This is a genomic window from Ruminococcus bromii (genome assembly GCF_002834225.1).
Classification (GTDB): domain Bacteria; phylum Bacillota; class Clostridia; order Oscillospirales; family Acutalibacteraceae; genus Ruminococcoides; species Ruminococcoides bromii.
This window is the reverse complement of the sequence record NZ_NNSR01000074.1, coordinates 1-57,671: the sequence shown is the minus strand read 5'-3', so window position 1 is coordinate 57,671 and position 57,671 is coordinate 1. Positions and strand designations below refer to the sequence as shown.

The following is a 57,671-nucleotide window of genomic DNA, read 5'->3' as shown; positions in this document are numbered from 1 at the left end:
GCGGCGATGTTTGCACGGTTTACAAAGCCGTCAACCGTGCTGTTTTTGATTTCGTCATAGTCGAGAATATAGCCGTCTTTCGCAAGATTTTTAACGAGCAGTTTGTTGCTTTCCTCCTTTAATTTTTGCGACTCAGCCATAATTTCGGTTATGTCGGAATAGTTTTCTTTCTTGATAAACAGACCGACAATGTGCAGCTGTTTTGAATTGTATTCGGTTGAAAATTCAATCCCCGCAACGGTGGTTACGCCGTACTTTTTACCTGCCGAAACAAATTCGTCAAGTCCGGCGACCGTGTTGTGGTCGCAGAGTGCAACAGCGTCAAGCCCGATTTCTTTGGCTTTTAAAACGATTTCCGTAGGTGAAAATGTGCCGTCAGAAAATGTTGAATGTGTATGCAAATCGCAGAACATAAAATTCCTCCGATACAAAATGGAGTGGGATAATTTTACCCACTCCATTTTAGCATATACGGTTTGCAAATTCAACGCAGATGGATATTTCACACAAGCTTTTTCAGTTTCAGTGCAAGGTCGGCAATGTGATTTACTCCGTTTCTGAAAACATAGTCAAACTCGCCGGCATAGGTTTTGACTTTGCCGTTAAATCCCTGTTTAAAGCGGTAGACACCGTAGTTTTTATGCGTTTCGTCATACCAATAGGGAATACCGCAAAAATCGTATGTACGGCAGCCGCTCTCAATTGCGTACTTAATCATCGTCCATTGCATAAGATAATTCGGCATATATTTTCTGTATTCGTTTGATGAACAGCCGTAAACATAGCTTGCAACATTTGCATAATTTACAAGCAATGCACCCGACAAAACTTTTTCGTCAAGTTTTGCGATACATAGCTTTGCGTTGCCGTGAAATGCCTGTAAAAAATTTCTGAAATATTCTTCCGAACGAATTTCAAAGCCGTCACGCCTGCCTGTTTCTTTCATAAGCTCCATAAAATCGTCAAGCTCATCTTCACCGCAGAATTTACACTCAACACCTTTCCTCATTGCAAGGCGGATGTTGTACCGCCATTTTGATTTAAAATTTGCAAAAACTTCATCACACGATTTATCTTTTATGTCAAGCACATAATTTTCTCTGCATTGGGTGTTGTCATATCCTTGCTTTTCACCGTGATAAACAAAGCCGAGGTCAATAAGATTTTTAATCGAGATAAAGTCGGTTTCGTCAATCAGCGGATCGGTTTTGAGTGTGTATGCGTGATATTTTTCTGCAATCAGCTTTATCTGCTCAAATATTTTTCTGACGGTTTTACTGTCGTGAGTGTCGCATACAAAGCCCCTCGGTGCATAAAGCATTGCCGTGTTGAGAATCGGTATTTTCTTTACAAGCACAAGTGTACAGCCGTTGATTTTCCCGTTTTCGTCACGAACTGCAACATACTCGGGAATCCAACCCTTTTTAACCTTTGCCCAGTCTGCCGACTGCATAAAGTTTCCGTATTTACTGTTTTTACAAAATTCCTCATACTCTTTAATATCCATAAAAAAACAAGCCTTTCGTAAGTGTATCTATACTATACAAAAGGCTTGTTTCTGAATTTGTTCAAAAATGTATCATAGTTGTTTCATAACACATAATAATCAAATTGTTCGTTGTTTATTTTGCTGTATTCCAAAAATGGCTGCGGGCAGATGTTGATGCTGAAAGATTCGGGACTTACATTAACCGTTATTGAATCGGAACTGACACCCCAGTATTTTATGAGTGCATCGGACAACTCCTGTTCATAACTGTCGCTGTACGGAATAACCGAATACAGCGGATTTTCACTCTCGGTACCGCTGTCCGACAGGTAGGTTGTATCAATGTTAAGCTCATAAATTGTAAAGGTTTCCGTGTCAAACAGCATTGTTATGTTTAGTCCGTATCGTGCGCCCTCTTTGGCATAGTTGCATGCGACAAACATAAAATCGGACGAAACGATTACATTGCCGTCAAGTGTTCCGCGCATTGTAAGTTTGTAACCGCTGCAGCTGTCAAATGTAAAAAACTGCGGAATGTAGCCTGCAATATTGGAAAATAAATTTGTGTCTTTAAGCGAATTTGCAAGATTGCTTATCGCTTTTTTGGCATAGCTGATTACAGTTTCTGCTTTCGGAGCATTGTTTTGAAGAACCCAAACGGTATCTTCGCTTGAAACGAGTTTCAAAAATTCTCCGCCGCTCAAAGTAGTTATATCGGCGGTAAGTTTAAATGTTTCCGCCGTGTTTCCAACCGAATCCCGATTGTCCGTTACCGAATAATAAAAGCGGGGGAGAAACACAACGGTTGCGACTACGGTCAAGGTGAGCAGAGTGCAGATGATATATTTTGCGGATTTTTTAAGGTTAAATTTCATCTTCAAAATCCTCACTTTCCTCAGAATTATCGGCAAGGCTTACCGTAAAGCTGATGTCCGTACCCTTGCCGACTTCACTGACAATTTCAAGAGTTGAGCCGTGAAGCTTTGCAATTTCATTGCAGATTGAAAGTCCGAGTCCGGCTCCGCCCATACTTCTTGAACGGGATTTGTCAACCATATAAAACGGTTCGGTGATTTTGGCAAGGTCATCTTCCGCAATTCCGCAACCGCTGTCGGTAACGCAAAAACGGTATCTGTCGCTGTCAACATATCCCGTTAGTGTAACAGGCTTTCCGCTCTCACTCGCTTTGCAGGCATTGTCTATCAGATTGTACAAAAGCGTTTTCAAGAGTGACGGCTCAGCTTTGACAGTTGCTTTTTCAACATTTAATTTGAGCTTTACGCCGTATTTTTTCAAAATAAAGAGAACAGACTTTTTTGTGTCATCGGCAATTATGTCCGTTCTTATGTCTACGGTTTTGATTTCATCATTTTTCAAAACTATAAGGTTTAGCAGATTGAGCGAAAGCGCCTCAAGCCGACTGCCCTCTTTGTAGATAAGGTCGGCACATTCTCTGCGTTGTTCAGGCTCCATTTCGTAGGAACGGAGCATATCCGCATAGCCGATAACAGAGGTCAGCGGAGTTTTTAACTCATGGGTAAAATCCGCAATAAAGTTGTCACGATTTTGTGCGGCAAGTTTGAGCTGTTCAATGTAGTCTTCAACATAATCTGCCATGGTGTTAAAGCTCTGTGAAAGCTCGGTTATTTCGGTTGAAGATGTAATGCCGCGGCTTTCCTTTACTCTCATATTAAAGTTGCCTTTGGCAATTTCTTTTGACGCATCCTTTAACTTAACAAGCGGTCTTGTCAAAAGTTTTGAGAAGATTACGAGCAAAATTGACGCAAACAGTGCGACCCCTATGAGAATGAACTGATAAATTGTGCAGTACATATCACGGTCGCTGTACACGCTTGTTATATCGTCAACCGTTTCAATATAACAGCTTGCGGTTACAAGCTGAATTTTGCTTATTGTCTGAATATAGTATTTTTTGTTTTCCGTAACAATTCTGCTTTTTCTGGAGTTTACCGACATACCGTGAGCAAATTCATCCTCTGCCGAAAAGCTTAGCTCGTTTATTGAACCGATTTTGCTTTTGGAATCCGAATTGCCGGCAATCTGTTTTGCAAATCCTATTGCCGAAGTACGAAGATATTCCCAGTTTCCGTAGGTGGGTTTGTTGTTATCTGCATATACCGAAAGTGCTGTTGTGATGTAATTGTTGTTCTTTTTGGCTGAGTCAATGCGGTTGTTCAGCGTGTTTGTAAAAACGGTGTTGATGAGGAGAAAACCTCCCACACCGAAGGAAGTAATTATAATAAGAAAGGTAATAAAAAATATTTTCCACGAAAATTTCATTAAGGCTTTCCCTCCGCTTATTCAACAAGACGGTAACCGACTTTATACACAGATTGAATGTTGTCTTTTAAATCAAGCTTTTTTCTTAACCGCTGAATATGCAGATCCACGGTTCTTGTATCACCCATATACGGTTCATTCCATACCCTTTCGTAAATCATTTCACGGTAAAGGGCAATGTTTTTGTTGCGTACAAAAAGCAGAAGTATTTCGTATTCCTTTAATGTAAGGTCAATTTGTACTCCGTTTTTGGTGACTATTCTTGAATTTGTGTCAATTACTATGTCTTTAAAGCTGAGTTTTGTTTTTGCCTTGTTGTATCTTCGCAGTACCGCATCGACTCTTGCCTGAAGTTCCGAAATGTTAAACGGTTTTGTTATGTAATCGTCAGCCCCCAGGTTAAGCCCGTAAACCCTGTCCGATATATCTGATTTTGCAGTAATGAAAATTACGGGTGTGTCAAAGCCTTTGATGTAGTCCATAAGCTCAAAACCGCTGATTTTCGGCAACATAACATCAAGCAGAATAAGGTCAAAGTGCTTTTTCTCCAGAACATCGGCACAGCTTTCGCCGTCAAACACACAATCGGTTTTGTGCCCGTGCCGAGAAAGAGCCATTTCAATAAGATTTGAAATATTCTTTTCGTCCTCAACAATCAATATGTCAGCCAACAACCCCACCTCCAAGACACAGTTTATATTGCCATTGTATCATAGATGTATCATTTTTTTCAAATTATTCTTTTTTTTGCATAGCTGTATCCAAAAATCGGTTAATGCAGAATATTGTCAAATTATGTGTAGTTGTTAATTATTTCACGAACCGTACTTGAAAACAAGGTCGAATAATGGTATTATTTTATTCAAGTTATTCAAGCAAAACATTTTGAAAGGAAGATTACAATGGGTAATTCTAAATCGGTAAAAAAAGGTGTTGCAGTTGTAACGGCAGTTATTGTTGCTGCTGTTATGGTTTGCGTTTCGGTAGTTTGCAATTTGCTTTCAACAAAAACAGAAAGCTCAAATCAGACATATCTTGATGACGCAAAGGCTCAGCTTACAGAATACAGTGATAACTATAACTACACTAAATTTGAGTTTATGAACTCACTTTTTGAAAAGGCAAATGTAATTGCGAGTGTTGTTACGGAAAATACTTCGGCTGACACAAATGCCTCACTTGTAAAGAACCTCGGCATCAATTCATTTGTTATGACAGATGCTGACGGCAAGATTATCGCATCGTCAGACGATAAAAAGGTCGGCACAAATTTCCTTGATGACGAAACAACAAAGCAGTTCAAGGCTAACCTCAAGGGTATGAAGGTCAAGAGCATTTCAGAGCCGACAGCCGTTGAGGGCGAGGACGCTGTGTATAACCTCATGGCTTGCGTTGCAAGAACAGAGGGCGGCATCGTTATTATTGATACAAATACAAGCGACTATTCGGCTGTTATCGGTGCTGATATTGCAAAAAGCTGCAAGGGTGATACAATCATCGTTAAGAACGGCGAAGTTGTAAGTACAAATATGAACCTTGGCGATAACGGTCTTAAAAGCGCAGGTATTACAGACGAAATGATTCGTTCGGAAAATTTCAATGTTACAATCGACGGCACAACATATTCACTCAGCAGTATGCCGTCAGGTGAATATACAATCATCAGCGGACAGGCTGCGACAGAAAGCGGTTTCAATATGATTTACGGTGACGTAATTCCGTGTGCCGCAGGTTTTGTAATGATTATCATTTCCGGAATTATACTCAGCCTTGGCACAACAAAGAAAAAGGAAAACGAGTAATTGTTAATTACAGCATACAAACAAGAAGTGGACATTTCACGAAATTTGTATGTAAAATGACGAAAAGGTCATAAATTCAAGAAATATCTCCGAAAACATTGTGCTTTAGCACAAAGAATATTGTGCCGAAAAATATTGCATAACCGTATTTTGATGATATAATAATGGCATAAACAAAAAAGACGCAAAGCAAAGGAGCTTCTGAAAAGGAGGCTCCTTTTCTGTTTATCTTTTTTGGTATCTTAAAAAGGGGAAATTATTATGACACCTGAGAAAATTGTTGAAAACCATAAGAAATATGTTCTCCAGTCATGGAGCAAGCAGGGTAATCTTAATCCGATTCCCGTTGCAAAGGCAGACGGAATTTACTTTTACGATTTTGACGGTAACAGATATACAGATATGTCATCACAGCTTGTAAACCTCAATCTCGGTTACGGAAATAAAGCAATCGGTGACGCAATCAAGGAACAGGTTGACAAGTTTTGTTTTGTCGGTCCTTCATATGCCACAGAGGCAAAGTCAACGCTTGCAGAGATGATTATAAATCTTCTTCCCGACAGCTTCGGAAAGGTATTCTTTACAAATGCAGGTGCAGACGCAAACGAAAATGCAGTAAAGATTGCAAGAATGTTCACAGGCAGAAACAAAGTATTCAGCCGTTACAGAAGTTATCACGGTTCATCATTCGGTGCAGGCAACCTTACAGGTGAACCGAGAAGATATCCTCTCGAACCGGGTATTCCCGGATTTGTAAAGTTCTTTGATCCTTATGTTTACCGTGAGGCAATCAACTTTGAATCGGAGGAAGAAGCTACTAAGTTTTACCTTACAAAGCTCCGTGAACAGATTATTTACGAAGGTCCCGACAGTGTAGCCGCAATCGTAATGGAAACAATCACAGGTTCAAACGGTGTAATCATTCCGCCGAAGGGTTATCTGCCGGGCGTAAGAAAGATTTGTGATGAGTTCGGAATTCTGATGATTTGCGATGAAGTTATGGCCGGCTGGTGCAGAACAGGTAAGATGTTTGCATTCCAGAATTTTGATGTAGTTCCCGATATCGTAACATTTGCAAAGGGTGTTACCTGTGGCTATGTTCCTCTCGGCGGTGTTGCAGTATCAAAGAAGGTTGCAGAATATTTTGACGATCATCTTCTTTCATGCGGACTTACATACAGCGGTCATCCTCTTGCCTGTGCGGCAGGTGTCGCCTGTGTAAACTACTACGGTGAGGCACACATTCTTGACAATGTTGCAAAGTCGGGCAAGGTTCTCGGCGAAATCCTTGAAGAAATGAAAGCTAAGCATCCTTGCGTAGGTGATGTAAGATATATCGGTCTTTTCTCGGCAATTGAGCTTGTAAAGGATAAAAAGACAAAGGAACCTCTTGTTCCTTACGGCAAGGACGAAAAGGGTATTATGGGAACTCTCGTCGGTATGCTCAAAAAGAAAAAGTTCATGACATACTCACACGAAAATATGCTCTTCGTCAATCCGCCTCTCATTATTACGGAGGAGCAGATTAAGGAAGAAATGGAGAAGATGGACGAAGTTCTTACATATGTTGACAGCGAATTGATTTGATAATATGGGTTAATTAAAATTTCAAAAACAGGAGATAATAAAATGTCACATTTTGTAATACCAAATCATACGGTTGTCGGTACAAATGTTCTCAGTGAGGCCGCTCCTCTTCTTAAAAAAATGGGAAACAAGGCTTTTATAGTAACAGGCAGGCATGTTGCCGTTTCCGATATGATGAAACAGCTTACCGCCTTGCTTGATGAAAACGGTATAGACTGTGTTATCTTTGACGGCATAACAGGCGAACCGACCGACACTATGATTGAAAACGGTGTTGAAATGTTAAAATCTTCCGGTTGTGACTTTATCATCGGCATAGGCGGAGGCAGTCCTCTTGATTCGGCAAAGGCAATTGCAGCAATGGCAGTAAACGAGGGCAGTATAGCAGATTATAACGGAAAAGAAATTACGGGCGAAATTCTTCCCCTTGCCGCAATTCCGACAACAGCGGGAACAGGCAGTGAGGCAACAAAGTTTACAGTAATTACCGATTCCGAAAAGGGAATAAAAATGCTTTTGAAGGGCGATGTGCTTGTCCCGAAGCTTGCAATTGTTGACAGCAGTTTTACGGTTGGCACTCCAAAGTCGGTTACTTCGGCAACAGGTCTTGACGCTCTCACTCACGCAGTTGAGGCATACACTTCAAGAAAAGCATTTTCAATGACAGACACGCTTGCTGTTTCGGCAGTTAAGAGAATTATGAAATACTTACCGATTGCCTACAAAGAACCCGACAACTCACTTGCAAGGGAGCAGATGAGTATTGCGGCTCTTGAGGCAGGTATCTGTATCAATAATTCAAGTGTAACAATTGTTCACGGAATGAGCAGACCGATTGGCGCATTGTTCCATATTCCGCACGGAATGTCAAATGCAATGCTCCTTAAAGAGTGCTTAAGCTTTGCCGTATCGGGTGCATACGAAAAGTTTGCAAACCTCGGCAGAGAAACGGGTGTGGCAAATGACTCTGACAGCGACGAAACAGCCGCAGAAAAGTTTATCGATTCACTTCAAAACATTTGTGATGTGTGCGAAATTCCTACTCTTGAACAGTACGGAATTGACAGAGATGAGTATTACTCAAAAATTTCAAAAATGGCAACCGATGCGGTTGCAAGCGGAAGCCCCGCTAACACGGTAAAAGAAGTTACCGTTGATGATTGCATTGAAATCTACAAAAAATTGTATGTTTAGTATCTGAAAAATTTAAAATTTTTAACACGGCAAAGGCGCAGTTGTAATTGTACCTTTGCCGTGTTTTTTATTATCGGGAGGAATGATTATGAATTTGAACAGCGAAGCAATCAAGAAAAATGATGTTGAGATTGCGATAAATAATGTGTCGGTGGTATTCAAAGACAATCAGGGCAATGATGTAAAGGCACTCGATAACATTGATTTTGATATTCACAAGGGAGAATTCATTTCACTTCTCGGTCCGTCGGGATGCGGTAAAACAACTCTCCTTCGTACAATCGCCGATTTGCTTGAACCCACTTCGGGCAATGTCAGAGTAAGCAATATGACTCCGAAGGAAATCAGACTTATGCAGAAATTCGGTATTGTCTTTCAGAATCCCGTGCTTTTTGAGTGGAGAACAGTAAAGAAAAATATTGAGCTTCCGCTTGAAATTATGGGCTATTCAAAGAAAGACCGTTCGGACAGAGCCGATGAAATGCTTGAAATGGTCGGACTCACAAAGTTTGCGGACCATTATCCGCAGCAGCTTTCCGGCGGTATGCAGCAGAGAGTCGGCATTGCAAGAGCCTTTGGTATCAGACCTGAAATTCTTCTCATGGACGAGCCATTCTCGGCACTCGATGAGTTCACAAAGGAAAAGCTTCACCTTGACCTTTTGAAAATCTGGGAAAAGACAAATAAGACAATCGTTTTTGTAACGCATAACATTCAGGAGGCAGTTTTCCTTTCGACAAGAATTTGTGTTCTCTCACCTCACCCCGGCAGACTTTCTGCGGTAGTTGACGCAGACCTGCCGTATCCGAGAACAATTGATATGAGAGATACACCTCATTTCGGAGAACTTGTTTCAAAGGTAAGAAACAGCTTTGAAGGTGGCAGCTTATGATGAAAACAATAACAAAGATAAAAAATTCCAAAGCACTTGTAACCTTGGTATGGGTGCTCGGATTATTGGTGATATGGGAAATCTTCGCTTTTATAATTCAGGCAACAAAGCGAACTCCCGAAAACATTATGCCTCATGTATGGCAGATTTTCTATTCGTTAATTGATCCCAAACCCGTTTCAAACGGTATGAGTTGTCTGCAGGTTGTTCTTTTTAACGCAGGTCAAACGCTTTCAAGAGCGGGACAGGGCTTTATGATAGGTACGCTGATAGGTTTTGCACTTGCAATACTTATGAAGCTTTCACACATTGTTGAAAAGATTGCCGCCCCGTACCTTATGCTTATTCAGCTTATTCCTATTCTCGGCATGGCTCCGATCATTCTTGCAATGACACACGATATAGGTTCAAGCCGAATCATCATTGCGGCAATTCTCACATTCTATCCTGTTGCAACCAACACACTTGCAGGTCTTAACTCGGTAGAAAAACAAAAGTATGAGCTTATGTATTCATATGCCGCAAAGAAATCAACGGTGTATTTCAAAATGCTCATTCCCTCGTGTATCCCGTATTTCTTCACAGGTCTGAAAATTGCCGCACCGATGGCAATTACAGCGTCAATTCTTGTTGATACACTTCAGGGTGACGGCGGACTTGGCTGTATGCTTTCACAGTCGCTCAAACACGCAATGTCAATATATGTTTTCTGGGACATCGTAGTGTTCAGTGCGGTTATAGGTGTTTTAAGCTGTTCGCTCATGGGTTGGATTGAAAATGCAGTTTCACCGCTCAAGAGAATTGAACGCAAAACAAAAAAGAAAAAGGAGGCGGCTTAATTGATTAAAAAAAGAAAAAGCCTTTGGCGAAGGCTTAGAGAAAATAAAGTCGCTCAGGGTGTAAGCTCGGTGCTTCTTCCCGTGCTTTTCGGTGTTCTAATCCTCGCCTTGTGGCAGGGACAGATTCTTCACAAGATTTTCAACACGGACACAAACACTCTGCCGCTTCCGTCAAGAATTTGCCACATCATCATTGACAATATTCCCGCATTTGCACAGAATGCACTCTACACACTTCTGGTTGCGGTTATAGGACTTGTAATCGGTTCAATCATAGGATATCTGATTGCTGTCTTTGCGGCAACCTTTCAGAAATGGGGCAAAGGCGGTCTTACAATCGTAGGTGCATTCAACGCAATTCCGATTGTTGCTCTTGCTCCTGTAATGACAAACTGGACAAAGGATATAAGCAACGATCCGAACATAAGAAGTATGTTTGCAAAAACACTTGTTGTTATGATTGTCTGTATTGCAAGTATGAGTATCAACGCTTTCAGAGGACTTACGGAGCTTAAGCCGTTTGCCCTTGACCTTATGAAATCATATGCGGCAAAGAAAAGCACGGTATTCTTTAAGCTTAGACTTCCGAATTCCGTACCTTATGTATTTACCGCTCTCAGGGTAAGCGTTCCGATAAGTATTATCAGTGCAGTTGTTTCGGAATATTTTGCAGAATACATTGTCGGTGTCGGCAGAGAAATCAGAGAAAACATAGTTCTCGGTCAGTATCCGACAGCGTGGGCATATATTGTTGTTGCCTGTCTTATCGGACTTGTAATGTACGGTGTGCTGATGCTGGTTGAATCAATTGTTCTCAAGAACAGAAAAGTTAAATAAGTTGTTTACCGCTTTCGGTTTACATACAAATTTTGAAATTGGAGGAATCAAAATGAAAAAGACAAAGGAACTCAAAAAACTGCTCGCAGTTGTATTTGCAGGTGCAATTGCAGTAACAGCTTTTGCAGGTTGCGGTGAATCAGGCTCATCTTCGGATTCATCATCAAAAGACAGTTCAACTTCGGGTGAATTGATGTCAAATGAAGAGATTATCAAGAAAGCCGCCGCTGACGGCAAGGTTGGTAACTGGGGACTCGGTAACGAGTACGAAATTCTTGCACTTCTTCAGAAGTATGACCTCCCCACAAAGTACCTTTCGGAAGATTTCACAATGGACGGTTTCGATCAGGACGATATTACACTTGCTTCGGCAATGACATTTAACGAACTCGGACTTGTAAAGAATGACTATGACGGCGGTTACAAGTACGGCGATACAGTAGGCACAATCGATATGAACGATGAGGGTGTTGCAATGCTCGAGGACAATATTTTCTGTACCAAAGAGTTTGCAAAGAAAAACCCGAACACAGTAAAGGCTTTCCTTTACGCATCTATGAAGGGTTGGGCATATGCCGTTGAAAACCCGGAAGAAGCTGCTCAGATTGTATTTGACGCAGGCTCATCGGTATCATCGGACCACCAGCTCTATATGGCAAAAGAGGTTGCAAAGCTTGTTACAACAGACACAAATGGCAAGACAGTAAGCAACTACGGCAATATGGACGAGGATGCAATGCAGCAGACACTCGACCTCTGCAAGAAGTATGTACAGCTTGATGACTCATCAGCCGTAAAGAAGCTTGAAGGCTTCACACTTGACGATATCCGTGACACACAGTACATTGATGCCGCTAACAAGTCAAAGGACGGCAAGTTCGGTACACTCGAAAAGACAGATGTTACAATCCAGCTCAAGTGGTTGCCTCAGGCACAGTTTATGGGCTACTATGTTGCACAGGCAAAGGGTTACTATGACGAAGTCGGTCTTAAAGTAACAATCACACCCGGCGGCGGTGACATTTCGGAAACAACAGCAGTAAACAATGGCACAGTTGATTTCGGTGTTACATGGGTAGCAAACCTCACATCCGCAAATGCAGGCGGTATGGATCTCCTTGAAATCGCTCAGGTTTATCAGAGATCGGGTCTTGAGCTTGTTTACAAGAAAGACCTTTTCACAAAGTAATTGATTCAGGCTTTCGTCACGGTGGTAAACCGACTGCCGTGACGAAAAGGTCACAAATATGAAAGGAAGGAAACATTATGGATTTATTGATTAAAAACGGAACAATTGTTACGGCAAAGGAAAGCTACAAGGCTGATGTTGCAGTAAATGACGGCAAGATTGTCGCAATCGGCAGTAACCTTGATTTTGATGCAGACAAGGTTGTTGACGCAGGGGGAAAGCTCGTTCTCCCCGGTGCAATTGATGTGCACACTCATCTTGCAATGCCGTTCGGCGGCACGGTTTCTGCCGACAGCTACCTTGCAGGCACAAGAGCGGCGGCTTGCGGCGGTGTAACAACTGTTTTTGATTATCCCGTACAGCACAGCGGTGAAACAATTATGGGACTTATAAATTCAAAGAAAGAGGTTCTTGAAAAAGAGGCTTGTGTTGACTATGCCTTTCATTGTTGTATCACCGACCTTAACGGCGGTGAAATCCTTGATGAAATGGAAACAGCCGTAAAAGAAGGTATTACAAGCTTCAAGTGCTTCTTTGTATATAAGAAGGAACATATGATGGTTGATGACGCAACATTTGTAAGGCTTTTGCTCAGAGCAAAGGAGCTTGGTGCGAAAATCAATCTTCACGCAGAAAATCCCGACCTCATTGATATGAGAACGGAACAGTTTCTTAAAGAGGGCAAAACAAGCGCATGGTATCACTACCTCAGCCGCCCCGAATTTGTTGAGGCAGAGGCCGACAAGAGAGCCGTGCATTGGGCAACACATCTTGACGCTCCTCTTTACATTGTTCATATGGCTGACAAAGAAGGACTCGAGGAATGTATTAAAGCAAAAACAGAGGGACACGAACTCTACATTGAAACCTGTCCGCAGTACCTTGAATTTACCTGTGATGTCTATAAGCGTGAGGACGGCAGAAACTTTGTATGCTCACCGCCTATGAAAGGTAAGGAAAGCCAGGACGCTTTGTGGACAGCAATCAAGTCGGGTATGATTGATACGGTTGCAACAGACCATTGTCCTTTCCAAAGCTACGAAAAAGACTGGGGCAAGGATGATTTTACAAAGATTCCAAACGGCTGTGCGGGTATCGAAAATCTCTATCCTTATATGCTCGATGCGGCAAACAGCGGCAAGATTTCTTTTGAAAGAGCGGTTGAGCTTTGCTCAACAAACCCAGCAAAAATCTTCGGTTGCGACAACAAGGGCTCAATTGAAATCGGTAAGGATGCCGACATCGTGATTTACGATAAGGAAAAGGATTTTACAATCAGTGTAAACAACATGCATTCGGACTGTGACCATACTATCTGGGAGGGCAAAAAGCTCCACGGCTATCCCGTTCAGACCTACCTCAGAGGCAGTCTTGTTTATGACAACGGCGACTTTGTGGGAACTCCCGGTAACGGTAAGTATGTAAAACGCAGTACCTCAAAATAATTTATCTAAGTTTTGAAAGTAGTTGATGTTTATGGGATACAGAGAAGTTGTTTTAAAAAGTGAAAGCAGCAGATGCCTGCTCTGCAAGGATGCACCTTGTGCAAATGCCTGCAAGAACGGCGTCAGGATTGACCGCATTATCCGCTCCGTTAATTTTGACAACACAGAGGGAGCAAGATATATGCTTGGCGACAATCCGTGTGCGGGCTGCATTGACGGCGCCTGTATGCAGGCTTGCAACAGAGCAAAGTTTGATTCGCCCGTTAATATCAACAAGATTACGGATATTGTTTCAAGAGAAGAATTTGTTCCCGAATATAATGCGGATCTCACCACTGATTTGTGCGGAGTAAAGTGTGAAAACCCGTTCTTTTTGTCATCATCGGTTGTCGGCAGTAACTACGATATGGTTGCCAAGGCTTTTGATGAGGGCTGGGCAGGAGTTGCATTCAAGACAATCGGAATGTTTACCCCGAACGAGGTTTCGCCACGATTTGCAGAACTTGACAAGGAAGATACCGCATTTGTAGGTTTTAAGAATATTGAACAGATTTCGACATATTCTCTTGAAGAAAACCTTTCCTTTTTCAGGAAATTAAAGAAAAATTATCCGACAAAGGTTATCATCGCATCTATCATGGGCAGTAATGAAGAAGAATGGACAAAGCTTGCATCTCTTTGTGAAGACGCAGGGGCTGATGTTATAGAATGTAACTTCAGCTGTCCTCAGATGGTTGGCGAGGGACTCGGCAGTGATGTCGGAATAAATCCCGAACTTGTATATGCCTACACAAAGGCTGTAAGAAAGGGAACAAAGCTTCCGATTCTTGCCAAGATGACGCCGAACATCACCTCAATGATTCCTCCGGCAGTTAAGGCAATGGAGGCAGGCGCAGACGGACTTGCGGCAATCAATACGATTAAAAGTATTATGAATGTCAACCTCGACAATTTTTCAACATCTCCCGATGTTTGCGGAAAATCGTCAGTCGGCGGATATTCGGGCAAGGCTGTAAAGCCGATTGCACTACGATTCATTAACGAGATGAAGAGCGATGAAAGACTGAAGGATGTTCCGATAAGCGGTATGGGCGGTATCGAAACATGGTATGATGCGGCGGAGTTTATTTCACTCGGCTGCTCAACGGTTCAGATTACAACCTCGGTAATGCAGTATGGTTACCGCATTATTGACGATTTGAAGGACGGCTTGAAACGATATATGAAAGCTCACAATTTCAAGTCTGTTTCGGATTTTACGGGTATTGCAGAAAGCAATATCATCCCTGCCGATGACCTTGACAGAAGTTACATATGTTTTCCGAAGTTTGACCGTGAAAGATGCGTTGGCTGCGGAAGATGCTTCGTATCATGTTATGACGGCGGTCATCAGGCAATAAAGATGAATGACAATCAGAAACCCGTTCTCTACGGCAAAAAATGCGTTGGCTGTCACCTTTGCAAGGTTGTTTGCCCCGTGGGCGCAATAGGTTCGGGCAAAAAAGTCAGCAAAACTGCTTTAAATAAGCATTGATGTAAAAATATTAAACAGAATTTAATTTATTAAGGATGGTGCAAAGTATATGTTTACATGCAGCAAAGAAAGAATGCAGGATAAGATTTCAACTTTCAGTACATTCGGTGATGCCGGTCACGGCGGAATTACAAGATATTCACTTTCTCCCGAGGCATTACAGGCAAGAGCAGAGTTTGTAAAGAGAATGACAGCAATCGGTGCCGAAATCAAGACAGACGATGTTGCCAATGTTTATGCAACTCTCAAAGGTTCGGATCCGACTCTTCCGGCAATCGTTATGGCGTCACACTGTGACTCCGTTAAGAACGGCGGTAACTATGACGGTATCCTCGGTGTTATGGGTGCAATGGAAGTTCTTGAAACGGTTGCAAACGATAAGATTCCCCACAAGCACAACCTTGTTGCCATGATTTGGACAAACGAAGAGGGCTCTCTTTATCCGCCGGCTATGATGTGTTCGGGCATTGTCTGCAACGATTATCTTCCGGCTGACATTGCAAAGAACTTCAAAAAAGAAAATATGCTTGCATCAAAGTCAATTCTTGATCCGACAAAGACATTCGGTATGGCTCTTGAGGCATCCGGCTACAAGGGTGATGAGGCAAACAGACTTAATCCAAAGGATTATAAGGCAATGTTTGAACTCCACATTGAACAGGGACCAATCCTTGAGGCGGCAGGCAATGATATCGGTGTTGTAACCTGCGTACTCGGTATGGTAAACTACCGTATCAAGGTTTACGGACAGGCTGACCATGCAGGCACAACTCCAATGAAGTATCGTCACGATGCACTCTTCGGTGCCGCAAAGGTTCTTGAATATCTCCACACAGAGCTTGATAAGCTTGATCCCGAACTTGTTTACACAACCGGTGAAATTCTTTGTCATCCTGATGTACATACAGTAATTCCGGATTATGTTGAGTTTTCACTTGACGCCCGTCATGAAGATCCACGAGTAATTGAACAGGTTGTTTCCGTAATCGAGAATATCCCGAAAGATGTTGAAAAGTGCAAGACAGGATATGAAATTGCATGGACAAGAGATACTGTTTACTATGACAAGCAGCTTGTTGATTTTGTTCAGGAGGCAGTTGACGAACTCGGTTATTCAAATCAGAAAATCAACTCGGGTGCAGGTCACGATGCACAGTTTGCATCATATATGCTCCCGACAACAATGGTATTCGTTCCCTCAAAGGACGGCCATTCACACTGCGAACCCGAATTCACTTCAACAGAGCTTTGTACAGAGGGTGCGTCAGTACTTCTCAACGCAGTCCTCAAGTGTGATGCGGCTGATTGATAATCGGTTTTGCGGAGGATAAAATATGGACAATTATATAATTACAATTGCTCGCAGTTTTGGCAGCGGAGGCAAGGAAATTGCCTCCCTGCTTTCCGAAAAGCTGGGTATTCCGTGGTATGAAAGACAGATTCTGACAATGGCGTCACAGGCAAGCGGAATTGATGAAAGCGAATTCGTTGAGGTTGACGAAAAACTTCACGGAAGCTATCTTATAAAGTCACTCACAAGGCTGCCGACGGCAAATGTTCTTCGTCCCGAATCAAGAGCGTTTGTGTCGGATTTGAATTTGTACAATATTCAGGCGGCAATCATAGAAGAGCTTTCCCGCACACAGTCCTGTATCATTGTCGGAAAATGTGCCGATCATATTCTGAGGGATAGGTCAAATGTCCTGAGCGTGTTTGTTGATGCGTATTACGACGACTGTATTTCAAAAATCCGCTCGAGAATTTATGTTTCGGAAGAGCGTGCAAAAGATATGAAAAAGCGTACCGACAAGTACCGCACGGCTTATTACAAATACTATACAAGAGGCGAAAACTGGAAAGATACGCTTAACTACGATATGTTTTTAAACACATCAAGAAATTCAACGAATGACTGCGCCGAAATTATTGCAAAGGCTGTTGAACTGAAATTCGGCAAATAATTTGACGCAGATTAAGAGGTGAGATTTATGGCAGTAACACTCGGTTCACTGTGCGAAAAGGCGGGCTATCTCTACGGTATGCGTGTGATAGCAGGCAAAGAAGGAATGACCAATATCGTGCAATGGGTTCATTCCGTTGAGGATATTGAGGTAAGTGACTTTCTTCACGGAGGAGAGCTTATCTTTTCAACGGGCATTGCAAACAAAGGTCAGGAATGGTTGCTGCCGTTTGTCAAAAATCTCATTGCCAAAAATGTCAGCGGACTTGTTCTGAACATAGGTCCGTACATAAAGGGAATCCCGTCAGAGGTTATCAGCTATTGCAACGAGAAAAAGTTTCCTCTTATGGATATTCCGTGGAAAACCCGAATTGTTGATATTTCACGGGATTTTTGCAATCAGATTATCTCAAATGAACGCAAGGAGGAAACAATAGGCGATACGCTGAAAAATTTCATTTTCTTTCCCGGTGAGTATGAAAAATACTTTCCCGTTCTTGAAAGCAACGGTTTTGACCTTGCAACCGATTATGCAATCATCGGTGTGAAAGCCGATATGGCTGACCATATTTCTTCAAGAAAGCTTGAATCGGCATTTGAACGAACAATTTATTCCTACAAAAAGCACTGGGGCGGTTTTAAGGTGGACAACATGATGTTCTATGTCCTCAATGACTTTTCCAATGATGAAATTGAAAGCATAGCCGAAAAAATTCAGTCGGAAAAGGAGAGATATATAAGCGTCAACAAGCTGTATGTGGCAGTGAGCAAAACAAATAACAAGCTGAAATCACTCCCGAAAACATACCAGATTGTTTTAAGAATGTTAAGGCTTGCCGTCCGTACAGATATGACGCCTATGTTCTATGACCGACTTGAAGTTAAAAAGCTGATTCTTGCGGTTGACGATATTTCGTTGCTTGAAAGTATCTATAACGAAAATCTCAAAAAGCTTGAAGTGTATGACCGTGACAACGGCACGGATTATATGAATTTTTTAAGACTTTACCTAAAGTATGACGGAAGTGTTCAGAGGGTTGCTCAGGAAACCTTTGTTCACCGCAACACCATAAATTATCAGCTTGCAAAAATCAAAAAGATTCTCGGCAATAACCTCAAAACCTTTGAAGAACGATTCAAAATTATATTAGCCTTTGAAGTTCGTGATGTGCTTTGACCGCCTCCGTCCCCGTCACGATGTTAATACTGAAAATCCCCCGACAGCTTAACGAAAACCGCTGTCGGGGAATTTTTTATGTGTTTATTGTAGTTGTATTTATTTGAGTAACTGATACTAATTGATATCAATTAGTATCAGTTACTATCAGTCAGAGTTAGCATAAGTAAAAAAGAACCGATACAAAAGTATCGATTCTTCTTTGGTGCACCTGACAGGAATTGAACCTGCACTCCTCTCGAAACTAGAACCTAAATCTAGCGCGTCTGCCAGTTCCGCCACAGGTGCAAATATTAAACTGAAATATAAATAGTGGTTTTGCGAAGTGATACGCGCGTCTTCCGGTCTGAAATATAGTCGCAATGCGTCGCACATAAATGTACTTCCTTTTGCTCGTTATTTCAGACAGCGCATTGCTCTCTTTATCTGCCACAGGCAGCGGTCGCAAGGCTACCAATTCCGCCACACCCGCATTTTCAATTTCTGCAAGACCTACCGTTAGATAATACTATAAATATCAGCAAAAGTCAAGTATAAGCAAGCAGTATATTACTACTGCTTGCAGAACACGATTCCGTCTTTTTTGCTGATTGACTTGATTTTTGCCAAAGATTCAACTCTTATGCCCATATCACGAACGAGGTTGCCGCCGCCCTGATAAGCTTTTTCAATAACAATTCCCGCACCTGCTGTTTTTGCGCCTGCTTTTTCAATCAGCATAAGAAGTGCCGTCAAGGCACTGCCCTTTGCAAGAAAATCGTCAATGATAAGCACATTATCGTCTTTGTTCAAAAAATCCTTTGAAACAACTATGTCGTAATCCCTTTTATGAGTATAGGAGTGGACGGTTGCGTTGTATGTATCTGAGTAAATGTTTATCGTCTTTGTCTTTTTTGCAAAAACAACGGGAACATTAAAATACTGAGCCGTAAGACAGGCAATGCCGATTCCCGACGCTTCAATTGTCAGAATTTTTGTTATGTTTTCATCCTTGAAAAGTCTGTAAAATTCCTTGCCAAGCTCACATACAAAACTGACATCAATCTGATGGTTAAGAAAGCTGTCAACCTTTAACACATTTTCCTCACCGATGTGTCCGTCTTTAAGAATTTTGTCCTCTAAAAGCTTCATATCAATCTCTTTTCTGAAAAATAAAATAGTAACAAACAATACGATAGATTATACTACAAAAATTTTCACATTTCAATTGATTTTTGTGATATTCCATGTTTTATTTTTCTTATTTTCGCAAAATATTAAATTCAGACACAAAAAAGGCAGTCGTGATAAAGCGACTGCCCCTGTGTTTTATACTTCAATATTTTTAATTGAATCAAATTCGTCCGTGATTTCTTTTGACGGCTTTTTTGAAAGAAGAGAAACAACAACATTCACAATAAGCGCAAGTCCGAAGCCTACAACAAGTGAATAAAGATTTGTTGCCGCATAAAGCGTCTGACCGTTTACAAGCGGAATATAGTCCCATACGATAACTGTCAGAGCGCCTGTTGCCATACCGCTGATTGCACCCGAAAGTGTTGAGCGTTTCCAGAAAAGTGCCAACAGAACAACAGGTCCGAATGCCGAACCGAATCCTGCCCATGCATCCGAAACAAGTCCCATAATGCTTGATTTAGGATTAAGTGCAATGAAGAATGCGATTACAGCAACAACTGCAACTGCAATTTTGCCGACCAAAAGCGAACTCTTTTCGCTTGCATTCTTTTTAACAGCACCTTTGTAAAGATCCTCCGAAACAGCCGATGCAGTGACAAGAAGCTGACTGTCTGCTGTTGACATAATTGCGGCAAGGATTCCGCAAAGGAAAATACCGCCGATAAAGATAAGCACACCGTTGCCTGAGAAAAGCTGCTGGATTGTTCTGATGAATACAGATTCGCTTGTTGCATCGTCAAGCTGTGCTGTAAGGTAGCCTCTTGCGATAAGACCGATAAGGCATGACGCAGTGAGTGAAATAATTACCCAAACAACAGCAATTTTTCTTGACTTCTTGATTTCTTCATTGCTCTTTACAGCCATGAATCTGACGAGAATATGCGGCATACCGAAGTAACCGAGTCCCCACGCAAGGTTTGAAATAATCGAAACAGTCGAAACAGGCGTTCCGTCACCGTTTACAAAGAAGTTAAGGAACTGAGCAGGCTGTTCAACACCTTTTGCGGCAAGTGCGGAACTGAAGCTTGTGTCAAATGTGAGAATTGCATATGCAAGCACCGGAACGGTAAGGATTGCAACAATCATCATAAGTCCCTGAATGAGGTCGGTTGTACAAACTGCCTTGAAACCGCCCATAAATGTATATACAAGAATTACTACTGCGGCAACGATAAGACCGATAACATAAACCCGATTGTAGTTTTCGTCACCGCTCGCGCTGTCCGAGAAGAGCGTTGCAAAAAGCTTTGCGCCCGAACTGAATGCCGACGCTGTGTAAACCGTGAAGAAAACTGCGATGATTGACGCCGAAACAATCTTGATTATGTTTTTATGGTCACGGTAGCGATTTTTGAAAAAGCTCGGAATAGTGAGCGAGTTGCCTGCCACAATTGTGTATTTACGAAGTCTTGCCGAAACAATGTACCAGTTGAGAATTGTTCCGATAAGAAGTCCTACGGCAATCCATGCCTCGCCTGTGCCGGCAAGGTATACGGCGCCCGGAAGTCCCATCAAAAGCCAACCGCTCATATCAGATGCCTGTGCCGACATTGCGGCTGTCCAACTGCCGAGGTTTCTGCCACCGAGAAAGTAGTCCTCATTGTTCTTGTTGCCCTTTGAACAAACAAAGCCTATTACGATCATAATAATCATATAAGCTATAAATGCACAAAGAACTATTATGTTGTTTGTTGTCATTATGCCCCTCCTGAAATTATTTATAAATCAAATACCTTTTAATTCTACCAAAAATGAATAAATAAATCAAGTGAATTGCAGTATTTAGGGCTTTTATGCAGATGATTTGTGCATTTGCAAAAATTTAGGAGTAACATTTTGCACATAATTACGAATAAAATAACTTTTATATGCATTTAAAGGGGGATTTTGTGTTGATTTGAAGAATCAAAAGTATTATAATTACATTGATTGCAAATTGACTGTAAAAGGTATGTGGAGAGATAGAAATGAATATGGTAAAAAGAACTTGGGCTGAAATTTCACTTAATGCAATTGAGCATAACTATAATGTAATAAGAAATAAGGTTGCAGACGATACAAAGGTCTGTTGTGTTATAAAGGCTGACGGCTACGGCCACGGTGCAGTTGAGCTTTCACAGATTTATGAAAAACTCGGAGCGGATTTTTTTGCTGTTTCAAATATTGACGAGGGTATAGAAATCAGAAAGAGCGGTTCAAAACTCCCTATTGTGATTCTTGGCTACACTCCCGTTTCAGAGGCTGAAAATCTTGCTGAATATGATATTTCTCAGGCTGTTTTTTCACTTGAGTATGCAAAGGAGCTTTCCGAAAAATGTGTTGAAGAGGACTGTATCTGCAAAATGCACATCAAGGTTGACTCGGGAATGTCAAGAATCGGCTTTATGTGTCAGGAATTTCCACGGGATGAATATTCTATTGAAGAAATTTGCGAGGCTTGTTGCCTGCCGAATCTTGAGGTTGAGGGGCTTTTTACTCATTTTTGTGTGTCTGATGAAGATGCCGAGGGCAGAGAGTTCACAAACAAGCAGTATGAAAACTTTATTCATGTGCGTGACAGTCTTAAAAAGCGAGGCGTTGATATCAGCGTTGTTCATTGCTCAAACAGCGGTGCAATTGAAGATTACCCCGAAACCTGTTGCGATATGGTAAGAGCAGGTATTATCCTCTACGGACTTGCTCCGTCATCAAAGCTTGCCGACAGACTTGACCTTGTTCCTGCAATGACTCTTAAAACAGTTGTCGCTTTTGTAAAAGAGGTTCAAAAGGGTGCAACAATTTCCTACGGCAGAACTTTTACAGCCGACAGAAAGATGAAAATTGCAACCGTTCCTATCGGATACGCTGACGGATTTATCAGACAGAATGCAAAAGACGGCTATATGACGGTAAACGGAAAGAAAGCCAAAATTGTGGGCAGAATATGTATGGATCAGACAATGCTTGATGTTACCGATATTGAAGATGTCAAGACAGGTGACGAGGTTGTCGTATTCGGTACAGGCGAAAACGGTGAGCCTACTGCAGATTCACTTGCCGAAAATACAGGAACTATAAACTACGAAACCGTCTGTCTTGTCGGAAAGCGTGTTCCGAGAATTTACATTAAAGACGGAAAAATTGAGAATGTGATGTATAAATTATGAGATTACTTGCTGTTGACGGAAACAGTATTGTAAACCGTGCGTTTTACGGAATAAGACCGCTTACTACAAAGGACGGTCAGTTTACAAACGCAATTTACGGATTTCTTACAATGCTGTATAAAATTAAAAACGAAGAAAATCCCGATGCCGTGGCGATTGCCTTTGACCTGAAAACACCTACCTTCAGGCACAAGGCTTATGCAGGCTACAAGGCAACGCGAAAAGGTATGCCGGAAGAGCTTGCGTCACAAATGGAACCGCTGAAAAAGCTTCTTACCCTTTTAGGCTATAAGCTTGTTACCTGCGAGGGCTTTGAGGCTGACGATATTCTCGGTACGCTCGCCAAGGCTTGTGAAGAAAACGGAAACGAGTGTGTTATTGCAACAGGTGACCGTGACAGCCTTCAGCTTGTGTCGGACAAAACAAGCGTTCATCTTTGCTCAAACAAACAGGATATACTTTATACCCCCGAAAAGATTCTTGAAACTTACGGTGTAACTCCAAAGGAGCTTATAGAAATCAAGGCGATTCAGGGCGATACTTCGGATAATATTCCGGGTGTTGCGGGAATAGGACCAAAGGGTGCGGGTGATCTCATTCAGAGATATCACACGGTTGAGTATATCTATGACCATCTTGATGAACTTGAAATCAAGGACGGTGTGCGTAAAAAGCTGACTGCGTCAAAGGAAAATGCAATTCTCAGCCGTATGCTCGGTGAAATAAACTGCAACGCTCCTGTTGACACAAATGTCGAAAATTATGTTGTAGATATGAAAGATGCCGATGAATGTGCCGGATTTATGGCAAAACTTGAACTGTTTTCTTTAATAGAAAAATACGGTATCAAGGCTGACAAAAACACAAAGACAAAAGAAACTGAGAAAAAAACACTTGAGGTTGTATCTGATTTTGATGAAAATGAACTTTTAAAAAATGTTAAGCCAAAGATAAAACTCTATATTAGCTTTGAAATTGAGAATAAAGAATTAAAATCCTTTGCCGTGCTTTTTGACGGCAAGGTGTATATAAGCACGGACGAAGAACTTTTTGTTAAGTTTATTGCCGACAGTGAACTTCAAAAGTACACAAGAAATATCAAAACGCTCTACGCTTATGCCGATGAGAAAAATATTGATGTTGAAAACATTGTGTTTGATATTGAGCTTGCGGCATATCTGATTGAACCGTCGTCAAAGGATTATTCGGACAAAAATCTTTGTGCCGCTTACGAAATCACTCTGCCCGTCTGCACTGATGAGCAGAATGAAAAATACGAGGCATTTGCCTGTTACGCCGAGTTGTGCGAAAAACTCGGAGATAAAATCAAGGCTCACGGTCAGGAAAAGCTGTTGAGCGAAATTGAAATTCCGCTTGCAAAGGTGCTTGCAAGAATGGAAAATATCGGTGTCTGTGTTGACCGACAGGGCATTGAAAGCTACGGCAAAATGCTTTCTGCACAGATTAAGGAGCTTGAAACCGCAATTTACGAAAGTGCGGGCTGTGAGTTTAACATCAATTCTCCGAAACAGCTTGGCGTAGTTTTATTTGAAAACCTCGGACTCCCCTGCAAAAAGAAAACGAAGAGCGGCTACAGCACAAATGCAGAGGTGCTTGAAAGCCTGAGGTATGACCACCCTGTTGTTGAAATGGTGCTGAGATACAGAACGCTCTCAAAGCTAAATTCAACCTACTGCGAGGGACTTTTAAAGGTCATTGCAGATGACGGCAGAATCCATTCAAACTTTAACCAGACCGAAACAAGAACAGGCAGAATCAGCTCAACAGAGCCGAATCTCCAGAACATTCCCGTAAGGACCGAACTCGGCAGAGAGATGAGAAAGTTTTTCTGCGCAGGAGAGGGTCAGGTGCTAGTTGATGCCGACTATTCGCAGATTGAACTCCGTGTGCTTGCCCATATTTCGGGTGACAAAAATATGATAAAAGCGTTCAGGGACAACGAAGATATCCACGCAATCACAGCGTCACAGGTGTTCAATATGCCGCTTGATATGGTAACTCCGATTATGAGAAGCCGTGCAAAGGCTGTTAACTTCGGTATTGTTTACGGTATCGGCGCATTTTCACTTGCAAAGGATATCGGTGTTTCAAATAAAGAGGCAAAGCACTACATTGAAAGCTATCTTGCCCATTACAGCGGTGTTGACAGCTATATGAAAAATGTTGTTGAAAGAGCAAAGGCTGACGGCTATGTTGAAACGATGTTCGGCAGAAGAAGAAATCTTCCCGAACTCACCTCGAGCAAGCATATGATCCGTGCATTCGGTGAGAGAGTTGCAAGAAATATGCCTATTCAAGGCACAGCCGCAGACATTATCAAAATTGCAATGATTAAGGTTGACGAGCGAATGAAAGCCGAAAATCTCCGTGCAAGACTTGTGTTGCAGGTTCACGACGAACTTATTGTCGAAGCTCCGCAGGATGAGAGCATGAGGGTTGCGCTCATCGTTCAGGAAGAAATGGAAAACGCAGTAAAAATGAGCGTTCCGCTCACAGCCGATGCGGCAGTCGGAAGGACTTGGTATGATGCAAAAGGATAACAGAACAATTGCCTTTGTCTGCACGGGCAACACCTGTCGCAGTCCTATGGCAGAGGCAATTTTTAATGATATGGCAGAGAAAAACGGCGTTTGCGTCAGGGCGGAAAGCTTTGGCATTGCGACCTCAACGGGACTTCCCGTGTCGGAAAATTCCGTGATTGCCTGTAAGGAAATCGGAATTGACCTTTCGGGCAAAGTTTCAACAGCCGTAGCTGATGCCGGCATTGAAAAATACGAAAAATTTTACTGTATGTCGCAAAGTCACGCAAAAATGTTGATGCAGTTTTTTCTTGTACAGCCCGAAAAAATCGCCGTGCTCGGTATAAGCGATCCCTACGGCGGCGACATTGAGGTGTACAGACATTGCCGTGATGAAATTGTTAATTCTGTAAAGGAAATATTAAAAGCGTATGAAAATTGACAGAATGGCCGAAAATCAGCTTGAGGCGGTTGCACAGCTTGAACAGCGGTGCTTTTCACATCCGTGGTCGGTTAACAGCCTTGAGGAAGAACTGAACAACGAAACCTCGCTGTTTTTTACCGCAACGGAAGATAATGCCGTTGTCGGATATATAGGAATGAGCGTTGTTGTTGACGAGGGTTACATTTTCAATGTTGCCGTTGACGGCACACACAGAAATCGGGGAATAGGTTCGGCGCTTGTTGAAACGCTTGTGACCTATGCCAAGAAAAATAACCTCTGCTTTCTCACTCTTGAGGTTCGTGAAAGCAACAAAAATGCCCGTTCTCTCTATGAAAAATTCGGATTCATCAAGGTGGGAGAGAGGAAAAACTACTACTCTTCTCCTGCTGAAAACGCTGTTTTAATGACACGCTTTTTTTGACATATATATGTAATAAAACATTATATTAATGATATTACGGAACTTCATCATAAATGTTTCGTAGTGAAAGGAAAATTATGAAGATACTCGCAATAGAATCGTCCTGTGACGAAACTGCGGCAGCGGTTGTTGAGGACGGCAGAAACATAATCTCCTCGGTGGTTGCATCTCAGGTTGAGGAACACAAGCTTTACGGCGGTGTTGTTCCCGAAATCGCATCCCGCCGTCACGCAGAGGCAATTGTTCCTGTTGTAAGACAGGCTCTTGAAGATGCAGACTGCACGCTTTCGGATATTGACGCAATCGGTGTTACATATGCCCCCGGACTTATCGGAGCGTTACTTGTGGGGGTGAATTTTGCAAAGGGACTTTCACTCGCAACAGGAATTCCCCTTGTGCCTGTTCACCATCTGCGTTCGCATATTGCGTCAAATTATATTTCAAATAAAGAATTAAAACCGCCGTTCCTCTGCCTTGTTGTGTCGGGCGGTCACAGTCACATTGTTATGGTTGAGGACTACACAAAGATGAAAATTATCGGCAAAACCCGTGATGATGCCGCAGGCGAGGCTTTTGACAAAGCTGCAAGAACAATGGGAATGCCGTATCCCGGCGGAATTGAAATGGACAGAGTTGCGGAAAACGGCAATCCGTTTGCGTTCAAGCTTCCCCGTCCCGCAGTTCACGATGCGCCCTATGATTTCAGCTTTTCGGGGCTTAAAACTGCGGTAATCAACCTCATTCACAATTCAGCGCAAAAGGGTGTTGAGCTTAACAAAGCCGATGTCTGTGCATCATTCCGCTATGCCGTTGTCGATTGCCTTGTTACAAACTTTATCAAGGCGGCTGAAGACCTGGGACAGAAAAAGCTTGTAATCGCAGGCGGTGTTTCTGCAAATTCACTTCTCAGAAGAACCCTTGCAGAAGAGTGTAAAAAGCGTGATTGGGAAATGTATATGCCCGAAAAATCTCTTTGCGGAGACAATGCAGCCATGGTCGGTTCACAGGGATATTACGAGTTTCTCAGCGGAAATATTGCAGGAACAGACCTCAATGCTTTTGCCACAATGAGTATTGAAAAAGGCTGATTTATTCGCAAATAATCACTAAAACACTTGCTATTTTATCAAGAATATACTAAAATAGTGTTAATAAACCGAAAGGACGATTTAAAATGAGCAATCCTATTGTTACTTTTGAAATGGAAAACGGAAAAATAATCAAAGCGGAGCTTTATCCCGAAATTGCTCCGAATACTGTAAATAATTTTCTCAGCCTTGTAAACAAGGGTTACTATAACGGTCTCACATTCCACCGTGTAATCTACGGATTTATGATTCAGGGCGGTTGTCCCGAAGGCACGGGCATGGGAGGTCCCGGATATTCAATCAAGGGCGAATTTGCCGCAAACGGTTTTGAAAACGACCTCAAACACACAGAGGGCGTTCTCTCAATGGCTCGCTCAATGATGCCCGACTCCGCAGGCTCGCAGTTCTTCATTATGCACAAAAACGCTCCTCACCTTGACGGTCAGTATGCCGCTTTCGGCAAGGTAATCGAGGGTATGGATGTTGTAAATGAAATTGCAGAATGTGACACGGACTATTCTGACAAACCGCTTGACCCACAGGTTATGGCAAAGGTTACCGCCGAAACATTCGGCATTGACTACCCTGACCCGAAAAAGTGCTGATATAATTGCGAAAGGAAAATAGATATGAATGTTTTGCTTGCAGGCGGTGCCGGATATATCGGCTCGCACACTTGTGTTGAGCTTATCAATGCAGGTCATGATGTTGTAATTGCGGATAATTTTTCAAACAGCTGTCCCGTGGCGGTTGAAAGAGTGGAAGAGCTTACAGGAAAGAAAATTCCCCTCTATGAAGCCGATGTTTGTGACAGGGATGCCGTTGAAAAGATTTTTTCGGAAAATAAGATTGATGCGGTAATTCACTTTGCAGGTCTTAAAGCAGTAGGCGAAAGCTGCGAAAAGCCTGTTGAATACTACCGCAACAATATTGATTCAACGCTCACATTGCTTGAAGCAATGAAGAAACACGGTGTAAATAACTTTATTTTCAGCTCAAGCGCAACGGTATACGGCACACCCGAAACAGTTCCGCTTGTTGAAACAATGCCAAAGGGTTCTCCGACAAACCCATACGGCTGGACAAAGTTTATGATGGAACAGATTCTTACGGATGCCGCAAACGCAAATCCCGATATGTCTGTTGTTCTTCTCCGTTACTTCAACCCGATTGGTGCTCACGAAAGCGGCAGAATCGGTGAAGACCCTAACGGAATCCCGAACAACCTTATGCCGTACATAACTCAGGTTGCCGCAGGCAGACTCAAATGTCTTGGTGTGTTTGGTGACGATTACCCGACTCATGACGGCACAGGTGTGCGTGACTATATCCATGTTGTTGACCTTGCAAAGGGTCATGTTAAGGCCATTGAATATTCCGCAGTTCATAAGGGAACAGAGGTGTTTAACCTCGGCACGGGAGTCGGATACAGCGTTCTTGATATTGTAAAGGCTTTTGAAAAGGCAAATTCAATCAAAATTCCTTATGTAATCAAGCCCCGCCGTGCAGGCGACATTGCAGAATGCTTTGCCGACGCAACAAAAGCCAAAAATGTGCTTGGTTGGGTTGCCGAAAAGAACCTTGAGGATATGTGCAGAGACAGTTGGAACTGGCAATCTAACAATGTTAATGGTTACAAATAACAAATTATCATCATTTAATTTGTGCAATCCTACAAAAAACAATATTTTGTAAAATAATCTACGGTTAAAGGTCATTTACAGTTGACTTTTAATGGTCGATTGTTGTATAATGATAATGCTTATAGAAGCATTATCACATAAGGAGGAAAAAGAAAATGTTCAAAAAAGCACTTAGCCTTTTACTGTCTATGATGCTTGTTGTGACATCACTCGTTGTAACTGTAGTGAGCGTTTCTGCTGCCGGCGATACATATTTCGTATCCGGTTGTGAAGAACTCACAGGTTACAAGTGGGCTACGACTGAAGCAACTTGCGGAGATAATGTAATGACAGCAAACGGCGACGGTAACTACGAAAAAGTATTTACCAACGTAGCAGTCGGCAACGGCTATCAGTTCAAAGTCGTTAAAAACGACGGTGAAGAATGGATTGGTATCGGTGACGGCTACGAACAGAACTTCACATTCAATGTAAAAACTGCTTGTGATGTAACAGTAACTTTCAACCCAACAACAAAGGAAATCAATGTAACAGGTGACGGCGTTGATATTCCGAAAGACCTTGTTATTGACCATGTTACAGCTGTAGGTAACGGCTTTGGTGAATGGCTCCATGCTAAGGACTGGAAGTTAGATGCTGATGTTAACAACTTAACAGAAACATCTGAGGGTTCAAAGGTTTATCAGATTACCTACGAGAACCTTGACGTTTACGAGAACTATCAGTTCAAGTTTGCTGCAAACAGTTCTTGGGCAGACAACTGGGGCCTTCCTGAGTCAGGCGGTGCTCCGCTCAACGAGTGGTTCGACCTTACGTACAACGGTCAGGATATGATTATTGACACTGATGAAGCAGGTTACGATGACGGTTATGATATCGTTCTTACACTTGACCTTTCAAACTTCAGCTATGCAACAAAGCAGGGTGCTAGATGCAAGATTGACATTGTAACAGGTGACAAGCCTACAGAGCCTGCAACAGAAGAGCCTACAACAGTAGCAGCTCCTACAACAGTAGCTCCTACAACAGCAGCTCCTGAAACAGAGCCTGCAACTGAGCCTGCAACAGAGGCAGCTACAACAGCTGCTGCTGAAAATGGTCTTACAGTAAAGGCTACTTCAAACCTCTTCCCTGAGAAGAAGATCGTTCTTAGCCCTGACCAGAAGACATTCAAGGTTACTTATGTATTCCAGTCTAAGGACAAGGATGTGCTTGACTTCCAGTGGTTTATGTACTATGATTCAAACGTACTCAAGCCAACAGATAATACAAATAAGTCAACTTCTTTTGAATATCCCAGCCAGGGCAGCTACATGTTCAACAAGAAGATTCCGGGCGAGATCGGTGCTACCGGTACAAACCTCAGTCTTTATAACTCAACTTCAAAGGAAATCGTATTTGCTTCAGCTGAGTTTGAAGTAATTGATCCTTCAGCTACTGAAACAACAGTTAATCTCGATGCACAGGTACTTCGTCTTTCAAAGGTTGATCCTGACACAGACTACACAATTACAGAAGAAGAAGTAGAGATTACAAACTTTGGTCTCAATCAGGAGAACTATGATAAGTTCGTAACTGTTTGTAAGACAGATTCAGCTCCTGTTACTTCAGAAGAAACAACAGTAGCTCCTACAACTGAAGAGGTTACAACAGTTGCTCCGACAACTGAAGAGGCTACAACAGTAGCTCCTACAACTGAAGAGGCTACAACAGTAGCTCCTACAACTGAAGAGGCTACAACAGTAGCTCCTACAACTGAAGAGCCGACTGAAGCTCCTACAACAGAAGAAGCTACAACAGCTCCTGCAACAGAGCCTACAACAGTAGCTCCTACAACAGAGCCTACAACAGAGCCTACAACAGAGCCTGCTCCTGCAGCAGATCCTATTTATGTAGTAGCCGGTTCAGAAGAATTTGCCGGTCTTAAGTGGATTGGTGATCCTGTAGGCGGTGCTCAGAATGTTATGACAAAAGACGGCGACTTGTACACAAAGACATTCACTGCAACTCCTGCAGGCAAAGACTATCAGATTAAGGTAGTTAAGAATGTAGAAGGTACAGATCCTGAAACAGGCAACAAAGTTTGGAATCAGACTTGGTTTGGTATCGGCGAAGAATACAAAGATAACCTCACATTCAATGTAACAGATACTTGTGATGTAACAGTAACATTCAATCCTGCTACAAACGAAATTAATGTAACAGGTGACAACGTTAAGGTTGTTACAGATCTCGAAGTTGAGTATATTACAGCAGTAGGTAACGGCTACGAAGGCTGGCTCAACGGTGTAGCATGGGGTGTTGATGCTGCTTCAAACAAGATGGATAAGATTGCTGATAAAGTTTATAAGATTTCTTATACAAATGTAGTATCATCAGACAGCTATGAATTTAAGTTTGCTGCAAACGGTTCATGGGCTGCTAGCTGGGGTCTTCCGGCAGAAGAGAACGGTGCTCCTGTTGGCGAAAACTATGCTCTTACATACAACGGTGAGAATATGGTTCTCGATACAGTAGCTCTTGGTTATGAAGAGGGTACACCCTTAGATGTAACACTTACACTTGACCTTACAAACTTTGACTATCCTTCAAAGCAGGGTGCAAAGGCATTTATTCAGGTTACACCTCAGGCTCCTTCTGACGAAGCTACAATCACAGCTTCTTCAAACATCTGCCAGGCTAACGGCACAGGCACATACAAGGTTGGCGACAAGGTATCTGTTTACTATGTTCTTGATACTAAGGACGCTCAGGTAGAGGATGTTGAGTGGAATCTCTCATTCGACAAGGATGCACTTGAACTCAACTCACTTACAATGCCTGCAATCAATGATGGCCTTGTCAACACTGACAACTATTCAGGTAACGCTTCAAGTCTTTCACTCTACGACTTTGCCGGCGGTAAGAAGCTCGTTGAGGCTGCATTTACTGTAAAGGCAGCAGGTGAAACAAAAGTAAACCTTAATGTTGTTGATCTTACACTTGCTAAGCTCAACGCTGATACAGGTCATGCAGATGAAGACTCAGAGTACGAGGCAGTTGTTAACAGCGACATTGCTAATGATATCTTTGATAACATTAACTCAGAGGCTAAGGTAGAAGCTTATGTTGAGCCTGCAACAACAGAGCCTGTAACAACAGAGCCTACAACAACAGAGCCTGCAACAACAGAGCCTGCAACAACAGAGCCTACAACAACAGAGCCTACAACAGTAGCTCCTGAAACAACAGAGCCTACAACAGTAGCTCCTGAAACAACAGAGCCTACAACAGTAGCTCCTGAAACAACAGAGCCTACAACAGTAGCTCCTGAAACAACAGAGCCTACAACAGTAGCTCCTGAAACAACAGAGCCTACAACAGTAGCTCCTGAAACAACAGAGCCTACAACAGTAGAGCCTGCAACAGTAGCTCCTGAAACAACAGAGCCTACAGATGCTCCTGCAACAGAGCCTACAGATGCACCGGCTACAGATGCTCCGGCTACAGATGCTCCGGCTACAGATGCTCCGGCTACAGTAGCTCCTACTACACCTGATGCTACATCTGGTTCACAGGCTGCAGCAAATGGTCAGTCAACAGCTGACACAGCTACTCCTGACACACCGGCTAACGGCACAAGCAGCAATGCAGTACAGACAGGCAATGCTTCTATGGCAATAGTTATCCTCTTAGCTCTTATTTCTGCTACAGGTGTTGTTTATTTCACAAGAAAGAGATTCACAAAGTAATTTGAATTTCTGATTGTAAAAAATTGTTGACGATGTTGACGGTTTTAAAAAAATAATTTTTCACCCCTCGGTGCTCCGAGGGGTGTTTTTGTTTAACCTCCTTTTAATTGGATGTTTTTGCAGTCGAAAATTTTGGTCGTAAATTTTCACACAAAATTCATTGAAAATTGTGAATATATTCATTGAAATTTTTTTTGTAATGATATATAATAGAAACATCAAACTAAAGGAATGAAAAAAATGTCTAAAAAAATAAAAAGTATTCTTTCAATTCTATTTGTCGCAATTATGACAGCGTCATGCTTTTGTATTCCTGTTAATGCTGCCGATGATGATTTGAAAATCAAAATCTCGTCTGATGACAAAGATTCCGTAACTGCCAAGGTTGGTGATACTGTAAAGTATGCGGTCTATATGTCGCAGACCAATGAAAAGGTAATCGGCATTCAGATGAGCTTCTTCTATGATGACGCTTATTTAAAAATGGATGCTGATTCGGTTAAATGTGAAAGCTTTCCTAACTCAGTGGGCAACACGGCTTTGAAGAATTATTACATCTTTACATGGACAGATGTACAGAACCCTGTGACGCTTAATTCAAACAAATCTCTTGTTTCCGCAGAATTTAAGGTTCTCAAGGGCGGTGAAACCGATCTTTCATACTTTATTTCTGACATCTACGGTGATGATATGACTTACCTAAAGTCTTATAAGATTACCTGTAAGCTTTGGGTAAACGGTGAAGAGGTTAAGCAGGATGCAGTTCCGATCGTTGATGAAAAGAAAGCAAGCGAAAACAAACTTCAAGGTGACTTCATAAACTATGTTGACGGTATGGGTGAGGAGAATACTCCTAACAAAGATGACCATAAATCTGTAATTGTTGAGAAAAGATACATTACAACCCAGAAAAGCACTTCAGTTGTTGATGTTACAAAGACTGTTGAAACATCAACAAACGGTTCGGGTTCGGGTTCAAGCACAACAATTATTATCATCGTTGCGATAGCGGTCGTATTGCTTGCAGCAGGTGCGATAATTCTTGTAAAGAAGAAAGACGATAAGAAAAAATCGGATTCGTTAGGTAATGTAAATTCGGACGAAAATAACGAAAATTGATATCTTCTTTGAGTTTAATAGATAAAAATTCATATATTGTCGCTAAATACACAAAATTGTAACTTCAATTTTGTGTATTTTTTTGCTTCCATATAAATTAAAAAGATTGCATTTTTCAATTTTTTGTTATATAATTAGTGCATACCGATAGATATCGGAAATTTTTTTTGGAGGAGATTCAAATGTCAAAAAAACTTATTAGTATCATTTTGTCATGTGTTCTCGTTGCTTCACTTGCAGTTGTAGGTGTTGTAAGCGTTTCAGCAGCTATTGACAAGGATGGTCGCTACGTTCCGAGTGAGGGCGTAACAGAAACACACAGAATATACTTCTTTATGCCTGAGTCATGGAAGAGTGAAAAGTTCAATGCATCAGACGCCGGTGCATACTGGTGGAGCGGTACAGACGCTTGCGAGGCTAAAGACGGTTCTGCAAAGGGTGCTCCGTGGCCGGGATACAAGATGCAGGTTTACGATGCAGACGCTAACCTCTTCTATATTGACCTTCCTGCAGATGCACCTAATATTATTTTCAACAACTTCCTTAACGGCGGTGAGAAAACTACTGATAAGTCAGGTAAAGTAACTTATCAGTACAGCAAGGAACAGTTCGAGGCTGCTGCTCAGACAAAGGATGCGACTTGTCAGTACTATTCGGATGGTGATGACGAATACTATGACAATATGTTAGACGGTGAGTTCTGGACAAAGGCTGAAGAGGCTGTTGTAGGTAATGATAAGTCGTTCCTCGGCAACTTCAAGGATAACTTCTTTATCGAGACAGAGTATGACCTCGGTATCTCAATGACATTCGATAACATGATTTTCGTTATTGATCCTGAAAACTCTGATGTTAATGATCTCAGCGGTAAGGTATCTTACGGCGGTAACTTCTACTTCTTCTATGGTAAGAACGCAGATGGCAAATATGAGTACGGCGGACTTCCTAACTATGAAATGGCTAAGGATAATGGTGTAGTCAATGTTCTTGACAAAGATGCTAAACCTGCTACACCTATACAGCCGAATAAGCCACAAGTTCCGGACGACAACAACGGCGGCAACAATAACGGTGGCAACAACAACAACGGTGGCAACAACAACGGTGCCAACAATAACGGTGCCAACAACAACGGTGGCAACACAAACCCAACTGCTACAGTTCCCGCTCCTGATAAGAATGCTACATCTTCAGCAGATTCAGTTTCTACATCAGACACAACACCTACAAGTGACAACGGCGCAGTTCAGACAGGCGTTGCAACAGCAGCTGCAGCTCTCGCAGTTGTTCTTATTGCAGGCGGTGCAGTTCTTTACACACGCAAGAGATTTGAATAATCTCACTTGAATAATTATATATAAATATAATTGCTTATGCCCTCCAATCGGAGGGCATTTTTGCTTTACTGTTTATTATTTGTTCTCTTATGTATGACTGAATAAGCGGAAATTACGTATGAAAATATGCCAAAATTCCGTAAAATGCAAATTTGGTGGAATTTAACACAAAAATTTGGTTGTTATTACATTGAGATTAAGACTCAAAATTCCCTGTAACACTTGATTTTTACTGTGTTTTATACTATAATAAGCATACAGATGCAAGTATGGTGTCGGAAATTCATAAGGAGGATATTTAAAATGTCCAAAAAAGTTATAAGTCTTTTATTGGCTGTTATGCTTACAATGGCAATGATTGCAGTTGCTGCAGTCAGCGTTTCTGCCGATACGGACGATGAAGGCAGATATGTTCCTTCTGAAGGCACGAAGACTTACCGTATATATTTCTATAAACCTGCTTACTGGGAAAACGAGTTCGCATCAGATACAGATATTTTTTGGCAGAGCGGTTCTGACAGCCCTTCTGCTTTCCCCGGTTACTGTGCTCAGAAAGCCGATGTCCCGAATGTATACTATTGTGATGTTCCGACGGATGTTGACAATGTAATCTGGAATAATGTTATTGACGGAGCTGATGGCTCAAGCAATTCTGAGATTGCTCCTGCTTATAAGACAACCGATATAGCTTTGGTCGGTTATGATGCTAAAAAATCCGCCTATTATCCTGAAGGTGTAAAAAACTTTGATAATATGATTTATGTCATCAATCCCGACAGCACATCTGTTGACGATGAGGGCAAATCAGTCTGTTCAGGTGAATGGTTCTACTACTACGGTAACGGCGAGTACGGTACTGTTCCTGTAAAGGAAAAGCTTAAGAGCGGTGATTATTACGGCGAAGACGGTGTGTTTCCCACAGAATACACTGCCTTGGAGGAAACAACAACTGCTCCTTCCGCAAAAGCTGCGACAGAACCGGCGGCTACAGAGTCTGCTGTCGAATCAACTGCTGCAACTTCGCCTTCCGAAGCTTCTTCGCTTGCACTCACAGTTAATGCAACATCAAATTATTTTCCGATGGCAACTGCACAGTACAACCCGACTACAAATCAGGTAACGGTTACATACAATTTAGAGTCCGCTGAGAATGTTCTTGACACGCAGTGGTACATTTCGTATGACACGGCAATTCTTTCCCTTTCAAAAGATAACAATGTAAAATCTGTTTGTCCTGTAATGAACGGCAAGGGCGCTTATGTCAACTTGTGTGATGAGGATGACGGCACAGGTTATGTTAGATTCTGTGCAAGCGACCTTTCGCTCTATAATTTCAGTGAAAAAACTCCTTTTGCAAGGATTGTTTTTGATGTAAAGGATATTTCAAAGGTCGCTCCGGTTTCTACAACTGTTGACCTTGTTGTTCAGGTACTTCGTGTTTCTGAGCTTGATCCTGACACCGAAATGACAGACAGTGACAAGGAAGTTGTTCTTGTCGATAAGGAAATTGTAAAAAAAGACCCTGTTGCCGCTGCAAAGGTTGACCTTTCTACAATGCTTACACTTTCAACTTATGTTGAGCCTGCTACAACTACTGCTCCTACTACGGTTGAAACGACAGAGGCTCCGTCAACAGAATCTTCAACAGCGACTTCTCAAGCGGCTTCAACCGAGAAACCAACGCAAATCCCTGCGCAGACTTCTGCGACAGAATTTGTAACAGAGAAAATCAATTCAACATCCGACACTCCCGATACACCCGACAGCAACGGCGGCAATGACGGCGTTGTCCAGACAGGTGAAGCTCCTCTGGCTGTTGTAATTCTTACACTTCTCATCGGCTCAACTTGTGTAATGTTCGTTCTCCGCAAGAAGGAAGAAATCCTTTAACGGCTGATAAAGACTAATAATTAAGAGGGCTGACCAAACAAAGGTCAGCCCTCTTTCTGTGCCATGATTGAGGTTTAAAATCCTGATAAAAATACAAAAAAACAGCTCCACTATTTTTTAGTGGAGCTGTTTCGTAATCTGTAAAATCAGTTAGCTCTGGTAACCTTACCTGAACGCAAACAACGGGTGCAAGCATATACACGCTTTGGTGAACCGTCAACAATAGCCTTAACACGCTGTACGTTGGGCTTCCATGTTCTGTTTGATCTTCTGTGTGAGTGAGATACCTTAATACCGAACTTTACATCCTTACCGCAGAATTCACATTTTGCCATGCGTCTGCACCTCCTTAAAGAAAACTAATTCTATTTCTAACTTTGTTATAATAACAGAAATTGAGAAAAAATGCAAGTGTTTTTTGAAAATTTCTTAACTTGTTTTTTGCTCTTGTAATTTTTGACGATATATTATATAATTAAAAATAAATATAGTTACACGATTGTTACCTAAAATTTTGAATTTAAGGAGGCTCTTATGCTCTCATTATTACTTAACGGAATCAGAAACGGAAATCTCGACTTCGGTGCCGTAATTGCCGAAATATTGGCTGTGCTTGTCATCATATTTTTAATTCTCCCATTCCATGAATGGGCGCACGCTTTCACGGCGTCACTTCTCGGCGACAAGGCTGTAAAGGGCAGAGGCAGACTTTCACTCAATCCGCTCAGCCACATTGACCCTATGGGTGCCTTGTGTATGCTTTTGTTCGGATTCGGTTGGGCAAAGCCTGTTCCGATTGATCCGAGAAATTTTAAAAATCCAAAGGTCGGTATGGCAATCACCGCAATTATGGGACCGATTGCAAATATCGTTGCCGCATTGGCAGGACTTCTCATTTATTATCCGATTATCCTTTTTACAGGCGCATTTCCGCTTTCGACAATCGGAGGATATGTTGTTCAATTCTTGAGCTTCTACATTTCGTGCAATGTCGGACTTGCAGTGTTCAACCTTATTCCCATTCCTCCGCTTGACGGTTCAAAGGTTCTCTTTGTATTTTTGCCCGACAAGGCTGTTGAGTTTTTTTACAGATATCAGATGTATTTCTTCATCGGTCTTTTTGTTCTCCTTTATGTAGGAGTTCTCAACACACCGATTAACTGGGTGAGCAATCAGATTCTCAACTTCATCAGCTGGCTTGCAAGCCTGCCGTATATGCCGTTTGTCGGTTAATTTAATCATCCGCAACAAAAATTACAACAAAGAAATTATCTATGGAAACACAACAACTTCAATACAAGCTGTCGGCATTTGAAGGACCTCTTGACCTGTTGCTGACGCTGATTTCTAAAAACAAAATAGATATTTACGACATCAGCATTTCCGAATTGCTCGACCAGTACATGGAGCAGATTAATATGATGCAGGAAAATCAGATGGATATCGCATCGGAATTTCTGACAATGGCATCAAGGCTTGTATATATCAAGTCTGTAATGCTCCTGCCAAAATATGAGGAAGAGGCTGAAGAGCTCAAGAAAGAACTTTCGGGACAGCTTCTTGAATATGCAGTCTGCCGTGAAATGGCGGCAAAACTCGGCGATATTTATGACTTTGACAGCTTTTACAGAGAGGCTTCTCCCGTTGAATTTGACTTGACTTACAACCGTATTCATCCGAGTGAGGATATTGCAAAGGCATATGTCAGCGCAGTCGGACGGGGCAAGCGTAAGCTTCCACCGTCAAAAGACGCATTTTCGGGTATTGTGTCGCATAAAATCGTGTCGGTAAACAGTAAGATTATCCATCTTATGAGAAGACTCTGGCACGGCAAAAGGCTTGAATATCACGAAATTTTTGAGGTGTGCGAGGGCAAAAGCGACCTTGTGGCAACATTTCTTGCAACGCTGGAGCTTGTAAAGGGTAAGCGTATCAGAATTGAGGGCAGTGGTGAAAATGCCGTTGTTCATATGATTGAGGATAAAAACGCAATGCCTTTGCCGCAGGCTGGCGAGGACGAAAACAAAGAAAATGAGGAGGTGCAGTAATGGCTGTTGAAAATATTCGTGGTGCGATTGAGGCGATTTTGTTCGCAAACGGTGCGTCGGTTGAATTTTCCCGAATAGCGCAGGCACTTGAAATTTCCGAAAAAAAGGTTAAAGAGCATATTTCTGCACTGATTGATGATTATGAGGCGGCAGGACGGGGAATAACTATAATATTGCTTGACAATTCCTGTCAGATGGTTTCAAAAAAGGAATTTGCTCCGCAGATTCGTACCGTTATGGATTTGAGGAGGAACACTCCGCTTTCACAGGCGGCTCTTGAAGTCCTTGCGGTTGTTGCATACAATCAGCCTGTTACAAAGGCTTTTGTCGAGCAGGTGCGCGGTGTTGACTGCAGTGGTGTAATCGGCAGTTTGACAACAAAGGGACTTGTTGAAGAAAAGGGCAGACTTGAGCTACCCGGCAGACCGTTGCTTTACGGCACAACCGAAAACTTTTTGCGTTGCTTTAACATTTCAAGTCTTGACGAGCTTCCTCCGCTTCCCGAAAGTGAAGAGGACAAGGAGTCCGAAGAAAACGGTGAAGAACAGGAAAAGACAGAAAACGGCGGAGAACAGATGGATTTGTTTTCGATACAGCCTGATGACAAACAGTAAAAATTAGGGGGAATACCCTTGCTTTGGTTATATATTTTACTCGGAATTGCTCTGTTTGTTGCGCTTGTGATGTTTATTCCGATTACTTTGCGTGCATCATATAAAGAGGAGTTTTGGTGCGCCGTGTATATCGGCTTTGTAAAGCTGCAGCTTGTGCCGGCAAAGCCTAAAAAAGAAAAGAAGAAGAAAGTTAAAAAACAAACTCCGAAAACCGAACAGTCTAAAAAACCGACAGAAAAAAAGCCGAGCCTTATAAAAAAATACGGTATTGAGTGGCTTTTGAACCTGATAAAAAAAGTTGCAGAGCTTGCAGTATCTGCATTGCAGGATTTTTTCAGTCACATACTGATTAAAAAATTCTCGCTGAGTATCAGCGTTGCAGGTGACGATGCGGCTGATACGGCTATAAAATACGGCAAATACTGTGCCGTTGTTTATCCGGCAGTAGGCACAATTGTCCGTGTTGTAAAATGCAAAGGCTACGGAGTTGACATAAATCCGAATTTTTCGGAAAAAGCAGAAACTGAAATTAACTTTGACTTTGCCGCAAGAATTTTCGCATTCCGACTTATCGGTCTTGCTGTTAAGCACGGAATCAAGGGACTTAAGCTTCTTGCAGAAGTGAAAAACGAACTATAAATAACTGATGATTTATATAAATATAAAAAGGAGAATGGCTATGGAACATCCTATCGGTAATCTGATGAATATTACAATGGAAAAAATTAAGGAAATGATTGATGTCAATACTATCATCGGCGATCCAATTACCTCGCCTGACGGTACACTCATCATTCCTGTTTCAAAGGTAAGCTACGGCTTTGCGTCAGGCGGTTCTGATTTGCCCACAAAAAAAGAAAACAAGGACTGCTTTGGCGGCGGAAGCGGTGCGGGTGTTACTATTCAGCCTGTTGCCTTTCTTACCGTTTATCAGGGCGATGTAAGGCTTGTTTCCGTTGATAGTGAAGAAGGTACAGCCGACAAGCTCGTTAATATGATTCCTGATGTTCTCAAAAAAGTAAAGGGAGTTTTCAAAAAGGATAAGAGCGAATCCGCAGACGATTTTTCCGAAATCACACAGGACGATATTGACGGCTGATTCGTAATATTGCAACACCCCTCGGCATAGATTTATGCAGGGGGTGTCCTTATGAAAAAAATAATCTCGCTTGCGGTGTGCTTTGTTATGCCGTTTGTGCTTATGGGCGCAAAAACTGCGGAGGATACTCCTCCCACAACTTCTGCACAGGCATTTGTTCTTTATTGTCCCGATAACAACACGGTTATCTGTTCCAAAAATGCAGATGAAAAAATGAAGCCTGCGAGCACCACAAAGATTATGACATCTCTCATAACGCTTGAGGAGGCGGCATCCTGTAACAGCGAAGTAACCTTCAAACAGGAAATGGTTGCCGAGGGCAGTTCGATGTATCTTAAAGTCGGTGAAAAAGTCCGACTTTCGGACCTTGCTTCAGGAATGATGATGGCATCGGGCAATGATGCGGCGAATGCGGCGGCATATACGATTTCGGGCAGTCCCGAAAAGTTTTCACAACGAATGAATGAAAAGGCAAAGCAAATCGGTATGACGAATACCAATTTTGTAACGCCGAGCGGACTTGACGACGAAAACCATTACTCAAGTGCAAAGGATATGGCTCTGCTTATGTCATATGCACTTGAAAATGACGATTTTGCAAATCTTACGGCTAAGAAGAGCGTGACCGTTGAATTTCTTGAACCGAAATCAAAGAAAACCGCATATGCAAATCATAACAGGCTTTTGTCGCTTTATCCCTACTGTACAGGCGGAAAAACAGGCTATACAACAGCGGCAGGGCGGTGCCTTGTTTCCTCTGCAAAAAAAGACGGTGTAACGCTTGTGTGCGTCACTCTGAATGACCGCAACGATTGGAATGACCATATTTCTCTTTATGATTACGCTTTTGAAAAGTACAGGGGAGTTGACTGCAAGGACGCTGACTTTTGTGCCGATATTCCGTGCGTGGGCGGTGATAAGGACAGCGTAACGGTTACAGGTGAGAAGAACAACACAATCGTTTTAAAGCGTGAGGACTGCGATAAAATCAAGAAAAAAATCTTCATAGACAGCTTTTTGTATGCTCCGATTGAAAAGAACGAATCGGTCGGCAGAATTGAATACACACTCGGCGGAAAGCTGCTTTATAAATGCAACATTGTTGCAGGCGAAAAGATTAAATCGGATAAAAAGAGTGTGTCAATATTTTCGGCAATAGGAAATCTGTTTTCGTAACAGCTTAAATATAAAGAAAATTTTAATATAAAGGAATTTACATATGGCTAAAATTGAACCTATAAGACTTCAGAAATTCATAGCGCAATGCGGCATTGCGTCAAGGCGAAAGGCCGAGGAGCTTATTCTCGGCGGTCATGTCAAGGTGAACGGCAAAACCGCAATTCTCGGCGATAAGGTTCTTCCTACAGACAAGGTGTTTGTAAGAGGCAAGAGGATTGTCGTGCCGAAGGGCGGCAATTACCGATATATTATGCTCAACAAGCCCCGTGGATTCATTACCACAATGAATGATGAGCGTGGCAGAAAGTGTGTTGCACAGCTTGTTGAGAATGTCGGCGAGCGAGTTTATCCGATCGGCAGACTTGACAAAGACAGCGAGGGTATGCTTGTTTTTACAAATGACGGTGACTTTGCAAACAAGGTTATGCACCCGAAAAACAATGTTTACAAGATTTACAGAGTAACCGTTCGACCGTCAATTGACGAGGATCAGCTTGTAAAGCTTGAAACAGGCGTTGAGCTTGACGGCAGGAAAACCGCTCCTGCATATGTCCGTGTAATTCACAAGGAGCAGGGCAGAGTAGTTCTTGAAATGATTCTTCACGAGGGTAAGAACCGTGAAATCAGAAGAATGTGCGAGGCTGTCGGGCTTGAGGTTGCAAGACTCAAACGCACTCAAATCGGCGGTGTAAAAATGGGTATGCTTAAGCAGGGCGACTGGAGAGATTTGACCGAACAAGAGGTAAAAAAACTGCTTGCAAACCCGTTTTTAAACGGCAAACAGCTTTAATTTTCTGTTTTTGAAAAATACTTCTGAAACGGTGAATAAAACTATTCGTTAATTTGACAATAAATTTACGGTTTTTGTGTAATAACTATTAAATGTGTTCAAAATTGAAATAGTACAGCGTGTTTTTCTTGTACTTTTGAAGATTATAGAGTATAATGTATCGTGTAGAAAATTAGTATGCACGCTCAGTTTTCGTGCATATTCAATACATGGTATTGGAGGATTTTAAGATGAGTATTGAAAAGATCAATCAGGCAAAGGCTGAAATTGCCGCAACTTCCGCTTATAAGACAATTACGGCGTTTTTTGATGCAGACAGCTTTTGTGAAATTGATGCCTTTGCAAAATCCGGTGAAGGTTTTGCCGAGGTTGTTGCAGGCTTTGGAACAGTAGAAGGTATGCCTGTTTATGCGTTTGCACAGAACAGCGACATTTGCGGCGGTGCCATGAGTAAGGCACAGGCTGCCAAGCTTAAAAAGCTGTATGGTCTTGCACTCAAGACAGGCGCTCCTGTTGTAGGTTTCTATGACAGCGTTGGCGGCAGACTTAATCAGGGTACAGAGCTTCTCGCAGGTTGCGGTGATGTTCTCAATGCGGCTGCGTCACTTTCCGGTGTTGTACCGCAGATTTCGGTTGTTCTCGGCACTTGCCTCGGAACAAACGCTCTTAACGCTGCAAGCGCAGACATCGTTATCATGAGCAAAGACGCACAGCTTTCGCTTTCGGTAACAGGCAAGCATTCCGATGCCGCTTACAATGCTGAAAACGGTATTGCCTCAATCGTTTGTGACGATGCAGACAAGGCAATCAAGGCTGCAAAGGAACTTATCCTTTATCTTCCGTCAAATAACCTCACAATGGCTCCTCAGTCATTTGAAGAAGCTCCGGCAGAGGACGGCTGCGGTTGTGTAGTCAGCAGAACTGTTGACGGCAACAGCATTGTAAAGCTTTTCAATGATTACGGCAAGGAAGCAAATGTTCGTTTTGCAAGACTCGGCGGTCAGGTTGTAGGTATTGTTGTTACAAAGGGCAAGGAGCTTGGTTGCAAGTCTGCAAACAAGGTAGCAAAGTTTGTTCGTTTCTGCGACGCTTTCTCACTCCCTGTTGTAACATTCGTAAACTGCCCGGGCTTTGAGTCAATCAAGTCGGCAACAAAGGCGTCAGCCGCTTATGCTGAGGCAACAACAGTCAAGATTTCTGTTGTTACAGGCAAGGCAATCGGTTCAGGCTATGTTGCTCTTGCAGGCACAGGCGCTAATGCAGATGTTGTTTACGCACTTCCCGATGCGGTTATTTCACCTGTTAATGTTGAGGCTGCCGCATTCATTATGGCTCCCGAAGTTATGAATGTTGCCACAGATAAGCAGGCTGAGGTTGCTCAGAAGTTTGCTGACGAGAATCTTTCTGCTTACAATGCCGCTCAGAACGGCTACGTTGACGGTATTGTTGAAGAAGCTCAGCTCCGTCAGACTCTTATTTCTGCTCTTGATATGCTCTCGGGCAAGCGTGTTTCAACACTTTCAAAGAAGCATTCAACTATCTGATAAATGATTACTTGTTAAAATAAAAGGGGATACTAAAAATGAAGAATTTAAGAATTACAGTTAACGGCACAGCATATGATGTTCAGGTTGAAGAACTCGGCGGTTCTTCAGCTCCCGCAGCAGCCGCTCCTGCTCCGGCAGCCGCTCCCGCTCCTGCAGCAAAGCCTGCAGCTCCCGCAGGCGCTCAGGGTTCTGTTGTTGTAAAGGCTCCTATGCCCGGTACAGTTGTTAATGTTGTTGTTTCGGCAGGACAGGCTGTTAAGGCCGGAGATGACCTCGTATTCATCGAGGCTATGAAGATGGAAACTCCCGTTAAGGCTCCGCAGGACGGCACAGTTGCAACAGTTGATGTTGCAAAGGGTGAGTCTGTTGACTCAGGTAAGGTTCTCGTAACACTTAACTAATCAATAATTCGGAGAAAGGGATGCTGTAAAATGGCAAAAAAAATCAGAGTTACCGAAACTGCTCTGCGTGACGCTCATCAGTCACTCATTGCAACAAGAATGACAACAGAGGAAATGCTCCCTGTTCTTGACAAACTCGATAAAATCGGTTATTACTCACTCGAATGCTGGGGCGGCGCAACATATGACTCATGCCTCAGATTCTTAAACGAAGATCCGTGGGACAGACTCCGCACAATCAGAGAGCATTGCCCTAACACAAAGCTCCAGATGCTTTTCAGAGGACAGAATATGCTCGGTTATCGTCACTATGCCGATGACTGCGTTGAGTACCTTGTTCAGCGTTCAATCGCAAACGGTATTGACATTATCCGTATTTTTGATGCTCTTAACGACATCAAGAATCTTAAAACAGCTATCAAGGCCGCTAACAAAGAAGGCGGTCATGCACAGGTTGCTATCAGCTACACAACAGGTCCTGTATTCACAGATGAATACTATGTTGAGTATGCTAAGAGAATTGCAGACGCAGGTGCAGATTCAATCTGTATCAAGGATATGGCTGCTCTTCTTACTCCGACAAGAACCGAAAGCCTTGTAAAGGCTATCAAAGCCGCTGTTCCGGAGCTTCCGCTTCAGCTCCACACCCACTACACATCAGGTCTTGCATCAATGTGTCTTTTAAAGGGTGTTGAGGCAGGTGCCGACGGCATTGACACAGCAATCAGCCCACTCGCTCTCGGTACATCACACGCACCTACAGAGTCAATGGTTGCCGCTCTTTCAGGCACAGAGTTCGACACAGGTCTTGACCTTAAACAGTTCTCTGACATCCGTGCTTACTTCATGACTCTCCGTGAGAAGTACATCAAATCAGGACTTCTTGATCCTAAGATGCTCGCAACAGATGCTAACGCTCTTATCTATCAGGTTCCCGGCGGTATGCTTTCCAACCTTCTTTCACAGCTCAAGCAGGCCGGTAAGGAAGACAAGCTTGACGAAGTTCTTGCAGAAGTACCCCGTGTTCGTAAGGATTCAGGTTATCCTCCGCTTGTTACTCCGACATCACAGATTGTCGGCACACAGGCTGTATTCAATGTAATCACAGGCAAGCGCTACTCAATGTGCACAAACGAGTTCAAGGGACTTGTTGCCGGTGAGTATGGTACAACTCCAATGCCGATTGATCCTGAGTTTCAGAAGAAGATTATCGGTGACAAGAAGATTATCAAAGGTCGTCCTGCAGATCAGCTTAAGCCTGAGCTTGATAAGCTCCGTGGCGAGATTGAGCAGTGGATTGAACAGCCTGAGGATGTTCTTTCTTATGCACAGTTCCCGAAGGTTGCCCTCGACTTCTTTGAAAAGAGAAGAAATGCCAAGGTTGGCATCAACGGCGACAAGCTTGACAAGAAAAATATGGTTCACCCAGTTTGATTTGACAACAAAAATTAACATTTATGCCACTTTCGCTATGAAAGTGGCATTTTCATTTGAGCAGAATTATTTTATGTGAATTTTTAGCAACTATATTGCATTACATGTATTTTAGTGGTATAATAAAGTAAATTGAATATCTGTTGCATATACCATTATTACAGATAGAATAAATGAAAGGTGAGGAAATAAAAATGAAAAAATTTTTAACAGCATTGATAGCATTTGTAATGTGCTTTTCGGTTGTAACAACAGCTTTTGCGGCTACACCTGATGAAATATCAGAATCGGATGTTGCATCAGAAATCAGACAGGTGATGATAGATACATATTACGGTGGTAAAGAGCCTGAGTATCTCAACATTGAAATTGTTGGTTCAACAAGTGACGGCGGAGTTTATTTTATGCACAATGAAGGTTTTAGCCTTGATTATTCAATTGAAGAAACAATTGGTGACTATACTTATCATTACAACCATAACGATGATGTTATGCTTTATAAGAATGGCAATGTTTACTCAATTAAAGAGGCTTATGAAAGCGGAGTTATTGACGATAGTATTCTTGAAGAATTGTCAAAAATGAATTTTGGTTTGGAATCTAATAAACCGAATACAACTGTTCCTACTGAGCCTACAACTACGGTTGCAACAGTTGACGAACCTGTAACAGTACCCGATACAACTTCTGCAACTTCTGCAACAAACCCTGTTTCAACAAGCGACACAGCAACTAAGGACACTCTGAACGATTCACAGAATAACAGCGGTGCTGTACAGACAGGACAGAACAGCGTTGCTGTAATTCTTCTTGTTGCAATGCTTGCAGGTTGTGCAGTAATTTTTGCAAAACGCAGAAATTATTTTAAATAATTCAAAACATCAACAGAATATATAAAATAAACCGTTCTCGCTTTTGTGAACGGTTTATTTGTTTTAGCTTAAAAATTTGTGATAGTTTATCAAGATGTATTGCTTTTTATATCATTTAATGCTACAATTAACTTGCATAAAAATTTAGCGAAAGTTTTTAATAATGCGTAGAATATTTACAAAGTGAGAGGTAACTATGAAAAAATTTATATCAATAGCGATGGCGGCGGTAATGTCGATGTCTGCGGTTGCGGTTTCGGCAGTTTCTGCAAATGCCGCTGAACCACTTAACACACCCGTGCAGTATGCACAGGTTGCAAGGGCAAGCTTGGCAACTCCGAAAATTTCAAAGGCTGAAAGCGTTTACGGCGGTGTAAAGCTTACATGGAACAAAGTAAGCGGTGCGGCTAAGTACAGAGTTTACTACAAGGGCCGTAAAGGTTGGACACGAATGGTCGATACAACTTCAACATCATATATCGACAAGGATGTTTCATCGGGCAGGAATTACACCTATACTGTAAGATGTATTTCTGCTGACGGAAAGAGCTTTACAAGCGGTTATGATTCAAAGGGCAAAAGTGTAAAATATATTGCCGCCCCCGAAATTTCAAAGCTTGAAAGCGTTTACGGCGGTGTAAAGCTTACATGGAACAAAGTGAATGGTGCGGCTAAATACAGAGTTTACTACAAGGGCCGTAAAGGTTGGACACGAATGGTCGATACAACTTCAACCTCATATATCGACAAGGATGTTTCATCGGGCAGGAATTACACCTATACTGTAAGATGTATTTCTGCTGACGGAAAGAGCTTTACAAGCGGTTATGATTCAAAGGGCAAAAGTGTAAAATATATTGCCGCCCCCGAAATTTCAAAGCTTGAAAATGTAAACGGCGGTGTGAAAATTACATGGAACAAAGTAAACGGTGCATCAAAGTATAGAATTTATCATAAAAATTCGTCAGATTGGTTCAGAGTATCAGATACGACTTCTAATTCTATAGTTGATAAATCTGTTGGTATGGGAACCTATACTTATACCGTGAGGTGTATAAGTGATGACGGAAAAAGTTTTGAGAGTGGATTTAACCCAAAAGGCTTAAGTATCAGATATAATCAAGCTCCTAAAATACTTGAAACCAATGTTGTAAACGGCGGTATTAAGGTGATTTGGGAGACTGAAAACAATACAAATTACAGATTGTACTGCAAAACAGAAGGTAAGGGCTGGACAAAAGTATGCGATAACAAAACAGGTGTTGTGACACATAAAAATTTACAGCCGAATAAGACCTATACATACACTGTAAGAGCAATCAGTTCCGACGCTAAAAAGTATTTGAGCGGTTATGACCCTGTGGGAATGAGCGCAAAATATGTTGCCACACCGAAAATATCAAAGGCAGAATATACATATGACGGTATCAAGCTTGCGTGGAATAAGGTTGCAGGTGCTGAAAAATATCGTGTATATTATAAGGATGCTACCGGTTGGAATAAACTTGTAGATACAAAAGGTACAAGTTATCTTGACAAGGGACTTGTTTCAAGAGAACTCAGCGTAAAAGATAGTTCTGTAAACGGTCAGTATATTTATACTGTTCGCTGTATTTCAAGTAACGGCAAAGTTTTTCAGAGCGGTTATGACACAAAGGGTGTAAAAAGTGCATTATATAACAACGGATGTCCGGAAATTTATAATATTGATACAATGCACGGAGGAATTACTTTAACTTGGAATTCTACCGCCGATAAAAATTCAAAGTATCGTGTTTATATTAAGCAAAGTGGTTCGTGGAAAAAGATTGCCGATACAACCGATAACCAGTACACTTATAAGAATGTAAAAGCAGGACAGACCTATACTTTTACCGTAAGATGTGTATCAAAGGATGAGAAGAAATTTACAAGTACCTATAATCCGTCAGGTGTTGCATTTAAGTATAAAACAACCAACAAAACAAGAGATGCATATATAGATTATCTGCTTAAACATGAATCGGAGTGGTTGCCTGAACTCAAGGTGGGGGACATTGCTTTGGCAGGTGTGCAGTTTACAGACCTTGATTTTGACGGTGTTCCTGAGCTTATAGCGCAGGAAGCAGGGGATAAGGAATACTATTTGAATGCAAGGGTATATACTTTCAAGAATGGAAAGCTTTCATTGGTTGGATTTGATAATTCTATGACCTACATTCAGAATAGATTGGCCTACTTATACGATAAATCGGCTAAAAGGTATGTGATAAATTCAGCCGAGTTATCAACCAGCAATCCCGATCGTTATCTTGATTGTGAAAACTATACATTGAGTTATGATGGCAACCTTATAAGTGCTCATCCGTATTCTTCTTATCATTTAGCTCTTGAAAATTGGGGATTGGATTACACCTATTATGTTCATGGCAGGACAAGCAAACAAGTGTATAATGCTGCAAACTTGAGTACACTCGATAATTGTGTAAATGCACATATGTACAGTCAGTTTGTTTACTGTTCTGTTGACGGCTATCCAAAGCTTTGGAATAGTTATAGCGAAACACAGAAGAAACAGCACCTTACTGATTCTTATAATGCATTCTCATACGATAAATACTAATTGAAACATAGATTGGTGTGAAAAATTTCATACCTATAGCCACGGCGGCGGTTTTGGAGAATGCGATTGAACTGCTGAAAATTTTGCAGCATTTTATGGATGGGTATTTTATAAGTGGCGATTACAAATGGCATAAATTGTATTTTAATATTTACAAAGTTGTTTAAACAATATTTGTTCAGCAGCTTATTAAACAAGGTGCATACATTGTGCATCTAAAAGTCATTATACGAGGAGGAATTATTATGAAAAAATTATTATCCCTCGCAATCGCAGCACTACTTACTTTTTCGTGTGCTTTAACCGCCTTTGCGGCTGCCGATGATTCGGCAACTCCCGATGAGGCAAAAACACCCGTGGAGCTTAAGATAATTGAGCCTCCGTCAAAAACCTATTTTTGGGAAGATGTTGTTCTTCCGTCCGAATCAGTTAAAAATGTTTACGCAGACAGCGAACATTACTATGCTTTTGCCGACAAAATGAACGCATACAGTTTCAACCCGATGCTTGACCTTTCGGATGCAAAGCTTGAAGTGGTTTACAATGACGGTTCTTCGGAAAGTGTTGATCCAGCCGACTGTACCGCAGAAGTTTCCGATCCGTTTAATTACGGCGAGGTAATGCGAACAGCTCTTGATGCCGCAGGCAATCTTGAACTTGATACACCGTATGAAGAAAATCTAAGATAAGGATAATGCAACTAAGAATACCGTGACGAACGATAACGGTTCTGTTCCGACAGGCAGTCCGATTACAACAATGTTATTCACATTATCTGCTGTTATTGCAGGCGGTGCATTGTTTCTTTCTTACAGAAAAAAGTTTGAAAAGTAAATCAAATAATTGACACTCATTTTTCTTAATATTCAGACAACTGCCCCCGAATCTTTCAAAGGTTCGGGGGCAGTTATGTTCTGTAAACAACGAAACGGCAACGGAAAAATTTATCCCACTGCCGTTTAATTTTTATTCTTCGCCTACAAGTTTTACGGTTGTTGCGGTGTGGTGAACCGCATCAAGATATTTTCCGAAAACATCGGCGGTTTTAATTTTTAAACTTGAGGTGTTTACACACGGATGACAGCCGACATATTCGCCTTTCAAAACATCCTCGTCAACAAGAAGTCTTACTCGGTTGTCTTTGTCATTCATAAGCCCCATAACGCTCACCGCACCGGGTTTAATGTCGAGAAATTCGAGCATAAAATCGGGAGATGCAAACGAAAGTCTTGCACTTCCGATTTGCTTTGACAGTTCCTTTGTTTTAAAAGGTTTGTCACCCGGCATCATAAGAAGATAGAAGTCGGTTTTCTGCCTGTTGCACAGAAAAAGATTCTTGCAAATCAGAACATCAAGCACAGCGTCAATCTCGTTGCAAGCCTCCATTGTGTCAGCGTGTCCGTGGTCGGTTCGCTGATATTCAATTCCAAGGCTGTCGAGAAGGTCATATACTCTGATTTCACGGTCTTCTCTGCCTGTTAAGTCGGTTGGTCGTCCGTTGTAAAGTTCCATTTAAAATCCTGCTTTCCTGTAGTGTAATGCCTGTATCAATATTCGCTGTCATCAATGCCCGATACGCTGTCTGAGTAATCAGAATCATCATAATAATCGTCATATGTGATTATACTTGTTCCGTTATAATCATCGTTTGCCTTGACATACATATTTTTGTCGAGCATACCGAGATCCTGCAAAACCTCAATTGTCTTTGTAAAGCTTCTCGGAATAACATAGGATGCGGTTGTGTAAGCAGTGTCGGAATCTGCAGATTTGTAATAGGATGACAGGTCTGAAATGTAAATATTGTAGGGTGCGCCTGTTGCAAGCTGTATTACACATACAACATCGGGAATGGATTCAACGAGTGTACTGTAATCTGAATAATCAGGGTCGGCTGAACCGTAGAATGTGTTACTGTATCCGACAACTTTTTTAAATTCTTCATCACTGCAGTTGTCAATATCTTTAAGAAAAGCATCCTTGATGCGTTTGTATGTCTCGCCGGGGCCTGTGAGTGCAACTGACTGGCTGTCATCACCGTAATAGCCTGAAGCAATGCGGTTTACAACCAAGTCAGCGTGCTTTTTCTCCGTATCCTTGCGGTTAAATCCAAAAACTGCAAATTCACTTAAATCATCGTATTCCGCCTTTGCAATAGGACTGTAGGTTTTGATATAACCCTTTGAATTTATTATATCCGTGTTGTCGTCATCGTATAGGGTATCTGAATTATAAAATGCGTTGAATCTGTTGTATGCCCTTGTAATAATGCGACCGTCATTGAGCTTGTATGCATATCCGCAGTATGGCTGCGAAAGCTCTTTGCTAAAAAACAGAAAGTTGTCCGTAAACATTGAAACCCATGTGTTCTTGAACTTGTTCTGAATTGAATAGTCACGCTTGTTGATAAGATTTGAATGTGAGTTGGTGATAAAAGTGATTGTGTCTTTGTCTGTAATATCGTCAGCCATATCTTTAAGATTTTTGCCGACAGCACTGCCTTTTGCCTGATAGTTTGAATTTGCGTCATAGAATCCGGCACTCTTGATATCCTGAGCTTTCGGTACATAGCTGTTGTAGCCGAATGCGTCAAAACAGCAGAGAGCAACACCGACGCAGCTTACAATAATTAACGCACCGAGCGGAATCGAAGTTTTGATAAGCTTTGAAAAGCCTCTGTACAAAATAAGATGAACGATTATGTAAACGGGAACGCTTGCAAGAATAAATCCGAAAACAAAACCCGCATATCCGCCGAAAACATTCATTGAACCGAAAAGAACACCGAGGAACATACCTGCAAGGAATGAAACAAGCACCTTGATTATGTAGCACGGAAGGTGGAATGCAAATGCCGACTGAGCTCTTTCCGCCTTTCTTTTCTTTGCAAGAAAAGCGCCGAGGGCAATACATACAACCGAGAAAATCAGCCAGTAAATAACATTGATTCCGTCATACGCCGCGAGCGGATTGAGTGCATTCATAATGACGCTGTCTTTGAAAATGCCAACATAGAAACCGTCAAAACAACCCACAACAGTACCTTTGATGAAGATTGCGGAAAGCGGATAAGCTACGCAAACCGCAACGAACATAAGCACGGAGTTAAGCATCGTTCCGCAGCAAACTGCAATAAGACCGAAAAATGCGATTGATGCGAGTGTACCCATACATATTTCGGGGAATAATTTTGTCACTTCCGAAACAACCGAATGTCCCGAACAAACCGATATAATGGATATTAAGCTGAGAAAGAAAATTGCAGGGATAATCGACATAAGGTAAGCCGATACGGATTTTGCAATAAAAAGTGTTGCTCTTCCAATCGGCAGTGAACCGTACAAATCCGCCTTGCGTTTATTGTGCAGATACGAATAAATTCGCACCGTGTAGATGATTGTAAATACTATTGAAATGAGATAGACGAGTGATGCCGAGGAGTATTGAAAAAGTTCAATTTCTCCGATACCGCTGTTTGCAATGCCTGTAATGCTCAACGCAGAAAGCATCATTGAAAAAGATGAATCGTTTCCGAGTACAACGCAGATTGTAAAGCATACTGTAATTGCAACAGCCGAAATAATACCGAATACAATGAGAAATGTATTGCAGGACTTAAGGTCGCTGAGGAAGAACGACAGCATCTGCTTCAGTCTGCTTTTAAAGGATGTTTTCTGTGTCATAACCTGCAACCCCCATTTCACATATAAAAATTTCTTCCAAGGTCATCGGAACAGCTGAGATATAAATCGGATTAAGCTCCTGCAATTTGGGCATAAACTCTTCCTCTGTTCCTTTGATTGTAAGATTAAATATATTTCCGTTTCTCCATGTGTTTATAACATTGATTTCGTTGAAGAATGAATTATCGGGAACTTCGGTGAATGCAACCTGAACCTTACGAAGACCGAGTTTAATTTCGTCAATTTCCCTCTCAAGCAAAAGCTTGCCCTTGTGCATAAGACAAATTCTGTCACATAATTCTTCAAGCTCACGCAAATTGTGTGACGCAACGACAACTGTCATATCATTTGCGGAAACATTGTCAATGATTATTTTTTTTACAAGCTTGCGTACAACAGGGTCAAGTCCGTCAAAAATTTCATCAAGCAGCAGATATCTCGGACAGGTTGAAAGCGCCAATATCAAAGCCGCCTGTCTTTGCATACCCTTTGACATATCGATTATCCTTGCATCAGGATCAATCGGAAACACCGAGCAAAACTGTTTGAAAGCGTTCTCGTTCCAGTTTGGATAAAGACTTCGAAAAAGGAATGCAGTGTTTTCAAGAGTTGAGCTGTTTGAAAAATAGGGGTAATCGGGAATGAAAAAACATTCTCCCTTTACTGACGGATTGTTAAGAATGTTTATTCCGTTAATATTCACCTCGCCCTTATCGGGGTCAAACACACCCGACATAATTCGCAGAAGTGTTGACTTTCCGCCGCCGTTGCTTCCGACAATGCCGAGAACAGAGCCTCTGTTTACGGTAAGCGTGAAATCGTCAACGGCAGTCACTTTGCCGAATTTTTTGGTTATGTGATTAACTTCAATCATTCTCTCTGCCTCCTTCGTATACGGAATTGATGATTTTTATGAGCTGTTCACGGGGAACACTGTACAGCTCTGCATTCTTTACGGCATCACGGAATGTTTTGAGAGCCATTTCTTGGAAAGCTGCGTTTTTTGTCAACTTGTCTGTCAAAAATGTTCCCCGTCCAACAGTTGAATAGATGTAGCCCTCTGTTTCAAGAACACGATATGCCTTTGCAACCGTGTTTGGGTTTACACCGATTTCCTGTGCTACCGTTCGTACAGGCGGCAGCCTGTCACCCGATTTGAACACGCCTGCCGACGCAAGCTTGATTATATTGTTGCAAATCTGTTCATAAATCGGCACACGGCTTGTGAAATCAATTGTGAACATAGCCGTCCTCCTTTTTTTGTATAGAAAATTGTATAATATGGCCAATCCTACAGTTAAATTGTAACATTCAATTGTACCATTGTCAATGTACAATTTTAATTTAAAAGACCGTTTGAGAAATTTTTAAAAGAACTTAAAAAGAATAAAACAGCCAAAACCGTCAATAATTATTGTAAAGACAAAACCGATAAAAATTCAGATTCGGGGGTAATTCTTTGCAATACGGAAAAGTTGAAATCTGCGGAGTAAATACATCACAGCTCAAGCTGCTGAAGGAGAGCGAAAAGCGTGAGCTGCTTAACACAATCAGAAACGGTTCTCCTGCCGAAAAGAAAATGGCGAGGGATAAGATGATTAACGGGAATTTAAGGCTTGTTCTTTCTGTTATTCAGAGGTTTACAAACAGAGGCGAAAATCCCGACGATCTGTTTCAGGTGGGTGTTATCGGACTCATCAAGGCGATTGATAACTTTGACCCTACGCTTGATGTGCGGTTCAGCACCTACGGAGTGCCTATGATAATCGGTGAAATACGGAGGTTTTTGCGTGATAACAATGCAGTCAGGGTATCCCGCTCAATGAGAGATACAGCCTACCGTGCAATGCAGATAAAGGAACAGCTGACTAATAAAAACAATCGGGAGCCAACCATAGAAGAAATCGCCAAAATAATGGAGATGCCGAAAGAACAGGTGGTGCTTTCGCTTGAGGCGATAGTTGATCCCGTGTCGCTTTACGAGCCTGTTTTTTCGGACGGAAACGATACTATATATGTTATGGATCAAATCGGCGACAAAAACGATGATTCCGCTTGGCTTGAAGAAATTGCGGTAAAAGAGGCGATTTCCAATCTTTCCGACAGAGAAAAACGGATTCTTTCAATGAGATTTTTTCGCGGCAAAACTCAGATGGAGGTTGCGGCTGAAATAGGAATATCACAGGCGCAGGTCAGCCGCATTGAAAAAGGCGCTCTTGATACTATAAAGAAAAGCATTTAGCAATATATGCAAAACAGCTGTTCAATCGGACAACTGTTTTGCGGTTACATAGGTTTGTATAAAAATGTATGGGAAAATTACAACTGATTTTTGTAAAAAAGAAGAAAAAATTTAATTCCGCTTTACTTTCGTGCTTTTGTGTGTTAAAATTTTAATGTATAAAAACTTAATGCTTTATTGCAGAAATAAGGAGGTAACGGTTTTGAATTCTAAACTTAAAAATGATTCTACCGACTATTTGTTCAAGGCGATTCTATCGCTTGAAAACGAAGAAGATTGCTACCGCTTTTTTGAAGATTTATGCACAAGCGCAGAACTCAAGGCAATGTCACAGCGCCTTGTCGTTGCAAAAATGCTTACCGAGAAAAAGGTATATACAGAAATCGTCAAGGAAACCGGTGCGTCAACCGCAACCATCAGCCGAGTAAAAAGAGCGTTGTTTGATAACGATACATATGGCTACACTCTTGTACTCGACAGGATTGAAAACGGAGAAAAAGAATAATGCCGAGCTATTTGTCGTTTGCCCGATTTTATGACGGGCTTATGCAGGATGCCTGCTATGAAAAAAGATGCGGCTATATTCTTGAGCTTGCCGAAAAATTCAGACATGATATGGGTATAACCCTTGACCTTGCCTGCGGAACAGGAACTCTCACACGCCTTTTGAAAAAGCGGGGAGTGGATGTTTTCGGGATAGATTACAGTATGGAAATGCTCAGCGAGGCAATGCAGAGTGCTTCCGAAGAAGGGCTTGATATCCTGTTTTTAAGGCAGAAAATGCAAAGCATTGACTTGTACGGTACAATAAATACCTGTGTGTGTACGCTTGACAGCATAAATCACCTTACAAAAATTGAAGATGTTGCAAAGACATTTGACCGTGTGGGACTTTTTATGGACGATGACGGTCTGTTTATTTTTGATGTCAACACGGTGTACAAGCATAAAAATGTTCTTGCGGATAATACCTTTGTGTATGAAAACGACAGCGTTTTCTGCGTATGGCAAAACACCCCCGAGGATGATAACAAGGTGAAAATCGACCTTGATTTCTTTGAGGAAGAAAACGGTGTGTATTATCGTTCATCCGAAAGCTTTGCCGAAAGAGCATATACAGATGATGAAATCAGAAAAATGCTCACGGATGCAGGTTTTGAAGTAGAGGCTGTTTACGGCGACCTTACATTTGAAAGTCCGAAAGCGGATGAACAGAGGGTAATTTATGTTGCAAGAATGAAAACATCACGCAACAAAGAGTTTAATGAATCGAAAGGATAACCGATATGGATAAAATAATTCGTTGTATTACATCTGACGGTGCGATTATGGCGGCTTGCGTTGATGCGTCCGACATAGTTTTTACCGCAAAGAAGATTCACCACCTTTCACGCAGTGCCACAGCCGCACTCGGCAGACTTTTGTGTGTAACCTCAATTATGGGCGATATGCTCAAACAGAAAGATGCGTCAGTCAACCTTCGTGTAATGGGTGACGGTGAACTCGGTCCCGTTATCGCAGTCGGCGACAGCAGCGGCAATGTAAAGGGATATGTCGGCAATGCAGACTGCCCGACGGAATATTACGAAAACGGTAAAATCAATGTTGCAAAAGCAGTCGGCAGAACAGGTATGCTAAATGTTATGCGTGACTACGGTTCAGGCGATCCGTACATAGGTCAGGTTGAGCTTGTCAGCGGTGAAATTGCCGAGGATATTGCAAACTACTACGCAACAAGCGAGCAGATTCCTACAGTTTGTGCCTTGGGTGTGCTTATTGATAAAGAAGACGGAGAAGTTCTTCTTGCAGGCGGATTGCTTATTCAGCTTCTTCCGGGTGCAGACGATACTGTTATCGACAAGCTTGAAAAGAATATTGCAGAGCTTGAACCCGTTACAACTATGCTTGCAAAGGGTATGAGTATTCTCGATATCTGCAAAACAGCCCTCAAAGGCTTTGAGGTTGAAGTGCTTGACGAAAACCCTGTTAAGTATGTTTGCGGTTGTTCAAAAGAAAAGCTTGAAAATTATTTTTGTACCCTCAGCGATGATGACATCCGTTCTATGGTCAATGAACAGGGTGTTGCCGTTGCAACCTGTCATTTCTGCAATAAGAAATATGTCTTTACAAAGGATGACCTTGAAAAGTTGATTGCAGAGAAAAACAGCAAAGAATAAAGATTTTTAAAGACCTTGTCGCAAATGTTCGTGATGTCACTCATAAAAATGAAAAAAATTTCAAAAAAGTGTTGACATTTTAATCATAATGTAGTATTATGGTATCTGTCGCCGAGAGATAAACGAAATTCGACAGAACTTCGATACAGCGACAAAGGCATGTGGGAGCATAGCTCAGCTGGGAGAGCATCTGCCTTACAA

Annotated in this window: 54 protein-coding genes and 1 tRNA gene (1 of these 55 running past the window's edge); 42 read left to right on the top strand and 13 right to left on the bottom strand. The window is 41.9% G+C overall.

Features of this window, described 5'->3' with window-relative positions:
- The 5 genes from RBATCC27255_RS10150 to RBATCC27255_RS10130 form a co-directional block, all read right to left on the bottom strand.
- Positions 1 to 413, bottom strand: partial view of a PHP domain-containing protein gene (locus RBATCC27255_RS10150; RefSeq protein ID WP_169923337.1) — the start only. The gene continues 439 nt to the left of window position 1, outside the view; only the first 413 of its 852 coding nucleotides appear in the window; the start codon lies at positions 411 to 413; the stop codon falls past the left edge of the window.
- 89 nt (positions 414 to 502) lie between these two features.
- The gene (locus RBATCC27255_RS10145; RefSeq protein WP_101029883.1) at positions 503 to 1,507 is read right to left on the bottom strand and encodes a lipid II:glycine glycyltransferase FemX; all 1,005 of its coding nucleotides are present in this window, start codon (positions 1,505 to 1,507) and stop codon (positions 503 to 505) included.
- A gap of 83 nt (positions 1,508 to 1,590) precedes the next feature.
- A complete protein-coding gene (locus RBATCC27255_RS10140) occupies positions 1,591 to 2,364 on the bottom strand; it encodes a hypothetical protein (RefSeq protein ID WP_101029882.1) in 774 nt (257 codons plus the stop codon).
- Entirely contained in the window at positions 2,354 to 3,790 is a 1,437-nt protein-coding gene (locus tag RBATCC27255_RS10135) for a sensor histidine kinase (RefSeq protein ID WP_101029881.1), read from the bottom strand. Before RBATCC27255_RS10135 ends, RBATCC27255_RS10140 begins: the two co-directional genes overlap by 11 nt.
- Before the next feature lie 17 nt (positions 3,791 to 3,807).
- Positions 3,808 to 4,461, bottom strand: a complete 654-nt coding sequence (locus RBATCC27255_RS10130) for a response regulator transcription factor (protein WP_021882601.1) — start codon at positions 4,459 to 4,461, stop codon at positions 3,808 to 3,810.
- 231 nt (positions 4,462 to 4,692) lie between these two features.
- Here RBATCC27255_RS10130 and RBATCC27255_RS10125 point away from each other — a divergent pair, with 231 nt between their 5' ends.
- The 12 genes from RBATCC27255_RS10125 (at position 4,693) to RBATCC27255_RS10070 (ending at position 18,246) form a co-directional block, all read left to right on the top strand.
- The gene (locus RBATCC27255_RS10125; RefSeq protein WP_101029880.1) at positions 4,693 to 5,592 is read left to right on the top strand and encodes a PDC sensor domain-containing protein; all 900 of its coding nucleotides are present in this window, start codon (positions 4,693 to 4,695) and stop codon (positions 5,590 to 5,592) included.
- Positions 5,593 to 5,853: 261 nt separating this feature from the next.
- Positions 5,854 to 7,179 (top strand): aminotransferase class III-fold pyridoxal phosphate-dependent enzyme, encoded by a 1,326-nt coding sequence (locus RBATCC27255_RS10120; RefSeq protein WP_101029879.1) that lies wholly within the window; start codon positions 5,854 to 5,856, stop codon positions 7,177 to 7,179.
- 42 nt (positions 7,180 to 7,221) lie between these two features.
- The gene (locus RBATCC27255_RS10115; protein ID WP_101029878.1) at positions 7,222 to 8,373 is read left to right on the top strand and encodes an iron-containing alcohol dehydrogenase; all 1,152 of its coding nucleotides are present in this window, start codon (positions 7,222 to 7,224) and stop codon (positions 8,371 to 8,373) included.
- 88 nt (positions 8,374 to 8,461) lie between these two features.
- Complete coding sequence (locus tag RBATCC27255_RS10110; protein WP_101029877.1) at positions 8,462 to 9,265, top strand: ABC transporter ATP-binding protein; 804 nt, start codon at positions 8,462 to 8,464, stop codon at positions 9,263 to 9,265.
- Positions 9,265 to 10,104, top strand: coding sequence for an ABC transporter permease (locus RBATCC27255_RS10105; RefSeq protein WP_101029900.1), 840 nt, complete (start codon positions 9,265 to 9,267; stop codon positions 10,102 to 10,104). The genes RBATCC27255_RS10110 and RBATCC27255_RS10105 overlap by 1 nt, the downstream gene beginning before the upstream one ends.
- Positions 10,105 to 10,941, top strand: coding sequence for an ABC transporter permease (locus RBATCC27255_RS10100; protein ID WP_242958654.1), 837 nt, complete (start codon positions 10,105 to 10,107; stop codon positions 10,939 to 10,941). It abuts the gene before it with no gap.
- Between the two features lie 52 nt (positions 10,942 to 10,993).
- Positions 10,994 to 12,130 carry an ABC transporter substrate-binding protein gene (locus tag RBATCC27255_RS10095; RefSeq protein ID WP_101029876.1) on the top strand — a complete coding sequence of 379 codons (1,137 nt, stop codon included), beginning with the start codon at positions 10,994 to 10,996 and terminating at the stop codon, positions 12,128 to 12,130.
- Positions 12,131 to 12,207: 77 nt separating this feature from the next.
- Positions 12,208 to 13,575 (top strand): dihydropyrimidinase, encoded by a 1,368-nt coding sequence (hydA, locus tag RBATCC27255_RS10090; protein WP_101029875.1) that lies wholly within the window; start codon positions 12,208 to 12,210, stop codon positions 13,573 to 13,575.
- Positions 13,576 to 13,606: 31 nt separating this feature from the next.
- Complete coding sequence (gene preA, locus RBATCC27255_RS10085; RefSeq protein ID WP_242958652.1) at positions 13,607 to 15,109, top strand: NAD-dependent dihydropyrimidine dehydrogenase subunit PreA; 1,503 nt, start codon at positions 13,607 to 13,609, stop codon at positions 15,107 to 15,109.
- Between the two features lie 73 nt (positions 15,110 to 15,182).
- Positions 15,183 to 16,418, top strand: coding sequence for a Zn-dependent hydrolase (locus tag RBATCC27255_RS10080; protein WP_423242038.1), 1,236 nt, complete (start codon positions 15,183 to 15,185; stop codon positions 16,416 to 16,418).
- Positions 16,419 to 16,443: 25 nt separating this feature from the next.
- A complete protein-coding gene (locus tag RBATCC27255_RS10075) occupies positions 16,444 to 17,070 on the top strand; it encodes a cytidylate kinase-like family protein (RefSeq protein ID WP_101029872.1) in 627 nt (208 codons plus the stop codon).
- A 27-nt stretch (positions 17,071 to 17,097) separates the two neighbouring features.
- Positions 17,098 to 18,246, top strand: coding sequence for a PucR family transcriptional regulator (locus tag RBATCC27255_RS10070; RefSeq protein WP_101029871.1), 1,149 nt, complete (start codon positions 17,098 to 17,100; stop codon positions 18,244 to 18,246).
- A gap of 203 nt (positions 18,247 to 18,449) precedes the next feature.
- On the opposite strand, the gene RBATCC27255_RS10065 is transcribed toward RBATCC27255_RS10070, so the two are convergent.
- Positions 18,450 to 18,534 (bottom strand) — tRNA-Leu (locus RBATCC27255_RS10065).
- Positions 18,535 to 18,623: 89 nt separating this feature from the next.
- Between RBATCC27255_RS10065 and RBATCC27255_RS10700 the strand changes: the two genes are divergently transcribed.
- Positions 18,624 to 18,752, top strand: coding sequence for a hypothetical protein (locus RBATCC27255_RS10700; protein WP_278292818.1), 129 nt, complete (start codon positions 18,624 to 18,626; stop codon positions 18,750 to 18,752).
- 46 nt (positions 18,753 to 18,798) lie between these two features.
- On the opposite strand, the gene RBATCC27255_RS10060 is transcribed toward RBATCC27255_RS10700, so the two are convergent.
- Both RBATCC27255_RS10060 and putP read right to left on the bottom strand, forming a co-directional pair.
- Positions 18,799 to 19,377, bottom strand: a complete 579-nt coding sequence (locus tag RBATCC27255_RS10060) for a xanthine phosphoribosyltransferase (RefSeq protein WP_101029870.1) — start codon at positions 19,375 to 19,377, stop codon at positions 18,799 to 18,801.
- Between the two features lie 177 nt (positions 19,378 to 19,554).
- Positions 19,555 to 21,120, bottom strand: coding sequence for a sodium/proline symporter PutP (gene putP / locus RBATCC27255_RS10055; protein ID WP_101029869.1), 1,566 nt, complete (start codon positions 21,118 to 21,120; stop codon positions 19,555 to 19,557).
- A gap of 269 nt (positions 21,121 to 21,389) precedes the next feature.
- Here putP and alr point away from each other — a divergent pair, with 269 nt between their 5' ends.
- The 11 genes from alr (at position 21,390) to RBATCC27255_RS10000 (ending at position 36,782) form a co-directional block, all read left to right on the top strand.
- Entirely contained in the window at positions 21,390 to 22,568 is a 1,179-nt protein-coding gene (alr, locus tag RBATCC27255_RS10050; RefSeq protein WP_101029868.1) for an alanine racemase, read from the top strand.
- Positions 22,565 to 25,129 carry a DNA polymerase I gene (gene polA / locus RBATCC27255_RS10045; RefSeq protein WP_101029867.1) on the top strand — a complete coding sequence of 855 codons (2,565 nt, stop codon included), beginning with the start codon at positions 22,565 to 22,567 and terminating at the stop codon, positions 25,127 to 25,129. The genes alr and polA overlap by 4 nt, the downstream gene beginning before the upstream one ends.
- The gene (locus RBATCC27255_RS10040) at positions 25,113 to 25,550 is read left to right on the top strand and encodes an arsenate reductase/protein-tyrosine-phosphatase family protein (RefSeq protein WP_169923336.1); all 438 of its coding nucleotides are present in this window, start codon (positions 25,113 to 25,115) and stop codon (positions 25,548 to 25,550) included. Before polA ends, RBATCC27255_RS10040 begins: the two co-directional genes overlap by 17 nt.
- Positions 25,540 to 25,974: a ribosomal protein S18-alanine N-acetyltransferase gene (gene rimI, locus RBATCC27255_RS10035; RefSeq protein WP_101029865.1), complete on the top strand. Its 435-nt coding sequence runs from the start codon at positions 25,540 to 25,542 to the stop codon at positions 25,972 to 25,974. The genes RBATCC27255_RS10040 and rimI overlap by 11 nt, the downstream gene beginning before the upstream one ends.
- Positions 25,975 to 26,051: 77 nt before the next feature.
- On the top strand, positions 26,052 to 27,062 hold the full coding sequence (tsaD, locus tag RBATCC27255_RS10030; RefSeq protein ID WP_101029864.1) for a tRNA (adenosine(37)-N6)-threonylcarbamoyltransferase complex transferase subunit TsaD: 1,011 nt from the start codon (positions 26,052 to 26,054) through the stop codon (positions 27,060 to 27,062).
- Between the two features lie 86 nt (positions 27,063 to 27,148).
- Positions 27,149 to 27,667 (top strand): peptidylprolyl isomerase, encoded by a 519-nt coding sequence (locus tag RBATCC27255_RS10025; protein ID WP_101029863.1) that lies wholly within the window; start codon positions 27,149 to 27,151, stop codon positions 27,665 to 27,667.
- Positions 27,668 to 27,691: 24 nt separating this feature from the next.
- Positions 27,692 to 28,705, top strand: a complete 1,014-nt coding sequence (galE, locus tag RBATCC27255_RS10020; protein WP_101029862.1) for a UDP-glucose 4-epimerase GalE — start codon at positions 27,692 to 27,694, stop codon at positions 28,703 to 28,705.
- 155 nt (positions 28,706 to 28,860) lie between these two features.
- Positions 28,861 to 32,436 (top strand): hypothetical protein, encoded by a 3,576-nt coding sequence (locus RBATCC27255_RS10530; RefSeq protein ID WP_169923334.1) that lies wholly within the window; start codon positions 28,861 to 28,863, stop codon positions 32,434 to 32,436.
- 240 nt (positions 32,437 to 32,676) lie between these two features.
- Positions 32,677 to 33,555: a cohesin domain-containing protein gene (locus RBATCC27255_RS10010; RefSeq protein ID WP_169923335.1), complete on the top strand. Its 879-nt coding sequence runs from the start codon at positions 32,677 to 32,679 to the stop codon at positions 33,553 to 33,555.
- Positions 33,556 to 33,737: 182 nt separating this feature from the next.
- A complete protein-coding gene (locus RBATCC27255_RS10005) occupies positions 33,738 to 34,892 on the top strand; it encodes a hypothetical protein (protein WP_101029860.1) in 1,155 nt (384 codons plus the stop codon).
- 303 nt (positions 34,893 to 35,195) lie between these two features.
- Entirely contained in the window at positions 35,196 to 36,782 is a 1,587-nt protein-coding gene (locus RBATCC27255_RS10000; protein WP_101029859.1) for a hypothetical protein, read from the top strand.
- Between the two features lie 146 nt (positions 36,783 to 36,928).
- Here RBATCC27255_RS10000 and rpmB read toward each other — a convergent pair whose 3' ends face one another.
- Positions 36,929 to 37,117, bottom strand: a complete 189-nt coding sequence (rpmB, locus tag RBATCC27255_RS09995) for a 50S ribosomal protein L28 (protein WP_015523414.1) — start codon at positions 37,115 to 37,117, stop codon at positions 36,929 to 36,931.
- Positions 37,118 to 37,316: 199 nt separating this feature from the next.
- On the opposite strand from rpmB, the gene RBATCC27255_RS09990 reads away from it, so the two are divergent.
- The 14 genes from RBATCC27255_RS09990 (at position 37,317) to RBATCC27255_RS10695 (ending at position 50,202) form a co-directional block, all read left to right on the top strand.
- Complete coding sequence (locus RBATCC27255_RS09990; protein ID WP_101029858.1) at positions 37,317 to 38,015, top strand: site-2 protease family protein; 699 nt, start codon at positions 37,317 to 37,319, stop codon at positions 38,013 to 38,015.
- Positions 38,016 to 38,056: 41 nt separating this feature from the next.
- The gene (locus RBATCC27255_RS09985) at positions 38,057 to 38,830 is read left to right on the top strand and encodes a segregation and condensation protein A (RefSeq protein ID WP_101029857.1); all 774 of its coding nucleotides are present in this window, start codon (positions 38,057 to 38,059) and stop codon (positions 38,828 to 38,830) included.
- The gene (gene scpB / locus RBATCC27255_RS09980) at positions 38,830 to 39,444 is read left to right on the top strand and encodes an SMC-Scp complex subunit ScpB (protein ID WP_101029856.1); all 615 of its coding nucleotides are present in this window, start codon (positions 38,830 to 38,832) and stop codon (positions 39,442 to 39,444) included. The genes RBATCC27255_RS09985 and scpB overlap by 1 nt, the downstream gene beginning before the upstream one ends.
- A gap of 18 nt (positions 39,445 to 39,462) precedes the next feature.
- On the top strand, positions 39,463 to 40,083 hold the full coding sequence (locus RBATCC27255_RS09975; protein WP_101029855.1) for a DUF2953 domain-containing protein: 621 nt from the start codon (positions 39,463 to 39,465) through the stop codon (positions 40,081 to 40,083).
- A gap of 40 nt (positions 40,084 to 40,123) precedes the next feature.
- On the top strand, positions 40,124 to 40,543 hold the full coding sequence (ytfJ, locus tag RBATCC27255_RS09970; RefSeq protein ID WP_187128360.1) for a GerW family sporulation protein: 420 nt from the start codon (positions 40,124 to 40,126) through the stop codon (positions 40,541 to 40,543).
- Positions 40,544 to 40,594: 51 nt separating this feature from the next.
- Positions 40,595 to 41,719: a D-alanyl-D-alanine carboxypeptidase family protein gene (locus tag RBATCC27255_RS09965; protein ID WP_101029853.1), complete on the top strand. Its 1,125-nt coding sequence runs from the start codon at positions 40,595 to 40,597 to the stop codon at positions 41,717 to 41,719.
- Positions 41,720 to 41,762: 43 nt separating this feature from the next.
- Complete coding sequence (locus tag RBATCC27255_RS09960; protein ID WP_155129002.1) at positions 41,763 to 42,512, top strand: pseudouridine synthase; 750 nt, start codon at positions 41,763 to 41,765, stop codon at positions 42,510 to 42,512.
- A gap of 230 nt (positions 42,513 to 42,742) precedes the next feature.
- Positions 42,743 to 44,056, top strand: a complete 1,314-nt coding sequence (locus RBATCC27255_RS09955; RefSeq protein ID WP_021883776.1) for a carboxyl transferase domain-containing protein — start codon at positions 42,743 to 42,745, stop codon at positions 44,054 to 44,056.
- Positions 44,057 to 44,094: 38 nt separating this feature from the next.
- Positions 44,095 to 44,460, top strand: a complete 366-nt coding sequence (locus tag RBATCC27255_RS09950) for a DUF2118 domain-containing protein (RefSeq protein WP_046433336.1) — start codon at positions 44,095 to 44,097, stop codon at positions 44,458 to 44,460.
- Positions 44,461 to 44,490: 30 nt separating this feature from the next.
- Positions 44,491 to 45,894 carry an oxaloacetate decarboxylase subunit alpha gene (locus tag RBATCC27255_RS09945; RefSeq protein ID WP_101029851.1) on the top strand — a complete coding sequence of 468 codons (1,404 nt, stop codon included), beginning with the start codon at positions 44,491 to 44,493 and terminating at the stop codon, positions 45,892 to 45,894.
- A 194-nt stretch (positions 45,895 to 46,088) separates the two neighbouring features.
- A complete protein-coding gene (locus RBATCC27255_RS09940) occupies positions 46,089 to 46,766 on the top strand; it encodes a hypothetical protein (RefSeq protein ID WP_147640011.1) in 678 nt (225 codons plus the stop codon).
- Positions 46,767 to 46,962: 196 nt separating this feature from the next.
- Positions 46,963 to 49,368 (top strand): fibronectin type III domain-containing protein, encoded by a 2,406-nt coding sequence (locus RBATCC27255_RS09935; protein WP_147640009.1) that lies wholly within the window; start codon positions 46,963 to 46,965, stop codon positions 49,366 to 49,368.
- 245 nt (positions 49,369 to 49,613) lie between these two features.
- Positions 49,614 to 50,057, top strand: a complete 444-nt coding sequence (locus RBATCC27255_RS09930) for a hypothetical protein (RefSeq protein ID WP_101029848.1) — start codon at positions 49,614 to 49,616, stop codon at positions 50,055 to 50,057.
- Between the two features lie 22 nt (positions 50,058 to 50,079).
- Positions 50,080 to 50,202, top strand: a complete 123-nt coding sequence (locus tag RBATCC27255_RS10695; protein ID WP_278292808.1) for a hypothetical protein — start codon at positions 50,080 to 50,082, stop codon at positions 50,200 to 50,202.
- A gap of 132 nt (positions 50,203 to 50,334) precedes the next feature.
- On the opposite strand, the gene RBATCC27255_RS09925 is transcribed toward RBATCC27255_RS10695, so the two are convergent.
- From RBATCC27255_RS09925 to RBATCC27255_RS09910, 4 genes are read right to left on the bottom strand one after another with little or no spacing between them, the layout of a single operon-like run.
- Entirely contained in the window at positions 50,335 to 50,880 is a 546-nt protein-coding gene (locus RBATCC27255_RS09925) for a prolyl-tRNA synthetase associated domain-containing protein (RefSeq protein WP_101029847.1), read from the bottom strand.
- Between the two features lie 35 nt (positions 50,881 to 50,915).
- On the bottom strand, positions 50,916 to 53,051 hold the full coding sequence (locus tag RBATCC27255_RS09920) for an ABC transporter permease (RefSeq protein ID WP_101029846.1): 2,136 nt from the start codon (positions 53,049 to 53,051) through the stop codon (positions 50,916 to 50,918).
- Entirely contained in the window at positions 53,029 to 53,925 is an 897-nt protein-coding gene (locus tag RBATCC27255_RS09915; RefSeq protein WP_101029845.1) for an ABC transporter ATP-binding protein, read from the bottom strand. The genes RBATCC27255_RS09920 and RBATCC27255_RS09915 overlap by 23 nt, the downstream gene beginning before the upstream one ends.
- Entirely contained in the window at positions 53,918 to 54,295 is a 378-nt protein-coding gene (locus RBATCC27255_RS09910; protein WP_101029844.1) for a GntR family transcriptional regulator, read from the bottom strand. Before RBATCC27255_RS09910 ends, RBATCC27255_RS09915 begins: the two co-directional genes overlap by 8 nt.
- Before the next feature lie 215 nt (positions 54,296 to 54,510).
- Between RBATCC27255_RS09910 and sigG the strand changes: the two genes are divergently transcribed.
- The 4 genes from sigG (at position 54,511) to hslO (ending at position 57,470) form a co-directional block, all read left to right on the top strand.
- A complete protein-coding gene (gene sigG, locus RBATCC27255_RS09905) occupies positions 54,511 to 55,293 on the top strand; it encodes an RNA polymerase sporulation sigma factor SigG (RefSeq protein WP_101029843.1) in 783 nt (260 codons plus the stop codon).
- 202 nt (positions 55,294 to 55,495) lie between these two features.
- On the top strand, positions 55,496 to 55,798 hold the full coding sequence (locus RBATCC27255_RS09900; RefSeq protein ID WP_101029842.1) for a YerC/YecD family TrpR-related protein: 303 nt from the start codon (positions 55,496 to 55,498) through the stop codon (positions 55,796 to 55,798).
- Positions 55,798 to 56,574, top strand: a complete 777-nt coding sequence (locus RBATCC27255_RS09895; protein ID WP_101029841.1) for a class I SAM-dependent DNA methyltransferase — start codon at positions 55,798 to 55,800, stop codon at positions 56,572 to 56,574. Before RBATCC27255_RS09900 ends, RBATCC27255_RS09895 begins: the two co-directional genes overlap by 1 nt.
- Positions 56,575 to 56,579: 5 nt before the next feature.
- Positions 56,580 to 57,470: an Hsp33 family molecular chaperone HslO gene (hslO, locus tag RBATCC27255_RS09890; RefSeq protein ID WP_101029840.1), complete on the top strand. Its 891-nt coding sequence runs from the start codon at positions 56,580 to 56,582 to the stop codon at positions 57,468 to 57,470.
- The last annotated feature ends 201 nt before the right edge of the window (positions 57,471 to 57,671 follow it).

Excerpts from the sequence above, each read along its gene's own strand:
- RBATCC27255_RS10145 (WP_101029883.1), bottom strand. The coding sequence starts at position 1,507 with ATGGATATTAAAGAGTATGAGGAATTTTGTAAAAACAGTAAATACGGA.
- RBATCC27255_RS10140 (WP_101029882.1), bottom strand. The coding sequence starts at position 2,364 with ATGAAATTTAACCTTAAAAAATCCGCAAAATATATCATCTGCACTCTG.
- RBATCC27255_RS10135 (WP_101029881.1), bottom strand. The coding sequence starts at position 3,790 with ATGAAATTTTCGTGGAAAATATTTTTTATTACCTTTCTTATTATAATT.
- RBATCC27255_RS10125 (WP_101029880.1), top strand. The coding sequence starts at position 4,693 with ATGGGTAATTCTAAATCGGTAAAAAAAGGTGTTGCAGTTGTAACGGCA.
- RBATCC27255_RS10120 (WP_101029879.1), top strand. The coding sequence starts at position 5,854 with ATGACACCTGAGAAAATTGTTGAAAACCATAAGAAATATGTTCTCCAG.
- RBATCC27255_RS10115 (WP_101029878.1), top strand. The coding sequence starts at position 7,222 with ATGTCACATTTTGTAATACCAAATCATACGGTTGTCGGTACAAATGTT.
- RBATCC27255_RS10110 (WP_101029877.1), top strand. The coding sequence starts at position 8,462 with ATGAATTTGAACAGCGAAGCAATCAAGAAAAATGATGTTGAGATTGCG.
- RBATCC27255_RS10105 (WP_101029900.1), top strand. The coding sequence starts at position 9,265 with ATGAAAACAATAACAAAGATAAAAAATTCCAAAGCACTTGTAACCTTG.
- RBATCC27255_RS10095 (WP_101029876.1), top strand. The coding sequence starts at position 10,994 with ATGAAAAAGACAAAGGAACTCAAAAAACTGCTCGCAGTTGTATTTGCA.
- hydA (WP_101029875.1), top strand. The coding sequence starts at position 12,208 with ATGGATTTATTGATTAAAAACGGAACAATTGTTACGGCAAAGGAAAGC.
- preA (WP_242958652.1), top strand. The coding sequence starts at position 13,607 with ATGGGATACAGAGAAGTTGTTTTAAAAAGTGAAAGCAGCAGATGCCTG.
- RBATCC27255_RS10080 (WP_423242038.1), top strand. The coding sequence starts at position 15,183 with ATGCAGGATAAGATTTCAACTTTCAGTACATTCGGTGATGCCGGTCAC.
- RBATCC27255_RS10075 (WP_101029872.1), top strand. The coding sequence starts at position 16,444 with ATGGACAATTATATAATTACAATTGCTCGCAGTTTTGGCAGCGGAGGC.
- RBATCC27255_RS10070 (WP_101029871.1), top strand. The coding sequence starts at position 17,098 with ATGGCAGTAACACTCGGTTCACTGTGCGAAAAGGCGGGCTATCTCTAC.
- RBATCC27255_RS10700 (WP_278292818.1), top strand. The coding sequence starts at position 18,624 with ATGTACTTCCTTTTGCTCGTTATTTCAGACAGCGCATTGCTCTCTTTA.
- RBATCC27255_RS10060 (WP_101029870.1), bottom strand. The coding sequence starts at position 19,377 with ATGAAGCTTTTAGAGGACAAAATTCTTAAAGACGGACACATCGGTGAG.
- putP (WP_101029869.1), bottom strand. The coding sequence starts at position 21,120 with ATGACAACAAACAACATAATAGTTCTTTGTGCATTTATAGCTTATATG.
- alr (WP_101029868.1), top strand. The coding sequence starts at position 21,390 with ATGAATATGGTAAAAAGAACTTGGGCTGAAATTTCACTTAATGCAATT.
- polA (WP_101029867.1), top strand. The coding sequence starts at position 22,565 with ATGAGATTACTTGCTGTTGACGGAAACAGTATTGTAAACCGTGCGTTT.
- RBATCC27255_RS10040 (WP_169923336.1), top strand. The coding sequence starts at position 25,113 with ATGATGCAAAAGGATAACAGAACAATTGCCTTTGTCTGCACGGGCAAC.
- rimI (WP_101029865.1), top strand. The coding sequence starts at position 25,540 with ATGAAAATTGACAGAATGGCCGAAAATCAGCTTGAGGCGGTTGCACAG.
- tsaD (WP_101029864.1), top strand. The coding sequence starts at position 26,052 with ATGAAGATACTCGCAATAGAATCGTCCTGTGACGAAACTGCGGCAGCG.
- RBATCC27255_RS10025 (WP_101029863.1), top strand. The coding sequence starts at position 27,149 with ATGAGCAATCCTATTGTTACTTTTGAAATGGAAAACGGAAAAATAATC.
- galE (WP_101029862.1), top strand. The coding sequence starts at position 27,692 with ATGAATGTTTTGCTTGCAGGCGGTGCCGGATATATCGGCTCGCACACT.
- RBATCC27255_RS10530 (WP_169923334.1), top strand. The coding sequence starts at position 28,861 with ATGTTCAAAAAAGCACTTAGCCTTTTACTGTCTATGATGCTTGTTGTG.
- RBATCC27255_RS10010 (WP_169923335.1), top strand. The coding sequence starts at position 32,677 with ATGTCTAAAAAAATAAAAAGTATTCTTTCAATTCTATTTGTCGCAATT.
- RBATCC27255_RS10005 (WP_101029860.1), top strand. The coding sequence starts at position 33,738 with ATGTCAAAAAAACTTATTAGTATCATTTTGTCATGTGTTCTCGTTGCT.
- RBATCC27255_RS10000 (WP_101029859.1), top strand. The coding sequence starts at position 35,196 with ATGTCCAAAAAAGTTATAAGTCTTTTATTGGCTGTTATGCTTACAATG.
- rpmB (WP_015523414.1), bottom strand. The coding sequence starts at position 37,117 with ATGGCAAAATGTGAATTCTGCGGTAAGGATGTAAAGTTCGGTATTAAG.
- RBATCC27255_RS09990 (WP_101029858.1), top strand. The coding sequence starts at position 37,317 with ATGCTCTCATTATTACTTAACGGAATCAGAAACGGAAATCTCGACTTC.
- RBATCC27255_RS09985 (WP_101029857.1), top strand. The coding sequence starts at position 38,057 with ATGGAAACACAACAACTTCAATACAAGCTGTCGGCATTTGAAGGACCT.
- scpB (WP_101029856.1), top strand. The coding sequence starts at position 38,830 with ATGGCTGTTGAAAATATTCGTGGTGCGATTGAGGCGATTTTGTTCGCA.
- ytfJ (WP_187128360.1), top strand. The coding sequence starts at position 40,124 with ATGGAACATCCTATCGGTAATCTGATGAATATTACAATGGAAAAAATT.
- RBATCC27255_RS09965 (WP_101029853.1), top strand. The coding sequence starts at position 40,595 with ATGAAAAAAATAATCTCGCTTGCGGTGTGCTTTGTTATGCCGTTTGTG.
- RBATCC27255_RS09960 (WP_155129002.1), top strand. The coding sequence starts at position 41,763 with ATGGCTAAAATTGAACCTATAAGACTTCAGAAATTCATAGCGCAATGC.
- RBATCC27255_RS09955 (WP_021883776.1), top strand. The coding sequence starts at position 42,743 with ATGAGTATTGAAAAGATCAATCAGGCAAAGGCTGAAATTGCCGCAACT.
- RBATCC27255_RS09950 (WP_046433336.1), top strand. The coding sequence starts at position 44,095 with ATGAAGAATTTAAGAATTACAGTTAACGGCACAGCATATGATGTTCAG.
- RBATCC27255_RS09945 (WP_101029851.1), top strand. The coding sequence starts at position 44,491 with ATGGCAAAAAAAATCAGAGTTACCGAAACTGCTCTGCGTGACGCTCAT.
- RBATCC27255_RS09940 (WP_147640011.1), top strand. The coding sequence starts at position 46,089 with ATGAAAAAATTTTTAACAGCATTGATAGCATTTGTAATGTGCTTTTCG.
- RBATCC27255_RS09935 (WP_147640009.1), top strand. The coding sequence starts at position 46,963 with ATGAAAAAATTTATATCAATAGCGATGGCGGCGGTAATGTCGATGTCT.
- RBATCC27255_RS09930 (WP_101029848.1), top strand. The coding sequence starts at position 49,614 with ATGAAAAAATTATTATCCCTCGCAATCGCAGCACTACTTACTTTTTCG.
- RBATCC27255_RS09925 (WP_101029847.1), bottom strand. The coding sequence starts at position 50,880 with ATGGAACTTTACAACGGACGACCAACCGACTTAACAGGCAGAGAAGAC.
- RBATCC27255_RS09920 (WP_101029846.1), bottom strand. The coding sequence starts at position 53,051 with ATGACACAGAAAACATCCTTTAAAAGCAGACTGAAGCAGATGCTGTCG.
- RBATCC27255_RS09915 (WP_101029845.1), bottom strand. The coding sequence starts at position 53,925 with ATGATTGAAGTTAATCACATAACCAAAAAATTCGGCAAAGTGACTGCC.
- RBATCC27255_RS09910 (WP_101029844.1), bottom strand. The coding sequence starts at position 54,295 with ATGTTCACAATTGATTTCACAAGCCGTGTGCCGATTTATGAACAGATT.
- RBATCC27255_RS09895 (WP_101029841.1), top strand. The coding sequence starts at position 55,798 with ATGCCGAGCTATTTGTCGTTTGCCCGATTTTATGACGGGCTTATGCAG.
- hslO (WP_101029840.1), top strand. The coding sequence starts at position 56,580 with ATGGATAAAATAATTCGTTGTATTACATCTGACGGTGCGATTATGGCG.